Consider the following 57,671-nt stretch of genomic DNA (forward strand, 5'->3'; position numbering starts at 1 on the left):
GGATACGGTCTTCGTATGAATACATGAACTACCTCCAGGTAGTCCAAGATTTCCGCCGCATCCCCGGTGGGTCAGTTTTCAATCAGCGCCGACAGACAACGAGTAGATTTAGCCCACTACACTGCTTATAGCCCGCACTCGTAGCCTTCCCTGACTAAGCGCAGCAGCATGTCTCGCCGGAGTTCACTGCTTATACGAGAAAGCCCCCTCAGACCAAGCTGCACGGGGCTTTCGGGTCTTGAAATCGGTTCAGATCCGTTCGGCACTGCTTATAGTGCACTCAGCCCCTACTCCTCCGAGCAGAGATCGCCATGATCGAGCGCTTGATATCTAGACAGCTTTTTCTCATAGGCGACCAACGTCCGACGCATCTGACGATTCTCACTGGCAATGCTGCGAATCTCTGCCAGACGCTCCTCTACCTGCAAAACGAGGAGACGGTAAGGGGACTTAACAAACTCAAACGAGGAAGCCGGGTATTTGTGCTTTCCGTTGCCTTTGGGAATAGTCAGGGGCGCGAACTTGTTTTTTTGCCCTTGCAGTGGCACCAGTTTGCACCAGTAGATCGAGTACGCATTCGGGCTCGTTTGCTTGATTGAAACGGCAGCCACGACAGATTTAACTCCGGTCTTTTTGTATATCTTCATGGACGCATCCATATATCTTGCGGCCAGGCATCTCGCGACCACAAGCAACTGCTCGTACTGCTGATCCAGCAGGGTGACTATCGTCTGTGCATCTTTACTCATGGCCAAGGCTCTCTTCGCTGTAAGAGCCAAAATGGTGACCGATCGCTGAGCCCCCGGAATTCGATTTCAGACCGTTCTACCGTCGGAAATCTACCGAAAGTGGGTGGATTGGCTCACGTTGTTACCCTGGCTCGAATCAGATAGCCAACAGATGACGACATGTAAGACGCAGGAAAACATGACGTGCAAAGGATGCACAATAGATGACGACGGCAGCCTTGATTCTGAGCAGAACAGGATCAGCACATTGAAGCAGATGATAGCCAGTGGGCGTGTATCCCTGCTCGGCTGCAACCGGCCAGAAGCAGCTGCCCGGCAACTTCCCCGTTAAGCCGTCGTCTCACGGGTTTACCTACTTTAACTTCAATGCTCGCTTCCATTCGGGCGCCTGCCATTCCCACACATAAATTTCCTCAAACGTCTTAGGTAGCAACATGCGACCAATCTCGATGCTTGCCGATAACGGTGTCGCGGGATATAGATGCACCACCCGAGCACCCGCTCCTGTCAGTCGCTGAAGGAAGCCATCGAATTCACGGCGGAAGCTCAGTAGGTGTGTTTCCTTGCGGATAATGCCGCGGTTCGGCAATTCAGCGCGGAACTCAACGACCTCATGGCCGACTGGAAATGCGACCTTACCCGAAATGCTGACGACCACCGACACCTCGCGCGGCAGCACTTTTGGCACGTCGTAGATGTAGCTGGGCTCAGGGCACGTCTCGCGCTTGTCCCATAGCCAGCCGTCGTTGGGCAGGTCCAGGACGTTCGCACGGGTCTTGTCGCCAATCAGCGCTCCGAGCTTCATCAGCATCGGTATCGGCGCAAATCCGGCAATGGTTAAGTGCGCGTCACCGTTACGGTCGACGAGCGCGGGCTGGATACGTCGGTCGTAGTGATCGGTCAGCGCCTTCTCCGCACGAGGCCAGAAGTCCGGGTCGTTGTCCTGGAAGTCGAAGTCGCTACGATTGATATGGATGTGGCTGCCCTGAGGGAACAACTTATAGTCGCTGTTCTCCAGCATCGCGAAGTGAATCTGCTCCACGTCGATGTTGGTTACGTGCGGTCCAATGGGGAACGTCATCAGCAACGGCAAACTCTCCACAACGCCCGTAGCGGAATAGATGCGCTGGATACGAGCCTCATGCTCGCGCTTCATGGCTTGTAGCTGCGGCGTGGTGAACTTGTTCTTCCTTCCATGCCGGTCGATACGAGCGTGGCAGTCATAGCAAGCCAGCATCAGGTTGTTAACGTCCTTGGCTAAGCGCTCCGACTCGCCCTTCACACCCCGCGCGCCTCCAGGACTGTCCGCTATGATGTGCGCGTGCTCGCCCGTGAAGGCCCTTTCCTTGGTCAAGAAGTCGCGCCCCACCGGCTTGCAGCAGCCGCGGAATTCACAGCGACCGGCAGCCGCCACCCAAAGGTCGCGCCGCACATCGACGGGAATGCGAGCGCGGTCCTGGGTTCGAGTTTCTTTCGTCTGAGCAGACGTTTTTACCGTCGCGTCAGCCGGTACCATTGCTTTCTTCGTTGCCAATCTTCTTCTCCAGCTTCAACTCTCTAAACGTGCCTCGGCGGCTCAGTGTCCAAATGCGGATGCTACGTGTGCCGATGATGGGGAAAAACAGGCGATCGCCTTCAAACGTGTCTCCGGACACAGCCTGTTCCCAGTCTAGTCGGTCAATACTGCTGGGCGTTGGGTCGAGTTCAGGGTGCGTGTGCCACAGTCCGAGGTAGGCCGATGTGTGCCCTTGCTCTAGCCAACGCTGGCGGGCGATGTACTCGTGTGTGGACGACCGAAAGAAACTGAACCTGCTGCGGCGGTCGCTGCTCTGGGGAGTGGACACCTCGTCGACGACCACGTCGAGTGAGTCCAGTAAGTGGCGACCTAGTAGGATTCCTCCGGCCTCGCAGTGCCACCAGCGTTGCTGTGCGAACGCTTGCATCTGCCGCAAAGCGTGTTCAACGATTATGAGCCGCTGGGTCGGCGTGACACGGTAAACCAGCCTCATGTCGAATCTACTGGCGCACGGCAGTGGCGGCACGCGCGACCGAACACCTGCCGCGTCGCATCTTCAGGGAGCGTTGTGCGCGCGGCCTGAAACCAAGGCGTCGTGCGTAGTCCATGCTGGGCAGCTACCCGGCCCTCTCCTACCCAGAACCGATAGGAAGGATCTCGGCCTCGATTGCCAGCGGCCACCGCAGTCATCGCCGAAAGGAGGTGCTCAGTTGCCAGCAATCCCGTGCGCCTGGCCTGGATGGGGCCGAACGGAACGAAAGCCCCGGCACAGCCCGTGAGATTGCGTGTGACGGGCTGATTTGGTTCCAAAAAGGACGTGCGCGACGCCAGGGATGGCAGCCCCTCATCGTCACGATAGGCACAGTCTAGGCAGCCTTCACCTTTAGTCCACATCAGCACCGAGTGCCCGCCCAAGTCCAAGGCCTCTAGCCAGGTAAAGACGATAGGCAGGTCAAAACGCTTGTCCTTGAGAACCCGCGAAAATGATCGCTCAATTGACGGCACACCGAACGCGAGAACAATGCCGTCATATTTGCTGATATCAGCAGTTCTGAACCAGGTTTGGGCAGTAGTGCAGACCGGAGTGATGTTTAGGCCTGGGTAACGTCGCTCCAGCGCCAGCTGTAGGCCAGCCGGCTTGCCAATATCGATGTACAGGGGCTGCAGAAGGTGCCGAAAGACGTTGTCCTCCGAATATTCATCGTGGTCTACAACCGTGATCTTGCCCACTCCCGCCGCCGCCAGGGTATCCACTACGACACAGCCGATGGCACCAGCTCCCAGCACGACCACGTGCTTCCCGAGCAGTTCCAGAGACGCACCTCCTCGCTCGCGCATATAGCTGGGAGTATGGCGGCGCATGGTCAGCGGTGTGACCGGTGCCTTCTCGTCAACGATCCCGCGATGAGCACAGAAGGCAATACCGACCAACGAGCGGCCGCCGGCTTGTCGAGGCACCGACACCAGTAGGGCCAGCTGTTTGGGTCCGTTCTTAGACGGACCGAACAACTCGCCCCATAACTTCAGTTGGTCAAGCGACAGCCGCTGGTGAACATCCTCGATGAACGATGCCGTCAGCATATCCGGCCGCACGGGTGGCAATGCCAGCGAGTCGACGTGAACGTACAAGGCCCGCTGCCCCGCGAGCTTGTTGCTATGCACCTCCCAGGGCAAGTCAGCGTCGCGCTCCACGAAGTACCACTTCGGTTTGCCAGTTTTCGAATTCACGAACCCCTTGACCATGCGCGAGGTGCCGTCGACCTCGAAGTAGACGCGGGAGCGCAGTGAGCCCGGCAGGTGCAGCCAGTACCCCTCGAGTTCGTTGAAGAATTCCACGTAGCCAGTGGTGGCATCCGCTGCTGAGTTTTCGAGCAGGTAAAATGCTTTGAGGACTGTGTGCGCCACAATGTCAGCGTGACGGCTAGGGTCGAGCGACAGTCCTTGGCCGTCGTCAATGCACACTACCCCGTTGTAGCTAACATGTGCGAGCGGCTCCTCCGGGGGCAGAGTCCAAACCTTTGGCAGGCGCAACTGCTCCTCGTCGCAATCGACGTATACAGGCCAAGTGCGCGTTGCGCCTGTGAGCTCAACCCCCAGGCAATTCGGTGCTGGGTCTTCTAGGCGAACAACCACGATGCCATGCAAGCCACAAGCAGCTATGACAGCCTCAAGCGCGTCATCGACCTTCGAGGGGGCGGGCGCCTCGATGGAGGACTCCGTCATGCAGAGTTTCCGGTGCTGATTACGGCGGGAGAAACCGCCCTGGCTGTCTCGGACTTCTCGGGCACCTTGAAGTCGTCGCCGAACTGCTTCTTCAAGTGCTTGCAGGCGTCTTCAGGCAGATCCTCGTCATAGGCCTTCTGGAGGGCATCGCGCAGCGCCTCGAGCTTCTCCTTGAAGTTCTTCATCTGCGTGGCTGTTCGCATTGCCATCAGGTCGGAATACGGCTCCACCGGCAAGGCGACCTTCAGACGTAGGTGCAGGCCATCGTCCTGACTGAGTTCGTAGGTGAATTGGCCCAGCATCGTATTGACCCAATCAAGCATCGCCAGCAAGTCGACCGGCTTGCCGGACGTGCCGAAGTTTGGCTTGAACCAGTGAAGTGCAGCCACGGTGAGGGCAATACTCAGCGGTGCGCCGGCGCCCTGGAACTGAACCTGCCGCCAACGTTTAAGGTAGCGGATGCATCGGCGGTACTGGGCCAGCTTGTCGGAGTCCTCGAAAGCACCGCAGACTCGTTTGGTCAGCTCTTTCGGGGCGGAGACCTCCCAAATGCGATGCTCCTCGGCCGAGCTCTCCTTGCCCTTGGCCAGGTAGAGCTTGCCATCATCGCCGTTGGTGTAGACAGCCAAGTCGACGTGGTATGCAATCTCACCACCGCTCAAATAGTTGACGGTCACGCACGGCCGACGGATGACCACGGTGCGAAAGTTCGAATTCACCGCATCGCGCACCTTCTTCTTAAGTGCCACCGGGTCGGGGTATTCATCCTTTGTGCAGTCGAAGATGAGACCGACGTCAATGTCGAAGTTGCCATCCAGCGGCACTACACCGGTGTGCATGGAGTAACTGCCCTGATTGAAGTTGACGAACGATGGCACGTCGTCGCCGAGCTTCTCCCTCAGTGCCGTAACGATGGTATCGCGCTTCTCGCGGAGGGTCGCCTTCTCGTCATCCTCATCGAAACAGATGGAGCTGTGAAAATCTTCGAACTGTTTTTGCACTGACGGCATGCGCCCTCCTGAATCGATGGTGTGTGGCTGGCTTGGACAATGGCTTCTGCGGTTTACCTGTATGTAAAGGCTCATCCTAGTATTTCAAGGGCTACTGCTTGAGCGTCTGCTTACAGGATCCGGGTGCGCCGCTGGCCATGTCCGCTTAGGGCCGTTTTCAGCCAGTTCCAATAGGCGGCTCTTGGCCGATTGTGTTGAAAAAGTCGATCCTTCCAGACTGCCCACATACTGACTGCTGGAAATTCCTTTTTTGCGCGCAGCTATGCGAAGTCTGAGCCTGGAATCCTCTAATCAAAATAAAGATTTCAATCTCAAGCGCGAACTTTTCTGCGGTGGAAACCATGGCCTACTTTTTCAACACAATCGGCCGATTTCTGCCCTCCGCAGCATGATCACCGGTTATCAACAATCTACAAACCAGTTGTAAAAATGGTATCCCGCGCTAACCGAGACAGCACATGTGCCCAGCGTCAATAGAGGCCACTGTCCTTCGACACCAATCCACCACTGTACCTTGAACAGAATAGCTCCCACCAGCACGCAGGACAGAACACCAAGAGCCAGGCCAACCAAAGCGCACAGTCGAGCGGCTAACCCTGGATTCCCACCATGCCAGTTCTCACTAAGGCAAAAGGGACAGTGATTCGACGAAGGCGTATAGCCCCAGAAACCACGGTTGTACGTCGTTCTCGGAACCATAGCTTTGCCACAGTTGTGACAGGTAACCATCGAATGCCTCATACCGCACCTCAGCTCATATCACCCCAAATGAGCCCATGGTGCGTTACCGCGTAAAAAACCCAACGGGATGACCCGCCAGCTACTCAGCGCCCAGATCACCAGATAACCGATACCATCCTGCCCACGACCAACACCATTCCCCTCGGTGGTTGACTGGCTTTCGACTTGCCGAAAACGCTAAATTCAGGACGCCAGTTCAACTCCTTAAATAGCCGCTCATCGGAAATACGTGCACGGGGGCACTTATGGGGGCACTTAATAATGAACCTTTAAATAAATACTTTTAAAACAATATCTTATGTATAAATTTTTAATCCCCCCGGCACACCAGAGAGGCCCGCCCAATGCGGGCTTCGCTGTTTCTGGCTGCTCCACATTGCAGATAGTCCTTGAGGCTTCACGCCCATAGACCCGCGCCTCAGCCACTTTCCAACACCCTCTAGCGCTCTGCCCCACTTAAAACCTGCACCTGACGCTACGCCGACAATTGCACCTAGCCAGCCCCAGGCAAACCATCCCGCTCCACTTGGCCCTCACAAAACTTTACTGCGCTCCGCACTTCGATTCGCAACATAGGAATCCAGGTCCCCGGCGATGCTTCTGTCATGCAGAAACCAGCTCTCAGTAGCCCCTCTAACGAACGTAATCGCCCGAGTCAGGCATCCCGCTCAACAACCCGCCGATGACAATCCTGCGCAGCCAATACCCTGCCCGCCCTTGAACGGACCGTGATGGTCTCGACTGGCTCCGACAAGTCGTTGTCCAGCAGTACCGAATAACGCTCGCCCTTGTTGAAGAGGAAGCGCTCTCCCCACTGGCGCATGCTCACCACGATGGGAAACACGGAGCGTCCCATTTCGGTGAGTACGTATTCCTTGTAGGCACTGCCGTCGGACGCGGGTTGGACTTCGAATACGCCCAACTCCACCAGCATCTTGAGTTTTACCGTCAGGATGTTCTTGGCGAGGCCAAGGCGTTTCTGGAATTCGCTGAAGCGTCGAACATCATCGAAAGCGTCGCGGATGATCATCAACGCCCAACGATCTCCGATGGCTTCAAGGGTCCGCGCCACGGGGCATTCGCTCTGCGCCAGCAGTGCCTGTCTGGCCATGATCTCTTCCACCTTCCTGGACAACGTGTTGATGAGGACGCTCTAGCGCCGGAAAAAACTGGTTGCATATTAAAACCTGGTTTGTTAGAAAACAACGAATCGGTTTTTTTTTGAAACCAGCCTAAAGAAAACGTTTAAGCTGAGAGGCCTTGGAACATGGACGTCGAAGCCGAAAGAACAATAGACGGAGCCGGCACACACCCACCTCGGGTAGGTGCAACCACCCTCAGCCGTCATCAGACACTTCTCTTCGCTATCACCTGTGCGATGGCTGTGGCCAATGTCTATTTCGCACAGCCGCTGCTGGAGTCGATGGCCGCCAGCCTGTCAGTTCAACCCGGCACTATCGGTGTGGTCATCACGGCGACTCAGGCGGGTTATGCGGTAGGCCTGCTGTTCATCGTGCCCTTGGGCGATCTGCTGAATCGCAAGAAACTCATTCTGACGCAGTTGCTACTGTCGGCCGTGGCGTTATGCGCGGTAGGGCTGGCGCAAAGTTGGGGTGTGCTGCTCGGCGCGATGGTGCTGGTCGGCCTGATGGCCGTCGTGGTGCAGGCGTTGGTCGCCTATGCCGCCATGCTGGCGAGCCCGGAGCAGCGCGGCGAGGTCATCGGCACCGTGACCAGCGGCGTGGTGCTGGGCATCCTCCTCGCCCGTTTCGTCTCTGGCGCAGTCGCCGACCAGGCCGGATGGCGGGGTGTCTACTTCGGCTCGGCAGTCTTGATGGTGGGTATGGCGTGGCTGCTGTACCGAAGCATGCCGGCATCGACAATACCGCCGGCCAGGGGCAACTACTGGCAGTTGCTGCGCTCGGTTTTGGAACTGTATCTGACAGAGCGGACGCTGCGCGTCAGAGGCACCTTTGCCTTGTTCATATTCGCTGCATTCAGTGTGCTGTGGACCGCCATGGTGCTGCCGCTGAGCGCGCCGCCACTGTCGCTTTCACATACCCAGATCGGCCTGTTCGGTCTGGCCGGAGTGGCGGGAGCCCTGGCCGCGGCACGCGCCGGGCGATTGGCCGACCAAGGGCTCGGCAATCGCACCACAGGCATTGCCCTAGGGATATTGACCTTGTCCTGGTTGCCCACCGCGTTGGTTGAAAGCTCGTTGCTGGGCATGGTGGTCGGGGTCGTCCTGCTGGACTTCGCCGTGCAAACCGTTCACGTGACCAACCAGAGCCTGATCTTCGCGGCGCGGCCCGGTGCGCAAAGCCGCCTGGTGGGCGCCTACATGTGCTTCTACTCAGTCGGCAGCGGTTTGGGCGCGATTGCTGCCACTTACACTTACGCGCACTTCGGTTGGGTGAGCGTTTGCCTGTTGGGCGCGGCCATCAGCGGCGTGGCCCTGTTGTATTGGTTGTATCTGCGGCTGACGTCAGCATGACACCGCTCACCTTCATCAAGGCGACTCATCAATGAAACCATGGCACTTAGCGTTGGCTGTACTGATCACGGCAATCTGGGGAATCAATTTCTCGGTGATCAAACTGGGGCTGGCCACCGTGGATCCGTTCATCCTGGCTGGCATCCGCTTCAGTCTTTGTGCGTTGCCGGCGATCTTCTTCATCCGCAGGCCTGATGTGCCCTGGCGTTACCTCATCGGTTACGGCCTGGTGTTCGGCATCGGTCTGTGGGGGGTGGTCAACCTGGGCATCAAGGCTGGACTCTCGGCAGGCATCGCTTCCCTGATCCTGCAATTCAGCGCGTTCTTCACCCTGCTGCTGGGCGGCTGGGTGTTCAAGGAAGCACTGACCCGTTTCCAGATGCTGGGCATGCTGATCGCCCTCGGCGGGCTCTCGTGCATCATCATGATCAGCGACGGTTCGGTCAGCCTGCTGGGGGTGTTTCTGGTGCTGGTCGGTGCAGCCTCATGGAGCGTCGCCAACATCATCAACAAGAAGGCCAGAACTCGGGATGTCTTCGGCTTCCTGGTCTGGTCCAGCGCCTTCGCGCCGATCCCGTTGTTCGCCCTCGACTATGCAATCAACGGCAACACCGGCTATAGCTCATTCATCCAGCAGGTAGACACGACCGCCGTGCTGTCGATTCTGTTCCAGGTCTACCCCAATACCCTGTTCGCCTATTGGATCTGGAACTCGTTGCTCAAGACCTACCCGGTATCCACGGTGGCGCCGTTGTCGTTGCTGGTGCCAATTTTCGGGATGCTCGGTTCGGTCTTCGTCTTCCACGAAAGTGTGCCGTTTAACAAAGTGCTGGCGGTGGTGCTGATCGTGCTCGGCTTGGCCGTGGGTCTTTATGGGCAGCGTATTTTCAACGCCATGTTTGCCGTTCCGACCCCACGCTAATGCGACGAAACATAACCAGACGACCCAGACCCCGCCGGCAATGCATACGTCGCCTTCATCCATTCGATCTCAGCCTGGGGCGCCCGACCGAACAGGCGCTTGAATTCACGACTGAATTGCGAGGCACTTTCATAGCCGACATTGAACGCCGCCGTCGAAGCGCTCATTGCGTTGCGCAGCATCAGCAGCCTCGCTTGATGCAGGCGCGTTGACTTCAAGTACTGCATGGGTGAGGCGTCCGTCACGTTGCGAAAGTGCAGGTAAAAGGTGGGCACGCTCATGTTGGCTTCCCGGGCAAGCGCCTCGACGCTGAGACGTTCCGCGTAGCAGCTGTGGATTTTCCGGATCGCGCGGGTGATCTGGCCGAAGTGTCCTTGGCGACTCAATGCGGCGCGCATCGAGCCACCTTGCTCGCCGGTCAGGATGCGGTAGTAGATCTCCCGTATCAGCGATGGCCCGAGTATCTGCGCTTCGCCCGGATGGCTCATGGCCTCAAGAAAACGTAGTGTCGAGGCACACAACTGATCGTCCATGGGCGAGGCGTACATGCCCTTGGGCGGGGCATCGCTTGGGCCGAGAGCTTCGTCGACCTGCAGCATCAACTCGCTGGCCAGTTGCAAGTCGAGGCGCATGTAGACCGCCAACATCGGCTCTGCATCGCTGGCGTCGGTTTCCATGGTAAACGGCACGGGGACCGACACCACCAGGTAATGCTGGGCGTCGTAGACGTAGACGTCATCGCCCAGATAACCGCGCTTGCGCCCCTGGCACAGGATCACGATACCGGGGTCATACAACACCGGCGTACGCGCCAGCGGGCGGTTCGAGCGCAGGAACCGGATGTCCTCCAGCGCGCTGAGATTGTAGCCCTCGACCGGCGCCAGTTTTTCCATCAATTGCACCATCCGCGAAGTGCTTGAGTCGGCCTCAGTCATCGACATCCTCCCGCTTGCCGGTCAACCGTCGGTCGAACGGGTCAGCGCTTCCCATTGATCAATCACGTTGGCCGCATGGCTCAACTTGGCCCGCACCAGGCTCAGCGCATCGCTGCCCAACAATAGGTGCGCAGGTGGCGTCGGGCTGGCAATCACTTGCAGCATCGCTTGCGCAGCCTTCCGCGGATCGCCGAGCTGCTTGCCGCTTTTCTCCTCGCGTGCCCTACGTACCGGATCGAAACTGGCGTCGTAGTCGGCAATGCTACGCGCCGTGCGGCGCATCGAACGACCCGCCCAATCCGTTCGAAACGAGCCGGGCGCGACAGCTGTGACGAAGATGTTAAACGGCCGCAGTTCCTGGCTCAGCGTATCGGAGATGCCTTCGAGGGCGAACTTGCTCCCGCAGTAGTACGCGATTCCCGGCATCGTGATGGTGCCCCCCATGGAGGTGATATTGAGAATGTGACCAGCGCGGCGCGTGCGAAAGTAAGGCAGGAAGGCCTTGATCACCGCCACTGCGCCGAACACATTGACGTCGAACTGACGCCGCATCTCCTCCAGCGGCGACTCTTCGAGAATGCCTTCATGGCCGTAGCCGGCATTGTTGACCAACACATCGACCGGACCATGAGCGGCCTCCGTCGCCGCGACAACGCTGTCGACCCGATCGAAGTCCGTGACATCCAGGATGGCGCCGTGGGCGCGCTCCGTTGAAAGTGCTTCGAAGGCCTGCAAGGCCGCCTCATTGCGCACGGTTCCGATGACACGGTGCCCCGCCGCAAGCGCCTCCCGGGCCAGAGCGTTGCCGAAGCCACTGCTCACGCCGGTGATGAATAGGGTTTTACTGCTGTGCATGGCGAGCTCCAATCGATAGGTACGGGGTTATGGTAGCTATCGAGAAATGGGGCACCTATGCCGGTTTGCCTGAGAGCCTTGCCTATTTCTATCGAGTCCCGGATTAAAGAGCGGGCATCAAATACCAGGCCCGCTCACGTGGGCCGACAACCGTGCCAAGCGATCCCAACCCTCTGCGCTGATCCCCGAGCAATTACTCAATAACAACCTCTCCAGCGGTAACCGCTCCAGCACCGGCACCATGGCTGAGGTGAGCTGCGATTCCCCCGGCCCCGCCGCAAGGGTCAGGTCCCGCAACGGCAGCCCCGCAAGATGAGCGACGCCGGCGTCGGTCAGCCAGGGGCTTTCATATAAGCCGAGACGTCGCAACGGCATGTCACGCAGGCAAGCCAGGTCGGCATCACGCAAGTCCAGGCCACTGATTTCAAGTTGCTCCAACGGCAGGCCCAGCTCGGTCAGTTTGCGCAATGTCTTGCCATCCATGCCCTGGCAGAAACTGAGATTCAGCCGCTTCAGCGGCAGGCCGGCCAGTTGTTTCAGCATCTTCCAGCTCACCTCGTTCAATGACAGGTCCAGCGATTCCAGGCCCAGCCCCTCCAGATCACGTAACGTTTGCGCGCCGATGCCTTGCACGTCAGAAAGCCCCAGGTGCTTGAGCGGAAACCCGTGCAGCACGTCCAGGCGCTCGATCACCTGGCGTGAGCATTTGAGATCCAGATCGGCAATCGGCATGCCTTCGAGCCCCTCGAAGTCGTCCTCGCAGAGGTACGCGGAATGCAACGAAAGCCGTTCGATCGGCAGCTCGCGAATGGCGTCAAGCAGGCTGTCCGAGGCGTAACAGTCATCGAGGCTCAGCGAGCGCAAGGCCGTCATATCGGCAAGCCAGGAAGGATCCCGCAAGATGGCGCCGCTTGAGCTGATGGTCAGTTGTTCGAGTGGATGCGTGCACAAGTGCCGCATTCCCGCTGAAGTCAGCTCTCCGGCGCGTTTCAAGGTGAGTGAGCGCAACTTGAGCGGCGACAGCGCCCGAAGGCCGTCGTCGGTGAGGTCATCGCAACGGTTCAACGACAACTCTTGCAGCCTGCTGCTGCCCAGTTGCCGGAGGAAACTGTCGTCGAAATCTTCGCCATAGGTGTCCAACTTGAGGCAGTGCAGGCGTTCGAGTGACGGCAGACTGGTCGCGTCATCGTCGCGGGAAAAGCTGCTGATCTCCAGATGTTCCAGGGCAACACCCGGCAAACGCCGCCATATATCCGGACCGCAACGGAACCTCGGGCCGTTGAGTATCAGCGTGCGTAACGGCAGCCCGGCCAATGCATCAAGCCAATGCGACTCGGCATCGTCCAGCTCCACATGATCCACCGGCAGTCCGCGAAGCTGCGACAACAAGGGGCCAGGGCGATTCCTATGGGGTGTGGTGTTCAACTGGGCAATCACGGCCATGGCGGCCGGATCGCAGAGGCCGGCGGCGACACGCAAACCCTCCAGCGAAACCTCCGCCGTATCAAGCAGGTCGCGATAAAGCGCGACGCGCGCGGCAATGTCATCGGGTGCGGTGGCGAGTTGGGCGATCAGGGTGCTGCGGCTGGGGGGCTGCACGGTCTATGTGTCCGAAGTAAGCAGGTTGCGTATGCTGCCGCAAAAAACGGATTTGATCATCGACCAACCCCAAACTTTTGATAAAAAGCGCTTCAGTTTCTCCGACGATGGCCTGCGCATTCGCGCCGTGCAGGGGCACTCAACCGGTACCGTCAGTCTTCAATATGTAGAAAAAGAACCACCGGAGCTTCTTTACCATGGCACTGCCACGCGCTTTCTGGAGTCGATCAGGGAAAAAGGGCTGACTCCAGGCCCCCGTCACCATGTGCATCTGTTGCAGGACATGCAAACGGCTATCACCGTTGGGCAGCGTTATGGAAAGCCTGTGGTACTGAAAGTTGACGCCCTTCGAATGCACCAGCAGGGTTTCAGGTTCTTCCAGGCCGAAAATGGGGTTTGGTTAACGGACAGGCATGCACCAAGGAAGGCCCTGGCGAGAGATCGCATAAACTTTTCTTCACCCTGCCCACGGCTGTTATTCGGTAAAGTCCCCTCGCTCATTCAAGAAACTAAGGTTTAGCCCGCTCTCCCGCGGGCTTTTTTTTGCCTTCGATTCAGGCGGAGGGCTGTACGTCACCCAGCTCAGGCAGGCGTTGCGCGCCCTGCGATGAAACCCTGGGCGATACAGGTTGCTCCAAGGCCGCTCGCCCATAAAAGGCCAATGCCATCAGCCAACAACTCAACCATACGAAGATCCCCGCCCAAAAGGTGTGGGACATGTAGTGCCATCCCTGTAGGACTCGCGTTGTGCCGTAGACAAACCCTAAGGCCAGCGCCCCGTACATCAGCGCTTTCGAGTGACGCCAGCGATAGCGGCGTGCGACGAAGTATAGCGCCAGCATGGTAAAGCCTCCGGAGGCATGTCCACCGGGCCAGCAGCGCCCCTCCCCGGCGACTTTCAGCAGGTTGAAGTTCTGGTACCACTCCTTGTGTTCGATCTTGCCGGCGTACTGGGTGGTTTCCACCGGGCAGTACACGCTGGTATGGCCCTTGAGGTAATGAATGACACCGGTACTGAGGGAAAAAGCAAAGACGACATAGAGGAAATCACGACGGTGTTTGTAGGCAAAACGCAGCGGCTTACTCAACCTGAGTTTGTCCAACAGACGCAGCAGCCCAGGGCGCTTCTCCGGCCGGAATATCGGCCAGAAAAACGACAACAGCGCACCGACGATGGCCGCCTCGCCGGTCCAGTTGGGTATGACCCTGGCCCACTTGTGGGTGATTTTCTCGAACAGGTGCACATGCTCCAACGGGAACACTTGGTGTACGGGGTCGTAGAAGAAATCACTGATGGCGATGTCGATGCGGGTCATGTCGAACAACAGGAACACCACCGCGGCACAGAGCAACGGAATTCCGAGATTAAGCCCATAGAAACGGGCGCGAGCAGACGTCAGCATGGGCTGTCCTAGTCGTGGGAAAAGTTACTGAAACGTCACCGAGCGCCAGTCAGACGCTTCGATAAAACCGAGCAACCGAGGCACTTGTGGTTCGGCGGTGGAAACAAACAGCGACGCACCATAGCCAAACGTCGAGGTCGGTCGCTTGAGCGAGGTTTCCAATGCCTGCATACATTCGCTATGGGTCACCAGGATCAGGTTGTGCCCGGCCACCTTGTGGGCCAGGGCGTTGCGCAGCAGGTCACGCCGGCAGTTGATCAACCAATCGTCGCCAGCGCTCACCTTGTTGAACATGTACCCCGCCGTCTGGGCCGTGCGGGTGGCCGGACTGTTGTAGATGTCGGTGTTATCCAGGCCCAGTTGCTCGAACCGGGCACCAAGACCTACCGCGACGGCACGGGCCCGGTCAGTGATGCCGGCAGGATCGTTCAGGCACGCAGCCTTGGAGTGATCGCAGCGCTCGACATGGCGCACCAACACGATCATTTCCCCCTTGGCCCAGCCTTCGGCCAACGTCCGGGCGCCGGCGACGTTGCCATGGGCCAGGTCCGGCACCGCCGCCGGGCTCAGCAACCAGAGGGTCAACGGAATCACGAGCAATGCCGAGGCCAGGATGACTGCGGCGTTTTGGTAGCGGGCAAACCGGCTTGTCTCGATCGAACGCGTCAAGCCGAAAAAACTCAGTCTCAGTTCCACATCAAGCCGCCCCGACGGCATCCACCCCAGTCATTCGATGGCGTGACAGTAGAGACGGCGGCGTAGGCAGGCAGTGAAATGGATGTGAAAAAAAGCTTGGTACACGCGCCTGAAGATTCGCTGACGTGCAGGATCCCGGGGAAAAAAACTTTCAGATATCGAACCGGTGGCCGATACAGGCCTGCTCCCTATTTTGCTGGCTTAACAACAACAATCTTCCAGCCAACCGACGATCAAGCAGTACAACGTTCCTGGAGGAATTTGATGAATAGCTGGTTTGGCAACATTAGCGTAAACATGAAACTGGGCCTGGGCTTCGGCCTGGTGCTGCTCCTGACCTGCATCCTGGCCGTGACCGGTTGGAACAGCCTGGGCGGGCTGATCGACCGCAGCAACTGGATGAGCGACATCACCCAGCTCAACGCCGGGCTGACCAAGCTTCGGGTCACTCGCTTGCAATACATGTTGACCAACGGCGACGAGACGGCCGCACAGACTGTGCAGACCACCCTTGATGGTTTCGTGGCGCAACAGAATGCGCTGCTGAGCAGCTTCAAGAGCCCGGAGAACGTCAAGCTGCTCAAGGCGCAGAGCGCGACCATCGGCGCCTACCAGACGTCCCTGAACAAAATGCGCAGCGCCTACCGCACCGGCAACACGGCCCGCGACGCCATGGGTGCCAACGCCGAAACGGCTTACAAACTGATCGAGGTGATTGGCGCCGATGTGGCGCAGATGACTCCGGGCGATGAGCGCTTCGCACAGTTCCAGGCGATCACCCAGGCGAAACAGGCGTTCATGCTGGCCCGCTATGAAGTCCGCGGCTATACCGCCAACAGCAATGCCGATACGGAACAGAAAGCCGTCGCCCAACTGGACGCCGCCATCGCATCGCTCAAACCGCTGAACCTGCATTTCGCCAGCACTCGTCAAGATGAACTGCGCCAGCTGGAAAACGCCCTGAGCCAATACCGCAGTGCCTTGCAGGCCTTCAAGTCGGCCACTGCCGACGCCGTGCAGGCGCGCAAGGAAATGACCGAGCAAGGCGCGACCATCGTCAACCAGAGCGAACAGCTGTATCAGATCCAGCTGGACCGCCGCGACGCCGAAAGCGCCCAGGCCCGCACGCTGCAATTGATCAGTACGTTGCTCGCCCTGCTGGTGGGCATCATTGCCGCCGTGATCATCACGCGACAGATCACCCGGCCGCTGAGCGAAACCCTGACCGTGGTCGAACGCATTGCCAACGGCGACCTGTCGCACAACGTCATCGTCACCCGCCGCGATGAACTGGGTGTGCTGCAGCAGGGCATTGCCCGCATGGGCGTGACCCTGCGCGACCTTATCAGCGGCATCCGTGATGGCGTGACCCAGATCGCCAGCGCCGCCGAAGAGCTGTCCGCCGTCACCGAGCAGACCAGCGCCGGGGTCAACAGCCAGAAAGTCGAGACCGATCAGGTCGCGACCGCCATGCACGAAATGACCGCCACCGTGCAGGAAGTAGCCCGCAATGCCGAAGAAGCCTCCCATGCAGCGGCCGCAGCGGACGGCGAAGCCCGTGCCGGCGATCAGGTGGTCAACGAAGCCATCGCCCAGATCGAACGCCTCGCCAGCGAAGTGGTACGTTCCACCGACGCCATGACCGTGCTGCAACAGGAAAGCGACAAGATCGGCAGCGTCATGGACGTGATCAAGGCCGTGGCCGAACAGACCAACCTGCTGGCCCTCAACGCCGCGATCGAAGCGGCGCGCGCGGGTGAAGCCGGTCGCGGTTTTGCGGTCGTCGCCGATGAAGTCCGTGGCCTGGCCCAACGCACACAGAAATCCACCGAGGAAATCGAAGGCCTGGTGGCCGGCCTACAGAACGGCACCCAGCAGGTGGCGGCCGTGATGAACAACAGCCGCAGCCTCACCGACAGCAGCGTGGCCCTGACCCGCAAGGCTGGGGTATCACTGGAGAACATCACCCGCACGGTGTCGAACATCCAATCGATGAACCAGCAGATCGCCGCCGCAGCCGAACAGCAAAGCGCCGTGGCCGAGGAAATCAGCCGCAGCATCATCAACGTGCGCGACGTGTCCGAACAGACCGCCGCCGCCAGCGAAGAAACCGCCGCCTCCAGCGTTGAACTGGCGCGGTTGGGCAATCAGTTGCAGATGATGGTCAGCCACTTCCGCGTCTGACGATTGCCCGCGATCGCGGTGGACCTGCCACAACAATGTCGCAGGTGCCGCCGTCATCGCGAGCGGGCTCCCTCCCACAGGGTTCTGCGATGCGCCTCAGATCCCTTGTGGGAGCGGGCTTGCTCGCGAAGGCGGTGGGTCAGCCACTTCAAGGCTGGCTGAGCCCACAGGCGTTACATCCACACAGCCCTCGAATCGCCCTTTCGTACACATTGCCCGGCCTCGGTCCTACCGTCTTCCTCTGCGCGCTCCTGTACGGTTTTGTCCTGAATAAGGACATTCCGCTCGCTCAGGAGATAGACCCATGGATGACAGCAACGACTCTTTGTTGCACCGGCTCGTTGACTCCCCAAAAGCCGATTTCAAAACAGCCATGCAGCGCATGGGATTGAATTCGGTATTCGATATCACACGCATGGACAAGGCGCAGTTCGCCCTTGAACTGGCCAGGCACTGCGACGCGGATGCCGGGCAGGCTTACGACAACGCTTGGAACTATGCGGGGCAGATCAGCCGTCTGTATCAGGAACATCAAATATCGTCCAGCGATACCAGGCAACGTCTCCGACGCAGCTCGCAGCCGGACTCAACGTCAGCGCGCATCGGCTATCAAGCGCTATTCGAAGAGAAATGGGACCAGTTCTGCAACGAAGGCGATATCGCCGCAATCGACTCCCCCGTGGCGTACCTGCGGGCGCTGTATCTGTTTGCCGGGCAGTTGGAAAGCCTGGCATCGCCCACTGAGCGGATCACCCTGGAGCAACGACGGCCGGACCTCAAGAAGCTGATGCTCGATCAACAGAGTGCCTTCGCCACGCAGCCGATGCTCGCAATCGTCAATGCCACCTTGCAAAGCAATATCGAAGTGCACTTGGCCAAAACCAAGGGGAACCGGACCGTGCAACAGGCATTGGCCAGCGAGCATTACCCCTTCTCACTGCCCTACGATCTGCACCACCACCAATGTCTGCTGGGGCTGGGCGCAGGTAAACCGGCGCTGGGCGAATTGAATTACCGGATCAGCCTGAAGCTGCCATTCTCACAAGACGGGGCAACTTACGGAGGCGTATCGCAGTCGCGTCTCGAAGCGCAAAGGTTGTTGTCCGGGCTCAGTCCGGAACAACAGACGCTGCTGATCGCACCGATCGCCTCAACTTCCAGCCTTGAGGCATTACACAAAAGCTATGGCACTCAAGACATCACGCGTCTGGCTGAGATAGATTTTTTCAAGGAGCGCACCGGGCTGACGTCCAAACAGATTGAACAATTACTGGCGGCGGGCGAATACGCCCCCCGAAGCTCCGTCAATAGCCCGGCCCCCACTCGAGAATATTATGGGGCCAGCTACATCAACATGCGCGAAACGAACCATGCCTTGAGCAAGAACGGCTCTTTCGACCAGCCTGAACACCTCGACCGTTTCGACCACCTCTCCCCTGGACGCCTCGACCGTATGCAGCGAATGATCCGCCTGCATCGCTGGACCGATATCCCCTTTGCCGAACTGGACACGCTGATCGTCAATGCCTTGCGGTCAGAAGGTAACTACACGCTCAACGCCAAAACAATGCGCGCTCTTGGCATCTACCGTTATCTGAATCGACGCCATGGCATCACACCTGAAGAATTTGCCTCTTTCCTCCACGACATGCCGATAGCCGCTTGCGGGAACCGGGTACCGCTGTTCGATCAGGTGTTCAATCGCACCCGGCTGCTCGAAAACCCTGTGTGGCAAAACCCGAAGAAGCAGCTGCTCGCCACGGATCAGCAAACCCTCAGTTACCTGAGTGCCGGCCTTGGACTTCCGATTACCCAGGATTCACTGCTGTTACTAATACACCAGGCCGAGAAATACCTGCCTGCGTTGCAACATAATTTACCCACTGCCTCTTCGCTCTACCGTCAGGCCCGTATCGCCCGGATGCTGGGTTTGTCACCCCTTGAATGCACGGAGCTGGCGCGGTTATTGGGCGGCGACGATTTCTGCAAGGCGCTGGTGACCGGAAAACTGAGCACCTCAGGGGCTTCGCAACCGGACATTCTCGACGTGCTGATGGCAATGGACTGGGCGGTTGACTGGCTCAGGCAAAACGATCGGGACGTGCTGCAATGGTGTCGCCTGTTCGATGAAACGACAAATGACTTGCCGCTCAATGAAAATCTGGAACAGCAGTTGGCGAAACTCCAAGCGGACGCCAGCCTCTCCCACGACCCTCAGCGTCTGGTAGAAACGTTGCTCCACGACCTTATGGACCTGGCTGCCGAATACGTCCCGTCCCTCCTGCATATGGCCGGTAGCGATGCAGCAGCAGTCGTCGCGGCCATCAACGCATCCCCCGGGGTCATGCCACCTTTGCTGGCAACATTGCTTCGCATTGCCGAGGCCTGCAGGCATCTGCACCTGAGCAGCAGCACCCTGGCGACACTGATGGAGAACCCGGCATGGCTGGCCTCGTACACCTCAAAAAGCTTGCAGCCCCAGACACTGTATCTGCTTGAGCGCTTCAGTCATTGCGTCCGCCACCAGGCACAGTCGGAAGAAAACCTGCTGCACTACCTGCAGGTTGCCAATCAGGACGGACCGCACCTGGAAAAAGAAGCCAATCGCCTGCTCGCCAACCTCCTGAACTGGAGCCCCGAGGAGGTCAGCAGCCTGACGGCATTGCTTGCGCCAAAACGCGCAACGACGATGGAAGCAGTGGACTGGGTCATGCGCTGCCAGGCGTGCTGTGTGAGTACGGGGCTGTCGGCGGACCTACTGCTCAAGGCAACTGCACTGAAGACCCAAAGCCCCGCGGCGGACTGGAAAATAGTCGGTGAAGCATTGATCGCTGCCTGCCATTGACCGGCGCAGCCACCTACATTCAAGGATTGAATATGACCGTTGCCATCCAAAAGCAGCTCGATGAAAGCCTGCGCGATGCACTGCTGGCGCTCTATCTGAACAAAGTCGTGCCCGACCAGGCCGCGCCGAAAAACCTGGCGCTCAAGACCGCCCGGGACCTCTACGAATACTGGCTGCTCGATGTACTGGTCAGCCAGGATGTGCCGACTACCCCCGTGGCATGCGCAATCGCCAGCCTGCAGCAATACATCAACCGCATCCTGATGAACCTGGAACCCGGTTACGACCTGGCGAACATTCCCGCCGAGTACTTGCAAACCTGGCGCAACGAGATGCATCGGTATCCCAGCTGGGCCGCCCATCAAAAGCTGCTCTATTTCCCTGCCACTTATCTGGACCCTACGCTGAGGGCCGACAAGAGCGATAACTTCCGGCAACTGGAAAGCGCCCTCAGCCAGAACCAGATCCAAACCGATGCGGTTCAGTCAGCGGTGATGGCTTATCTGACCCGTTTCGAAGAAATCGCCAACCTGAACGTTCTCAATGGCTACATCGATGGCGAGGACTTTGCCAATAGCACCTGGTATTTCATTGCCAAATCCCGCTCCGCGAACACCTACTTCTGGCGTTCGCTAAACATGGCGCAACGCCCACTCGACGGCCCGCCCTTGAGACCGTCCGCCACCACGCCGAAACTGGACCAGCCTGATCCGCAGGCGTGGTCGGATTGGGAAAAAGCCGAGGTGCCCATTCCCGACAGTGCCGCTGAACAGACGATTCGACCGGTCTGGTTCAATAATCGGCTGTTTGTTATATGGGCAGAATGCATACACCAGGACCCATCGGCCGTCAGCGGCAACACATCGAATACCAGCGCAGCGCTACCGGGCCCCAGCCATCCACTATTGCGTTTGAACTATTGCTTCAAAAGGCACGATGGCAGTTGGAGCGCGCCACAGGTTGGCTTGCAAGGTTTTTGTGAGGACCAGGCGCTTGGGAGCAAGAACGCGGATGCGATCAACGCGTCGCTCGGCACCGTTGCGGTACAACACAGCAAAGGGCCGAGAAATTCACTCTATCTTGCCTTATGCGCCTCCCAGCCCAAGACCGAGTCGAAATCCACGGTCACCAGTACTTTCAGTTTTATTAAAACTATTTCCATTGGAAAAAATCTCGCTAAAGAAACTGACAGCATCGGAAACGCCGAAGAACAAAACCCACGTCGCGACGAGAAAAATTCAGCTGATTATTCATTGATCGACACCAACGACCAGCGAATTCAATCAAAACTGCGCTTCTCGCACCTCTCCAGTTCTTCAACGCCTCTGCCTGCAAAAATAGTGAATACCCTATCGAATTTCGACAAGCACCTGAATGGAGCTCTGTTCAAGCCTGTGGACTCCATGTATCGACTGACGCTCGGCGTCCAGAATGCAAATTTCCCTCACACGCCTGGCAGCATCAGCTTTTCCTTTTCCGATCATCTCCAACTCAATCTGGCGCATCCTGACGAGAACCTGCCGTCCACCGCTTATATAAGACTCGGCGATCATTCGTATCTGACTGAATTCTACGTAAGCGATGTCGCTGATAGTGAGTATCGACTATCGATCAACCACATGAGCGACGTGATCAGAGACGATGCAAGCTCGCCTGGCTTCATGCTTTCTCAGCACAACAGTCTTAGCGGAAAGTTCATTTCGGTAGAAGCGGCAAGGTATTTGATCGCAAAAAAAGACCAACAATCTACTGATGCTTCCAGAGGAGAAAGATTACTGCTTAAGACTTCAGAGCAAGATTTTACGTTCTGGAGTGAGTTCACTTACACAGAAGAAGCGGCATACAGAAAGTATGTTGTTTTCCGCCAACCCAAGGCACTGAATTTTGATTCGCTGACCTACGAAGACTTGAGACCAGTGGCGGCATCCCCTTTGGTAAAACAACTACCAGCGGTCTATGAGTACCCATTGCGCATCGAAGATCTTGGCGAAGAGGGCGACACCTTATTCTATGGGGTTGCGCTGGCTCATCCCGTCGAACCGGACAAAACCATTGCTTTCGCTCTTAAAGCGACCAGACTGACCCTGGCTCCTACATTCCGCCAGTCTCCCTGCATTACCTCAGCGGTGACACCCGACCTGGGCACCATCCAGTACATCGACTTTGCCAACTCTGCCATCAAACACAGTGACGGCAAAAGCCAACTGCGCCAGCCGATCCGGTTGAACACCGTGTTCGCCGCCGAACTGATCCGACGTACCGAAAACAGCCTGGATGAACTGTTTGACTGGACCACACAACATCTGCCGGAACCCGCCGTGCCCGGTGATTTGACTCAGCAGATGGATTTCCATGGCCCTTATGGCCGTTACTTCACCGAGTTGTTCCTCTACGTGCCATGGCTGGTGGCTCATCGATTGAATACCGAACATCGATACGAGGAAGCGGAACACTGGCTGCGCTATGTTTTCGATCCGAGTCGCAGGGGCGATGAACGTTGGAGGAGCGTGCCTTTGCTCGATAGCAGCACGCCTGCATATGCCAATCATGCGCCCCACGATCCGCACCAGATTGCCCTCAGCCACCCCGTGCACTTTTGCAAGGCGCTGTACTTTCTGTACCTCGAGACCCTGATCAACCGAGGCGATGCCGCGTATCGCCAACTGACACCTGACAGCCTCAGCGAGGCCAAGCTATGGTACGTGCGGGTGCTGGACCTGCTGGGCCCACGCCCGGTCGTACGACCAGTCGCCCGGTGGACGCCCGTCAGCCTGCAAACGCTCAGCGAAACACCCAGTGCCGAGCTGCGCACCTTCGAGCAATCAGTGACCCGCTTGACGCGTCACCAGATGCCCCTACGCAAAGACAGTTCGCGCTCGTCCTTGCCGGCCATCGATAGCCCGTACCTGCATTTGCCGTTCAATCCGCAACTGCTCAGTTGCTGGGACACAGCCGAAAGCCGCCTGTACAACCTGCGCCATAACCTCGACATTGCCGGCAAGCCCTTGCATCTGCCGGCCTTCGCCTCCCCCTTGGACCCGCGCGCCCTGCCTGGCGCCAGTGCCCTGAACATCACCGACAAAGCGACACCTGACTTACCGATCGTGCAAATGCCTCATTACCGCTTCACGACCCTGTACAGCCAGGCCCAGGGCGCGGTGGAAAGCCTCAGCCAATTCGGCGCCTTGCTGCTATCACTGACCGAGCGCAAGGAACAGGCGCAGTTGCAGGAGCTACAGCAACAGCAAGCCTGGGATCTGGCGAAAATCTGTGTCGACCTGCAGCGCCAGGCCATGAACACTGACCGTCAGGGCCGCCAGGCACTGCTGGCCGGCAAAGCGATCATCGAGGGCCGGGTCAGCCATTACAAAAAGCTGCTGGAGGACAACCTGAGTGACCCCGAGAAAAATGCCGGTGATCTCTACCTGAGCACCGGCACCGCAGAGCTCGTTGCACTGTCCTACCAAATCGCGGCGGGAGGAGCGATGGTGGCGCCAAGCATCTTTGGCCTGGCCAACGGTGGCAGTCGTTGGGAGGGGCCGATGCTGGCGGCTTCCGCAGGAGCCCATAGCGCGGCCGTCATCAGTCGCACGGCAGCAGACCAGTACGACCGCCTGGCATCGTTCAACCGACGCTGGGATGAGTGGTACCAGGCATTTGAGCAGTCACAACTGGAACTGGCGCAGATCGACGCCCAACTGGCTCAGTTCGCCGAGCAGGAAACCGCCACCCGCCTGCAGCTGCGCCTGGCCGAATCCACCCTGAGCCAGGCCAGGGCCAACTACGAATTCCTCAGCAAGCGCTTCAGCAAAACACAACTCTACCAATGGCTGAACAGCCAGTTTGCCGCGCTGTATCGCCAGGCCTACGACGCGACGCTGGGCCTGTGCCTGGCCGCCGAAGCCAGTTGGCAATATGAAACTGCCGACTTCAACACGCGCTTCGTTCAACCCGGCGGCTGGAATGCAACGTACCGCGGTCTGGGCGCTGGCGAGCAATTGAAATTGAGCCTGTTGAAGATGCAGGACGAATACCTGCGCCGTCACGAGCGCGAGCTGGAAATCCGCAAGACGGTCTCGCTACGCCTACTCAAGGACAAAACCACAGCCGGCTCCATTAACAAGCAATGGCCTGAGATCAAGGCCGATCTGAAGAATGGAAGTTACCAGTTCGAGCTGACCCACGAACTGTTCGAAAACGACTACAAAGACCAGCAACATTATCTGCGGCGGATCAAAACCATCAGTGTCTCGCTGCCAGCCGTGGTAGGGCCTTATGAGGACATCCGGGCCACGCTGACCCAGACCGCCAGCAAGGTGTTCATGTCTCCCGGTGACAAGGGGAAAAGCATGGAGAGCCGGCGCGCCAACCAACAGATTGCTCTTTCAACGGGTGTCGACGACAACGGTTTGTTCACCTTGAACTTCAATGATGAGCGCTACCTGCCTTTCGAATACACCGGCGCAATCTCCAAATGGCAGCTGACCTTCCCCAACCCTGAAGGGCAAAAAGAGCTGCTTGAATCATTGACCGACATCATCGTGCATGTGAACTACACGGCCCGGGTTGGCGGAGGTTCGCAATGAATGAACAGCTTTCATTGCCGGTCACTGCGCCGTCCCTGCCCAAAGGCGGCGGGGCCATTCAAAGCATTGGCAAAGGATGGAGCGCCGTCGGTGCCCACGGTACGGCAAACTACGAGATCGCGTTGCCCATATCGCCGGGGCGCGGTTTCGCCCCACCATTATCCCTGAGCTATGCCAGCTCGGCCGGCAACGGCGCGTTCGGCATAGGCTGGAGATTGTCGCTGCCCAGCGTGACGCGCCGCACCAGCGCGGGCGTGCCCGCCTATACCGAGGACGATGAAATCTTCGGCCCCGGTGGGGTGACATGGTTGCCTGAGCGGGACGTGCAAGGCGCTATCGCCTCAGCTCGCATCGATCGTTACAACGATCTGGCGCTGGGCACGACCTATAGCGTTACACGCTACTTTCCCAGAATCGAGAGCAATTTTGATCGCATCGAGCACTGGTCGTCGCATAGCGACCGGCCAGGCTTCTGGCTGGTGCACGGTGCCGATGGCTGCCTGCACCTGTTCGGAAAACATCCCGCCTCGCGTCGGGCCGATCCCCAGGATACAAGCCGTGTCGGGGAGTGGTTGCTGGAGGAAAGCCTCAACCCTCGCGGCGAACATATCCTTTACCGATACAAGTCTGACGCGACGGCTCAACGCTATCTGAGCCAGGTGAGCTACGGCAATTTCGAAGCCGATGAACACCTTTATTCCTGGAACACCGAACGGCTTGAACCGGTGCGATGGCACTTTGAACTGCTGTTCGACTATGGCGAACGCACCACGGCCTACACAGAGAAACCACGGTATGAAGGCCGGCAATGGCAAGCCCGCAGCGACGCTTTCTCCAGCTACGCCTACGGCTTTGAATTGCGCACCGAACGCCTGTGTCGCCAAGTCCTGATGTTTCATCGCTTTGCCGAGGCACTGGGCGATGAGCCCGTACTCGTGCGGCGCTTGCTATTGGAATATCGTCAGGCATCCCTGGGCTATCAGCTGCTGAGTGCAGCCCATGACCAAGGGTTTGGCACCTCGCCAACTGTCGATAGCCGCCCGCCCGTCGAGTTCGGCTACAGCGAGTTCGAACTGCAACCCGACACCCTCTCCTGGCAACGCTTCGAGAACCTGCCGGGGCTCGACGGCCACGGCTATCAACTGGTGGATTTGTACGGTGAAGGCCTGCCGGGCGTACTTTATCGAAGTGACTCAGGCTGGCATTACCGTGAACCCATACGGGCCAAAGCCAACAGCGATGAAGTGGCTTATGACCAATGGCGCATGCTGCCTCGGTTACCCTTTGCCGACGCCGCAAAGCCCATGCGCCAGTCATTGAGCGACCTCACCGGTGACGGTCGCCTGGACTGGGTCATTGCCCAGCCGGGGCTGAGCGGATTCTTTTCCCTCGAAGCTGAGCGAAACTGGTCGGATTTCGCCACCTTCAACGCGTTCCCAGGAGAGTTCTTCACCCCTCAAGGGCAGCTTGCCGACCTGATGGGCGAAGGGCTCAGTGATCTGGCATTGATCGGGCCGCGCAGCGTGCGCCTGTATGCCAACCGCCGGCAGCAGGGTTTTGCCACAGCCCAAGAAATCCCCCGCAAGCCGGATGAGGATCCCCTCCCGGTACTCGGCACTTCTCCCGGTGAGTTGGTGGCCTTCAGCGATGTCCTCGGCAGCGGCCAGCAGCATCTGGTACGCATACGTCATGACGAAGTGAAATGCTGGCCAAATCTGGGCCGTGGACGCTTCGGCACAGGCATCGCGCTGGCGTTTCCCGGCCTGGCCTACGAGTCCTTCGACGCAGCGCGGATCCGCCTGGCGGACCTGGATGGCTCCGGCGCCGTCGACCTGATCTATCTGCAAGCAGACCAGGCGCTGATCTTCATGAACCGTTGCGCCAAGGGCTTCGACGCGCCGCTAGCTCTGCCCTGGCCTGCGGGAGTGCGCTACGACGATTCATGTCAGGTCAGCATCAGCGACTTGCAAGGGCTCGGCTGTTCCAGCCTGATCCTGAGCGTGCCACACATGACTCCCCGCCATTGGCGCTGCGATTTCGTCCGGGCGAAACCGTACTTACTCACGGGCACCAATAACAACATGGGGGCTGCCGACAGCATCGACTATCGCAGCTCGGCGCAGGAATGGCTGGATGAAAAAGCGGAGCGAATCCAGGCCGGCCACCCCGTCACCTGTCGTCTGCCATTGGCCCTGCACCTGGTCTCGCGCCAGACCCAGCTGGATGAGATTACCGGCAATCGACTGACTCAGGCGTTCGCCTATCGCCAGGGCTATTACGATGGCCAGGAACGGGAGTTCCGGGGCTTCGGCCTGGTGCTGCAAACCGACCGTGAAACCAATCCCGACGATCCCGAAGCCGACAGCTCCATTGCTTCATGCTTGAAGAGGACCTGGTTTCACACCGGGCGCAAGGTCAACCCGTCACGTTTCGGCTACAGCCGTGCCGACAAAAAAGCCGTTCCCCTGGGCAAGGCATTGCTTTGCCAATACCAACCCGAGTCGCAGAGCGACCTGATCGTGGCCTCGCCAGACGCGGCCATCGAACGTGAAATGGCCCGCGCCTTGAGTGGTCGTCTGTTGCGAAGCGAAATATTCGGCCTCGACGAAAAACTGAAGGCCAGAACGTTGTATTCGGCCCAGGAGAACCGTCATGGGGTTCGTTTGCTGCAAGCTCCCGTTGGCGATCGCGGCTACGCCCGGATGTTGCCGCTGCTGCTGGAGACCATCACTTATACGTACGAAGGCGCTACCCAGGACCCGCAATGCCGACACACCCTGAACCTGCAACACGATCCATACGGTGCGCTGACCCACAGCGTGGATATCCATTACGCCCGGCGAAAAACCGCCGACGATACTCCGCCCTTCAGCGACCCCGATCAACAGCAATGGTGGCGCGATGCTCATGACCCGGCCCAACAGTTCTACTACCTGAACGAAACCCGTGCCGAATTCATCCACTTGCCTGCGCCTCAGGCATGGCGGCTGGGCGTGCCTTATCGCCAGCGCACAAACGCGTTGCAACGACCCAAGGCCCCCAAGGCCGAGGGACTGACGCCGCAAGACCTGACATTCGAAGCGCTTTCGGAAAAGGTGAAAAAGACGGCCTGGGCCACCGACAGCGTATTGACCAGCCTGTCGGTGCAGCGCTACAGGCACGCCTCGAGCGCCACACTCCTGCCGGACGGCGTCGCAGGTTTCCTGGCCCTGGCCGACCATCGGGAGACCGCCGAGCTGGACGAAACAGCGCTTAAAGCTTTCCAGGTGTTGCCGCAGGAAAGTCGCCCCAAGGGAAGAATGTTCGAACGAAGCCACTATCATCGAATGGCCGACTTTCTCCCCCTGAGCGCCCGCCCCAGGAGACTCTGGTCAGTCAAAAGCGGCTTCGCGACCTATGCCCAACGGGAAGGTTTCTACGCCATACAGACCCTGCAGCCGTGCGAAAGCCACGGCGCGATAAAGATCAGCTACGACCACACCCATTGTTTTATCTCCCGCTTCCAAATGCCTGATGGCTGCGCCATCGAGGCAAGCTACGATTACCGCTCACTCCAGCCCAAGCGCATCACCGACCCCAACGGCAACGTCCAGGAAGGCTTGGTCAACGCTTTCGGTCAACTATTGGCGAGCACTTTTTATGGCGCTGAGAACAATAATCCTGTGGGTTTCAAACCCATCGGGCAGTTCCAACAGCCGCTGATTCACAGCCCGACAGAGGCCATCAGGCAAGGCAAGGATGCTCTGCAAGGCGCCGCCACGGCCATTTACTACGCCCCCTTCGGTTGGATGGGCTGCGTATCGCAAACGGCATTGACCGACACCCCATGGCTGGCGCGTGGCGTGATCAAGGGCGACCTGCTGCCCACCGGACACATCCGCGCCTCGGCCCGCGCACGACTGTCAAACCTTGAAACGTACTCTGCCGATGACCTGAAGCTCAAGCAGGAGGTCGAGGCTTGCACACGTGAACCCGTGCACATCGCCACACTGCTCGCTGACCGCTACCCCGATGACAGTCAGCAGCAAATCCACATCGCCATCACCTGCTTCGACGGCTTCGGTCGATCGCTGCAAAGCAAGCAACGGGTCGAGTCGGGCCTGGCCTACCTCGTCGACGCCAAGGGCGACCTGACGCTGACGGATGGCAAACCCGGGGAGCAGATCGTCAACGAACGCTGGCGTGTCAGCGAACGGGTGGAATACAACGGCAAGGGATTGGTGGTTCGCATCTACCGGCCCTACTTTGCCGATCAGCATCGCTACATCAACGATGCGGCCTTACGCCCGTTCGCCCATTGCGATCAGCAATTCTACGATTCACTGGGACGCCCCACACACACACGTCTGGCCAAGCAAAACGGCATTTCCTACATGCGACGGCACACCCGTCATCCTTGGTACACCGTGGACGAGGATGAGAACGACACGCTGCAAGAGGTCATGTCAGACCAACCCCCTTCTACCGGAGGTGTAGCATGAACGCGCGCCTCCATCACAAAACACCCACGATCAACGCCTACGATAGCCGCGGCCTGCCTGTGCGACAGGTCGCTTACTACCGACACAACGCGCAGGAACAATCCCAGGCACGCATCACCCTTCAAGAGCACGACACGGCCGGACGACTGGTTGCCCGACGCGATCCCCGGCTGGCTACCAGCGCATCGGCGGTCAACTTGCAGATTGTCTACAGCCTGTCCGGCAAGACGTTGTGGGTGGACAGCGTCGATGCCGGGTGGCGTCTGAACCTGCCAGGCGATGCCGGACAGATACTGCACAGCTGGGATCAACGGGGAACGCGGCGACAGACCACCTACGACACCCAACTGCGCATGACCGAAATCCATGAGCAAGCAGAGGGAGAGGAACCGCGCCGGGTCGAATGCCTGCAATATGGCGACAGTTCGCCCGAGTCTGCGCGGCACAACCTGTGTGGCGTGCTGATCCGTCACGATGACAGCGCCGGCTCCCTGCTGACCCATGACCACTCGCTCTGCGCCAAGCCACTCAGCCAGACACGGCACTTGCTGGCCAAGGCCGGACAACCCGACTGGCCAGAAGACCAGAAAGACCGCGATCGCTTGCTCGAAAAGGGCGGCAGCTATATGACGAACTGGCGCTATGACGCGCTCGCAAGAATCATCCAGTTGTCCGATGCCGCGCAGCACCAGCAGCTGTATTCGTTCGATGTGGCAGGCCAGCTCAAGTCGGTGAGCCTGAAGATAAAAGACGACACTACTGAGAAAACCGTCCTCAAGCATCTTGCCTATAACGCGTTTGGTCAGGTCGAATCCCAAACGGCCGGCAACGGCATCGTCACTCGCGCCGTGTTCGATCCCGCCAGCGGTCGCCTGGCCTCACTCAGCACATCGGCGCCTGGCAGAAGCCTGCAGGATCTGCATTACATCTACGATCCCGTGGGTAATGTGACGCAGGTTGAAGACAGGGCCCAACCGGTGCGGTTTGGTAATAACCAGCGGGTTACCGCCACCAGTACATTCACCTACGATAGCCTTTACCAGCTGACCCGTGCGACGGGGCGCGAAGCGGCGGGCCTGGCCAGCCCACCCACTCTCGGCATGCCTGCCGCCGATGACGGACAGTTGTTCAACTATACCGAGCACTACGCGTACGATGCCGGCGGCAACCTGACCGAACTGCGGCATGTTCGCGAGGGCAATAACTACACCCGGACATTGAACATCGCCGCACAGAGCAACCGTCTCCAGTCTTGGAACAAAGGGCAGTCAGCATCCGACACGGTGGTGAATTTCGATGTCAGTGGCAACCAACAGGCGCTGGCCCCCGGCCAGGTGCTGACATGGAACACCCGCAATCAACTCCAGAGCGTGGTATTGGTCCAGCGTGACAACGCCGCCAATGACATTGAACGCTATTGCTACGACAGCGGCGGCCAGCGTGTGCGCAAGGTCCACACGACCCATGCACCGGCGATCATGCACACCCGGGAAGTCCGTTATCTGCCTGGACTGGAAATCCACACGCGGCACAACGAACGCCTGGAAGTGGTGACCTTGCAAGCCGGTCGGTGCAGCGTACGCTATCTGCATTGGACCCAAGGCCGACCGGCCGCTATCGCCGCCAACCAGATGCGCTACAGCCTTGAGGATCACTTGGGGTCCAGCTCACTGGAGCTCGACGACCAGAGCGACCTGATCAGTCAGGAAAGCTACTTGCCCTATGGAGGCACCGCCTGGGTGGCATCCCGCTCGGAGGTGGAAGCCGACTACCGGACCGTTCGGTATTCCGGCAAGGAGCGCGACGCCAGTGGCCTGTATTACTACGGCCAGCGGTACTACGCACCGTGGCTGCAACGCTGGATCAACCCGGATCCGGCGGGGACGGTCGATGGATTGAACCTGTACTGCATGGTGGGCAACAACCCACTGCGCTATGTCGATCGATCCGGCCGCAACAAAGAGGAAGCCGCCATCCAGCAAGAGATAGCGGCTTATCCGAACATACTGTCCACCGTGAACAACCGGGTAGGCGTATTGAACTACCAGATCTATAACAGCTTCAGCACAAAAGACATCACCAAACGACTCTTCCAGGCCTACGCCTACAACGCGTCAAAAAACCTGGTGTCGTTGGGAGCTGGCATGGTAGCGGCGCCCGCCGGGCTGGTTGCCTCATGGGCGGCCATGAGCGGCACGTCCATAACGACTGATGCTATCGCCAACAAGCTGGAAGCGACACGGCATCTGCCTGTTTCGATCTATCCACAAACCAGCCGGTTGGATCCCGACGAAATCGAACATGAAGGCCGGACCGCCTTCTATGACGTGAAAACGAAATCTGAAAAAGCGATAAAAGACCTGAACCCACGCCACCCCACCGGGCAAAAAAAAATAGCACTGATGGTGACCAGCTTCATCCTGACCAAGGTGCTCAGGATTCCAGGCGCATGGATCCCCAACTTCGAAGCGTCTACCCAGGCCACAAAAGCGTCCAACGGAATACCGTCGCAAAAAATCAGGCGCCTGGACGCTGCACTGCTTGAACTCGACGATCACCTGCAACACGACTCCACCGCCATCGACGCCGCGTTCGATACGCTTGGGGTAGAGGAATTCTATGCCAAGGGGGTCAGGGGATCGCTCAATCAATCCCTCGACTGGATGACCAACAGCACGGGAACGGCAGGGGCTCGCACATTAAGTCGCGGGGAAATACAACGGCAGATACACGCCACCCGAGCGACGATACAGCACGGGAGGGAGTTACTGTTCCGGCTCAACGAACACAACAAATCGTTGGGCCGACTTTCGCCATAACTCGACCGCTGGACCGGCCGAAGTGATCAGTCCGCCCACGGATTGATCACTTCAATGCCGGGAAACTCAAAGTCCGGACTCGGTTTCGATGCGCCACACCTGAGTCATAAACCCGCGTGACTTCCCCGCGCCAGGAACCGCCCTTCCCTGCATCCATTGCCCTGGCCGTCACCGTAGCTCAGGACACCGTTGACCCACACCCCATCAATACCTTCGGCAGCCCGTTGCGGTTCTATGAAGTCTGCAACATCGCGAATAGTTTGCGGATTGAACAACACCAGGTCCGCCCAATGCCCTTCACGTATTTCACCGCGCGCCTTCAGACCGAAGCGTGATGCGGACAGACCGGTCATCTTGTGCACGGCGGTGTGTAGGGGAAAAAGCCCGACGTCACGACTGAAATGTCCCAGCACCCGTGGGAAAGCGCCCCACAAGCGTGGATGGGGAAACGGGTCTTCGGGCAAACCGTCGGAACCGATCATCGACAGCGGATGCGCGAGGATTCGTCTGACATCGGCTTCGTCCATGCCGTAGTACACCGCGCCCGCCGGCTGCAAGTGTCGCGCCGCCTCCAGCAAGGGCACACCCCATTCGCTGGCAATGTCGATAAGATCACGACCACCCATCGCTGGATGAGGCGTCGACCACGTGATGGTGATGGGATGGGCATCGGTCACTTGTTTGAGATCCAGCGTCGACGAGCTTGCCGCGTAGGGGTAGCAATCACAGCCGACTAGATGGTCTCCGGCGGCTTTTTCCAGGGCTGCGAGCACCTGCGGACTACGCCCCCAATTGCCGACACCGGCACATTTGAGGTGGGAAATAATCACCGGGCTCCGTGCATGGCGGCCGATCTGGAAGGCCTCGTCCATGGCCTCGAGCACCGGCTCGAATTCGCTGCGCAGGTGAGTGGCATAGACCGCGCCATAGGCATTCAACTCTTCGGTCAGTTGCATGACTTCATCGGTAGACGCTGAAAACGCGTTGGCGTAGGCCAGGCCGGTGGACAAACCCAATGCACCGTCCTCCAGGCTTTCGCGCAGTTGCTGACGCATGGCGGCGATTTCTCCCACACTGGCCGTGCGCAACAAATCGTCCATGTGGTTACTGCGCAATGCCGTGTGGCCCACCAGCGCGGCGACGTTGACTGCCGGAGCCGCCGCTTCCACTGCGTCACGATAATCGCTGAAGCGCGGGTAAACGAACGCCTGGGCGGTGCCGAGCAGGTTCATCGGGTCCGGCGGATCGCCCCGCAGGCACACCGGTGAAGCACTGATGCCGCAGTTGCCGACAATCACCGTGGTGACACCCTGGCTGAGCTTGGGCAGCATCTGTGGTTGGCGGATGACCATGGTGTCGTCGTGGGTGTGCACGTCGATGAATCCCGGCGCCAGCACACGGCCAGTGGCGTCGACATTGGCAATCGCCCGGGCTGCGCCCAGGTCGCCGATGCGCTCGATGCGCCCGGCACGAATCGCCACATCGGCGGTGTAGCCGGGCGCGTCGCGACCATCGATGACCAGCGCATTACGGATAACGGTGTCGTACAGCATGTCAGTCTCCCAGCGGCAGGTCATCATCGCCGCCGCGGTAGTCGTCCAGGGCGAGCTTGACCCGCCGCAGGCGCTCTTGATTGTTTTCAGGGTTGGCCAACGCAAGCTCAGTGGCAAGCACATCGATAGCCAGCAGCATGCCGTAGCGCGCCGCCGTGGGCTTATAGATGAACGAGGTCTCGGCGCCTTGCAGGGGCAGCACGACGTCGGCCAGCCGGGCCAGCGGGGAGTCGGCCCGGGTGATGGCCAGGATCGCCGCGCCGTAGCTTCGCGCCAGTTCAACGGCACCGAGCAGTTCCGGGGTGATGCCGGTGAGCGAGCAAGCGATGACCACATTCGCCTCGCTCAACGAGGTGGCGGTGATGCGCATCATCACCGGGTCGCGGCACACGGCAATCGGATAGCCGAAACGTACCAGCCGCACCTGCAATTCTTCACTGCACAACGCCGACCAGCCACCAAGCCCGAAGGCATGAATCATCCGCGCCTTGCCGAGTGTCCGTACGGCATCGGCGAACCGTATCTCTTCGAATGCCGACAGATGCTGACGCAAGGTGGACTCGATATCGCCAACAATCTGCCCATAAAACGCCGATTGCTCGGGCGCGCCTGCGGGGTCGAGGAAACGGCTGCCGACACCGCTGGCCCGGGCCAGTTGCAGGCGCAGATCCCGCAAGTCGCGACAACCGACGGTACGGGCGAAACGCGACAGCGTAGCGCTGCTGACGTCCGCACGCCGGGCCAGGTCGTCCAGGCTGGCGGAGGCGGCAAATCCTACGTCGTCGAGCATCAGCCTGGCGATTCTTCCTTCGCCGGCGCTGAAGGAATCCTGACGAGCGCGGATCTGGTAAAGGATATCCATGACGGCTCCTGTGTGATTGCGTTGCGCTCAGAGCAAACGTGCGAGCCCAAGGGTCAGGCCGAAGGCGACCAGAGAGATCAGCGTTTCCAGCACGGTCCAGGTCTTGAAGGTTTGAGCAACGGTCATGTTGAAATATTCCTTGATCAGCCAGAAACCGCCGTCGTTGACGTGAGAAAAGATAACCGACCCTGCCCCGGTTGCCAGCACCAGCAACTCGGGATGTGGATAGCCCAGGCCGATCGCCACGGGCGCGACAATGCCCGAGGCGGTCGTCATCGCCACCGTGGCCGAGCCGGTGGCGACACGCATCAACGCAGCGAACAGCCAGCCCATGACCAGGGGCGACAGTTGGAATTCCTGGGCCAGCCCGACGATCTGTTGCGTGACCCCGGCGTCCACCAGGATCCGGTTCAAACCACCCCCGGCCCCCACCAGCAAAGTAATGCTGGCAGTGGGTGCCAGGCATTCGTTGGTGAACTTGAGGATCGACTCACGGTTGAAGCCCTGGGCCAGGCCGAGGGTCCAGAAGCTGAGGACGGTGGCCAGCAACAACGCAATCACCGAGTTGCCGATGAATAGCAGGAACTGGTTGAAACCGCTGCCCGGCGTAGAGATCAGGTTGGCCCAGCCACCGATCAGCATCAGGATCACCGGCAGCAGGATGGTCCCCAGGGTGATGCCGAAACCTGGCAGCCTGGCACGGGGTTCGCGGTCCAGAAACTGTCGCTCCAACGGATTCTCTGCCGGTAGCTGGATGCGCGGGACGATGAATTTTGCATACAACGGGCCCGCGATGATGGCGGTGGGGATGCCAATCAGGATCGCGTACAGCAAGGTCTGCCCCACCGAGGCCTGGAACGCCTGTACCGCCAGCATCGCCGCCGGATGCGGCGGCACCAGGGCATGGACCACGGAGAGCCCGGCGACCATCGGCAGCCCCACCATCAGGATCGACACGCCCACGCGCCGGGCGATGTTAAACGCGATGGGCACCAGCAGCACAAAGCCGACTTCGAAGAACAACGGCAGGCCGACCAGGAAGGCGATGCACACCATCGCCCAGTGTGCGTTTCGCTCGCCGAAGCGCTCGATCAGGGTCTGCGCCATCCGCTCCGCACCGCCGGACTCGGCCATCATCTTGCCGAGCATCGTACCCAGGGCCACCACCAGCGCAATGTGCCCCAGGGTCTTGCCCACACCGGCCTCATACGCCCCCACCACCCCCGACGGTGGCATCCCTGCCAACAGCGCGAGACCGATGGAGACCAAGGTGATCACGATGAACGGATTGAGCCGGTAGCGGGCGATCAGGACGATCAGCGCAATGATGGCGATGGCCGCGTAGACCAACAGCCAATAACCGAAAGCAGGTGCCATGCGGTACTCCTTGAACAGGGTCACGTCTATGAGTTGTGAAACTCATAAATCATTTCCACGATGAATCTACAAACACGCTGAAAGTAATTTTCGTACACAGGCAAGAAATGTCGCTGACGGACATCGCGACATAGCGCTGATGAAAATCCGCCACCGAATTTTCGTCTCCTGACACCAGGCTCGCTCCCACAGGGGAATTTCCGTACCATCCGCACCTGCTTTTGCGCCACTCCGGCAGCCGACACTCAACCGGCGCCCATTCAGGTAAACCATGAAACCAGCACGCCTTCGCGCCGACGTCCTCGCCGGCCTCACCACATCTTTTGCCTTACTCCCAGAATGCATCGCCTTCGCTCTGGTAGCCCACCTCAACCCACTGATGGGGCTGTATGGCGCTTTCATCATCTGCACCCTGACCGCACTGTTCGGCGGCCGGCCTGGCATGGTATCGGGTGCGGCGGGGTCGATGGCGGTGGTGATCGTCGCGTTGGTGGTGCAGCACGGCGTACAGTACCTGCTGGCCACGGTGCTGCTGGGTGGGCTGATCATGGTGGCTTTCGGGCTGTTGCGGCTGGGCAAGCTGGTACGCATGGTGCCGCACCCGGTGATGCTCGGCTTCGTCAACGGCCTGGCGATTGTCATTGCGCTGGCCCAACTGGAGCATTTCAAGAACGGTGAAGCCTGGCTCAGTGGCGCACCGTTGTACTGGATGGCGGGCCTGGTGGCGCTGACCATGGCCATTGTCTACCTGCTGCCACGCCTGACTCGTAGCGTGCCACCGGCTCTGGTGGCGATTCTCGGCGTCGGCCTGGGGGTCTACCTGCTCGGCCTGCCGACCCGCACGCTGGGCGACATGGCGCACATTGCCGGTGGTTTACCCGACTTTGCCTGGCCGGCCATTCCCTGGAACCTGGAAACCCTGCAGATCGTGCTGCCCTATGCGGTGATCATGGCGATGGTCGGGTTGCTGGAAACTCTGCTGACCCTGAATCTGACCGATGAAATCACCGAAAGCCGCGGTTACCCGGACCGCGAGTGCGTGGCGCTCGGCGCGGCCAATATCGCCTCCGGCCTGTTCGGCGGTATGGGTGGTTGCGCGATGATCGGTCAGACGGTGATCAACCTCAGCTCTGGCGGTCGCGGCCGCCTGTCCGGTGCGGTGGCCGGGGTGATGGTGTTGCTGTTCGTCTTGTTCCTGTCGCCACTGATCGAGCGCATCCCGCTCGCTGCGCTGGTGGGCGTGATGTTCGTGGTGTCGCAGCAGACCTTCGCCTGGGCCTCGCTGCGGGTGATCAACAAAGTACCGGCGAATGACGTGCTGGTCATCATCGCCGTGACCGTCATCACCGTGTTCACCGACCTGGCCGTAGCGGTGCTGTGCGGCATCATCGTCGCGGCACTCAACTTCGCCTGGCAACAGGCCCGGGAGCTCTACGCCGACACCCATCTGGAGGCCGATGGCAGCAAACTCTATCGCCTGCATGGCACGCTGTTCTTCGCCTCGACCACGCCGTTTCTCAACCAGTTCGACCCGGCGAATGATCCGACCCAGGTCACCTTGGATTGCCGTCACCTGCGCTTCGTCGACTACTCGGCCATCGCCGCGTTGAAGACCTTGCGTGAGCGCTACAGCAAGGCCGGCAAGCATCTGCGGGTGTTCCACCTCTCGGAGCGCTGCAAGCAGATGCTCAAGCGCGCCGGCGTGCATCACGACTGATGCAACTGTGGGAGCAGGCTCGCTCCCACAGGGGGATTGTGTTGAGCCGGGATATTACGGTCGCTGCTGAATAACTGTGGGAGCGGGCTTGCTCGCGAAAGCGGTCTATCAGCCGACTCAAGATTGACTGGCCCGGCGCCTTCGCGGGCAAGCCCGCTCCCACAGGGCGAAGTGCTACGTCTTACACCATCTCGTTGAGAATCCACTCCACCACCGACGTCCGCTTCGGTGCCCAGCCCAGCAGTTCGCGGGCATGTCTGCCTCGCACACGGCTGTTGGAGCCCAGGCCGTAGTTGGCCATTTCATAACCCCACTCGGCCTCGGCATCGGCCAGCGGCCAGTCCTGCGGTTCGCCAAGGTCCAATGCCCGGGCCATGGCGGTGGTCATGTCGAGGAACGAGGCCTCGCCGCTTTCGACGAAGTAGAACGTACCCGGCCGGTTGCGGGTCAGGGCGAGCAGGTACAACTCCACTACATCCTCGATGTGCACGTTGGACCAGATATTGCGCCCCGGCCCGACATGCCGCACCACCCCGCTTTTACGCGCCTGCTTGAGCAGACGCGGCAGTTGCACGCTGTCGCGTTTGACACCCAGGCTGTGGCCATAGATCAAGGTGTTGCAGATCACCGCCGAGTTCACGCCATCCTTTGCCGCAGCAAGGACGAGGTTATCGATCGCGACGCGGGCAGCCTTGTCGACGGTAGGCTCCGGCAAGTTGTTCTCCTGGTAGATGTCAGCACTGGCAAGACCACCCGAAGCATCGCCGACAATGCTCGAACCGCTGGTATGCAGCAGGACCTTGTTCGAGCCCCTGAGGCCCTCGAGCAGCGCTTCGACCGCGCCACGATGATCGCTGCTGGCGGCATTGATCACCGCATCGGCGGCGCGGGCCTGTGCGGTCAGCAGCGCGCTGTCCTCCAGGGTGCCGATCACCGGATTGATACCCAGGGCGGCCAGTTCGCTCGCTTGCTCGGCGTTGCGCACCAGGCCATTGACTTGGTGCCCGGCCCGAATCAGCCCGGTGGCGATGGAACCGCCGATGAAACCGGCAGCGCCGGTGACGAATACGTTCATGGAAAAACTCCTTGGCAGAATCAGTGATGGAACGAGTATCGAGGACCGATCCTTGGCGAAACAGTCCATATTGCCCAAATCACTCTTGCCTTGAAGTCACGAATCAGTCTGCAAATCCCGCGAGGCGTATTCGGCGAGCTTGTCCTGGATGAAGTCCAGAAAGCACTGGATGCGCAACGCCAGTTGAGAGTTGCGGTAGTAGACCGCGTTGATCGGCTGGCGGTATCCGCTGTTCGCCTCGGCCAGCAGCACTTTCAATCGACCGGCACGGATGTCGTCGCGGGTCATGAAGTCCGACAGGCAGGCGATCCCCTGCCCTTGCAGCGCCAGGTGGCGCACCGTTTCGCCACTGGATGCGCTGATGGCCGCCTGGATGGGCCAGCGGTCGCCGTGAAGATGGCGCAAGGGCCATTGGTTGAGGCCATCATTCTGGGCAAACCCCAGCAATGCATGCTCCGTCAGTTCAGCGACGGTGGAAGGCGTACCATATCGTTCCAGATAAGCGGGGCTGGCCAAGATGTGCAACGGACTGCAACCCAGGGGACGGGCATGTAGGGTCGAATCGGTGAGCGCGCCGATGCGGATGGCGATGTCCGTGCTCTGCTCCAGCAGATCAATGATCAGGTCGTTACTGTTGAGTTCGAGTTGGATGTCCGGGTAGAGCCTGCGGAACTCGTCGATGTGCGGCACGATGGCATGCAGCATGAACGGTGACGCAGCGTTGATCCGCAACCGCCCCGAAGGCTTTTGCTGACGAGAGGACAAGCGCTCCTCCAACGCCTCCAGTTGGTCGAGAATACCTTTGGCCTGTTCGAAGAAATACCGGCCCTCCTCGGTCAAATCCATGCGCCGGGTGGTGCGGTTGATCAGCGTGGTGTCGAGCTTGGCTTCCAGCCGGGACAACGTGCGGCTGACCGCCGAGGGCGTCTGCCCGACCTGCTCGGCGGCGGCGGAGATCGACCCGCATTCGATCACGCAGACGAAGATCTGCAACTCGTCGGATCTGGCTTTCACAAATGTTCCTGTCGATTGTTCTCTTGTGGCTAGGGGGTTTATCCCCGCTGGGCCGCGAAGCGGACCTTGAGTCAACACGCGATGTGCCTGGATGGCCGCGTTATCAACTTCGGTGCCTGCTTCGCAGGCGAGCGGGGATTAATCCCCTCGCCACAAAATAGTAGCCGCATGTGCGCTGAAATATCATGCCTCCAGGCCGAACACCTCGATCAAATGCTGTTCATACCGCGCCACATCGGCTTCGACGTTCGGACGTTTCATCACGTCCACGCACAGGAAGGTCGGCAAGGCGGTCATGCCGAGGAACTGGTTGGCCTTGTGGAACGGGAAGTACACCGCGTCCACGCCCTTGCCTTCAAAGAAGTCGGACGGATCGTCGAAGGCCTGTTGCGGGGCGTTCCAGGTCAGCGACAACATGTATTGCTTGCCCTGGACCAGGCCACCGCTGCCGTACTTCTGCGAGGCATCGGAGCGGGTACGGCCGTCGCTGGCGTAGAGACTGCCATGTCCTTCGGTGAACACTTCGTCGATATACTTTTTCACGGTCCACGGCGCGCCCATCCACCAGCCCGGCATCTGATAGATGACGACATCGGCCCAGAGAAACCTGGCGACCTCTTCCTTGATGTCGTAGCCACCGTCAATGAACGTGCTTTTCACGTCCAGGCCACCACGGTCCAGCACGCTGAGGGCCGTGTCGTGAAGGATCGCGTTATAGCGGCCGTCGGAATGAGCGAACTGTTTACCACCGTTGAGCAGCAGGACTTTTTTCATGGGGAGCCTCATCGGGTTCCACGGCGAGCACCGTCGAAGGGGCCGCCGAATGGAAAGGTTGAAATGATGGGGGGCAGACTAGCGACGAGCTTCGCGCGGAGTAAGCGCTGCAGCGGCAAAACTGATTTGACCTGCACGCACGAATCAACGGCTAATTGTTGCCTTAGAATTCATCCACTGTCATTTCAGGAGACTCGCGATGAGCGAACTGCACGGTTTCATCCTCCACGCCAAGACCCGCCCGGAAAAAGCCGAAGCCTTCGAAACACTGTTTCGTGCCTACGTCGAGCCGAGTCGCGCCGAACCGGGCTGCATCGAATATCACATGCTGCGGGACCAGCAGGACCCGACGCTGTTTATCTTCTATGAAATCTGGCAATCCAAGGCCCATCTGGACGAGCATTCGAATCTTCCACACATGAAGCAATTCTTCGAACAACGCATGGACTACCTGGAGCGCGACTTCGAGATCCGCCGCGTCGAAATGCTGAGTGCGCCGTCTAGCCACTGATCAGCAAGTGAGCGCCGAGCCCGCCAAGGCCAATGAAGAACACCCGCCGAAACAGCCCGGCGCTGATCCGTTGGCGCAACCACTGTCCCAGCCACATCCCCAATAGTGCCGGTACCAGGGCCAGCAGCGACGCGCCCAGTTCCCCTCCGCCCAAGGCGCCGCGCCACAACAGGCCGGCCGCCAGGGCCAACGTCGAGACCGTGAAGGACAGACCCAAAGCCTGCACCAACTGGTCCTTGCTCAAGCCCAACGCTTGCAGATAAGGCACCGCCGGAATGACAAACACCCCCGTGGCAGACGTAATGACACCGGTCAGCAGGCCGCAGAGCGGGGCGAGCCACGACTCAGCGCGACCATCGACCCGCAGCGTCGGCAGCGCCAGCCCGCTCAGGGCATACACCAATAGTGCGCCGCCCAAGGCCCGCACCACCCACGCCCCGCCGGCCATGCCGATCCACAGGGTGCCAAGGCCGGTACCGAAGAAAATCGCCAGCAGCAGCGGCCACAAGCGCCGGATCAAGGTGAGCAAGTGACCGCCGAAGGCCAGTTGCCAGAGGTTGGTCAAAGTGGCTGGAATGATGAGCAATGCGGCAGCCTGCACCGGAGCCATAGCCAGGCCGAGCAACCCCATGGAAATGGTCGGCAGGCCGAGGCCGATCACCCCCTTGATCGTGCCGGCCAGCAGGAAAGTGGCGATGACCAGTAGGGATAGCATTGGGCCCAGGTTCTGATAGAAAGTGATGAATGTGTTCATGGCCCTATCCTGGGCCCAGGCGGGTTGTTTTGAAATCTGCCATATACTGAGGCTGCCTCTTGCTCAACAAGAGGCTTAGACTTTGTGGGGGCTACTGACGCCATCCCGAGCAGGCTCGCTCCCACAATGAACGGTGTGAAACACAAGATCTGTGTACACCCGAAACCCTGTGTGAGCGAGCCTGCTCGCGAAAGCAATTCATCAGCCACTACAGAACCCGGCACAGGCCCCATACCATGCACTTCGACCTCACCGACCTGCGCCTCTACCTGAACATCCTCGACACCGGCAGCATCACCGCCGGTGCAGCCCGCAGCCATCTGTCCCTGGCAGCGGCGAGTGCGCGGGTCCGAGCCATGGAAGCGTCCCTGGGGACCGAACTGCTCGAACGCGGCCGCCGTGGCGTAACGCCCACGCCGGCCGGCAAGGCCCTGGCGCAACATGCCCGGGTGTTGCTGCAACATGCGGAGCACTTGCAACAGGATCTGGCCGAGTACGCCAAGGGTGTCAGAGGCCGGGTACGGCTGCTGTGCAACACCAGCGCCGTGAGCGAATACCTGCCCGAGTTGCTGGCCACGTTTCTCAAGGAGCACCCCAATCTCGACATCGACCTGCAGGAACTGCCCAGCTCGCGCATCACCCATGCCTTGCGCCAAGGTGCGGCAGACCTGGGTGTCGTATCCGACGCAGTCGACACCGATGACCTGCAGACCCGGCGCTTTCGAAACGATCCGTTGGTATTGATCCTACCGTCCGAACACCCGTTGGCCGACGGTCGCGTGGTGAGTTTCAGCGAGACCCTCAGCCATGATTATGTCGGCCTGAACGCCGCCAACGCCTTGGCGGTGTACCTCGAAGAGCAGGCCCTGCACACCGGGCTGCGCATGCGGATCCGCATTCGTGCCGACGGTTTCGACGGAGTGATTCGCATGGTGGCCCATGGCGCAGGTATCGCCATCGTCCCACGGGCCGCCATCGAACGTCGCCCTGCCGAGCCATCGTATCGGTGCATGCCGCTGCACGAAACCTGGGCACAACGGGCCCTGCTGCTGGCGGCGCGCAATTTCGAGACGTTACCCGTCTACGCCAGGGCCCTGGCCATGCATCTGTCCGAGCGTTGATTTGCGTTTCTGGGTAGCTCGATGTCGAGCACAGACAACTGAAGGAACGCAGACGCCTATAGGGTGCCTCTTCAGCTTACGTCCAAATGCCCGGAGTCCACATGACCGCACCTATCACCGTCCTGCGCGATACCCATCCGCTGCCCGTACTCGATGCCTGCAAATGGGAGAAGCTCGAAGGCGACCCGCACACCGTCAACCTCAACGCCTACACCAGCGAAGATGGCAACAAGATCATGGGCACCTGGATCTGCACGCCGGGCAAATGGTACGTGGAATACGTGAAGTGGGAATACTGCCACTTCCAGGAAGGCTACTGCATCATCACCCCGGAAGGCATGGAACCCATCCATCTGCGGGCCGGTGACATCTTTGTCATCGAGCCTGGGATGAAAGGCACCTGGGAAGTGGTTGAAACCGTGCGCAAATACTTCGTCTTTGCCTGACGCGGTTCGATACGCCTGCGGCCGATGCGCTGTGCTCGCCCGATGCGAACACAGCGCAGTGCCACAACCTGTCGCTACACCGTAACGTTTATGGCGCTGATCTTGCCGCTTCGGTACGCCTCCAGTATCTGATGGATGCTGGACCGGGCCTCTCCCCTCGCCGTGAAAATCCCTCCACAGCCGCGGTTCGCGGCGGCGTAGCTCTCATCGTCCATCAGGATCCGGTGTGCCTGCTTCAGGTTCCAGAACGGAACACCGGCAAACAAGTGATGCGTCAGATGATAGTTATCGCCATGCATGCCGATGAACAATCTTTCGGGCAAGGTCGGGAAGCGATTGCGCGTCAGCTTCACCTCCTCCTTGTACACACCGAACATGCCGAAGTGCTCGGAAATCTCGGAGAACCAGCCGATCACCTGGAAGGCCGTGAAGTACGGAATCAGCCAGAACAGGACATAGCCCCATGGACCGACGAAATAGCTCAACAGCAACAGGATGAGCCCATGCACCGCCAGAAGCTTCACGCCCTGTAACGGGTTGGCAAGAATGTCACCGGCACGATTCTTCACCAGGTAGAGGAAATACTTGTAGGTGTTGACCAGCGTCACGCTCCTGAACAGATGCCGGGACAGGAAGTCCAGGCGATCCTGGGCTTCATACAGGCCGGACTCGATGTAGAAGCGATGATCGGGATCCTTGTTCTGATCGCCCAGATGGTGGTGATGCATCTGTACATGGGAGCGACGGTACGCTTCGTAGTTCTGGAAGATCGGATAAGCCAGTAAATACTCGCCGACCCACTTGTTGAGCACTTTGCTCCGGGCCAGGGTCATGTGCGCCGCTTCGTGCAAAAGCGATGCGAGGGCGCGCTGTCGAGAGCCAATGAACAATAGCGCCAGCGGATACAGAAAGTTATAGCGATGGCTCAGGTAGATGGCCGAGGCAATGACCATCAAATCCGCGCCAAGGGCAACCAGCCAATGCCAGTTATCCTTGTGGTACAGGGGACGCAAGCGCTGCCTTAGTTCAGCTGAAGGATTAAACCTAGTCATATCGTTCATCAGAATTCCCTTTCTAGATCCAACGTGATTACTACAGACGCACACGGTTTCTGCCTTGAAGTTTCGTGCCCTGCGCCGGGTTATATCTGCTCCAGCAAAGAGATGAATTCATCCGCCTCGCGAACGGTGTTCCGGGCATTGATGGAGATTCGCACGAAGCGCTCATGCCCCTGCTTCAACATGAAGTACGGGGTATGGGAGGCATACCCCGGCCAACAGTTGACTCCTCGGGCGCGCAGGTAGCCGACGACTTCCGTCGCCGCACAGCGAGCATGAGTAAAAGCGATGATGCCTTGATGATGCGTACCCGGCGCAATCAAGTGGACGTCGGGCATGCGGGCCAGACGCTGGAAAAGAGTTCGGTAGAGCTCCGACTCTTCGCCGTAGGCACTCGACAAGCGTTCCTTGATCGCCTGGTTCAAGCCCACCACTGCCGCGTTGTTGCGTTCGGCAAACTCAAAACCACGGGCATCGTCGAGACGCCGATGGACCACCCCGGATAGATCGACACCGGCCCGGCCCAGATCGGTGAAACGCGGTTGCGCGCAGGCCATGAAACGCTCGGAAAGATAGGCGAATCCCGTACCTCTAGGCCCACAGAGAAACTTCCTGCCGGCCGCCGTCAATACGTCGCAGCCAATGGCCCGCACATCCAGTGCAAGCATGCCCGCCGACTGACAGGCGTCGACAAAATACAGGCCTGGGTAATCGCGCAGAATGTTACCCACCGCGACGATGTCATTGACGATGCCGCAGCAGGAAGGCACATGGACGAGCGAGACGAGCTTGACCTCGGCGCTCATGTTCCGGGCCAACCATTGCAGGTCCAGGTTGCCATCGGCCAACAACGGCATCACCTCGACCACCACCCCGTGCAGGCGCTGCAACGTGGACAATGCAATCAGGTTGCCCGCATATTCGTAAGGCGTGACCAGAACCCGCGCGCCCTCGGTCCAGGTCAGCGACTCCAACGCGGTCACCCAGGCCTTTGTCGCCCCATCGAACAACGCGATGTTGCGCGCCTCGGCGCCGAGCAATCGGGCGATGTTTTCATAGACCTCGACGTCCAGTACCGGAGAATGATTCAGCTCGGTTTCATAGGCGCCCAGCTCGAACTCTTCCTGCAAGTAACGCTGCATCCGGTCCAGCGTCTCTCGGGACATGAGTCCCGAACCGGCCGTGTTGAAATGAATCATGAATGCCCCCCGTGCCTGGAGCCCAGGAAGTAGAACAAGCTGGCCGCGACCACACACAGCGACAGGACGTAGAACATGGTCTGGGGCGCATACAACGACAACACCGCCCCACACAGTACGGGCCCCAGCGCCGCCCCCAGATTGGACAGGTTCTGCGCGCCGTAGTACACGCCCCGCATGTCTTCCGGCGCGATGTAGTCAATGAACAGATATTCCGCCGGGATAATGATGATTTCCCCCACGGTGAAAATGATCATGGCCACCACCCAGACCATCCAGCCGTGGGCATAAGCGAAACCCAGGAGCCCGGTGATGAAGAACAACATGCCCAGCAGCAACATACGCAACAGATTGTTCTGATGGATCCTGGAGCCGACCAGGTATTGCAGGCCGATCACCACGCAGGCGTTGGTGGTGACCAGGTAGTTGATGATCCGGTAGGTGTTTTCCGGGTCGCTGGTCACGATCAGATACTGCGAGAGATAGGCGGTGAACTGTCCGAATACGATCGCACTGAGAATGCCGCCGATCGTAAAGCAGACCAGCCGGTAATTACGCCCCAGATGAACCAGAACACGAGCGAAGTCATTGTTCGGACGCTCCGCGCCAGCTCCCTGGGGAAGGCGTTCGCCCAACACGCTGTACAGCCCCACGAACCCCACGCCAATCATTGCCGAAACCGCAAAGGGCAGACCAGGGCTGAACTTGGCGAACAACACGCCCAGAAACGGACCGATGGCGTAACCGACATTGGTCAGGGTGTATTTCATGGAAAATACGCTTCCCCGTTTATCGGCAATCACCAGGAAACCGATGCCGGACTTCACGGCGATATCGATCACGGAATAAGAGAGGTTCACCATCACGATGGCGATGATGAACGGCACCAGGCTGGCAACCTGGTAGGCCGCGGCAAATGCCAGGGCAAACAAGGTGGCCGCACCGAGCAGGATGCGATAGTTGGAAAACCTGTCCACCAGGAAACCGCCATAGACCCCCAGCAATGAACTGACGATCAATGCACCGCCTACCACCAGACCGATGTCCGTCACGCCCAGGCCAAATACCTGGGAGCAATAGACCACCAGATAAGGCAACGCCAGCGCCCGGGCAACGGTCAGGATAAACGTCGCTGACAGCAGCAGAATCACAGGCCTCGTATAAACCCTGGCCCCGTCCTGCACCACCAACTCTCCCGAAATGTCGTTCATGCCAGCATGGCCCTGTAGACATCGGGCTCATCCTCACGCAGCAACTCGATGCTTTTCTGGATGGCCGCACGATCCTCACCGAGGATGAAAACGTGGCCCGGGCAGTTTTCCAGGGATATGGTTTCCTTGAGCATGCCCTCATCCTGGATCTTGATGCTGTGCACCCCGGGGATCGCCTTCCACCGCGCCAGCTCAGGCGCCCTCTGGATCTGACCGGCCTGCCGAGCGATCAGAAACACGCAGCTCGAATGGAAGTAGAGCCGGGTTCTCGGCCGCTGACGGTAGTCGAGAAAGGCCTGGGGGTTGACCAGCGAGTCGATCCACAGACTCAACTGGTTATGCCCCAGGGCGCGGGTATAAGCCGACAGATCGATACCGCCCGGCATACGTGCCGCAGTTTCAAGCAGTACGGGCTCATCGTCGACAATCATCAGTTCGCTGTGACCGACCCCTTGGCGGATACCGAGCGCGTCGAGCACGGAAAAAATGTAACGCGACAGGCGTGCGTAGACATCGGCATTGTCCACCGGACACATCAACTGGTTGTAGTCGTGCACTGGCGAATCGCCAATCCGCGTGCGATAGACGCGGATGATTTCGCTGACATAGTGCTGGCCGTCGACACTCACGGTGTTGACGCAGTATTCGATATCTACATCACTGGATTTGCTCGCCGACAGCTCCGACTTGAAATCCGAGTTATCCAGGTACTGCTGAACCAGGACTTCTTCGTTGCTTTCGAGAAAAAGATTACGGCTCGACTTGATCGCCTCGAATGCCCGCTCGACCTCGCCCTCACAGGTGCAGATATGGATATTATCGGAGCCGGCGCTTTTGATCGGCTTCAACACCACGGGCAGGATCCTGTGTTCTTTGACCCACTCCTGGATGGCCGCCAATGACGCCGACTTGAAATGCCTGATCGACCGTACACCGGCCTGCTGCAGCGCCTCATGCATTTCAAACTTGTCGCGCCAGCGAATGGCATGACGCGGATCATTGCGTCGCGTTACATCAAACAATTCGGCCAGGTGAGCGGCCAGCTCCACACCGAACTCGCAACCGGCCAGCACGAACTGGACCGAATAGCCGGCCAAGGCCTGGCGTAATTCGGCATCCGAGCTGTAGAGAATGTCTTCGATAAAATCGGCGGGGCGAAACCAGGGCTTGTAGAACTCGTTGACGTTGGCGGTCGAACGCAGATGCACGCAGTCAAATCCACGGGAGATGAAAGCGGGCGCGATCAGGCTGCCGATCGAATAGGCATCGACGATCAGGACCACATTTTTCTTGTAGTTCACTTGATCGTCTCCCCAGCCTGACTGAGCGCACGGACGGCGTCCTTGATGATACCGGCGGCTTTGTGGATATCGTCGCGGGTAATGTTGATATGCGGCATGAAGCGCATTTCCCGGGCGTTATAAGGCAGCCCGCCTACGCCTTGCTTGCGCAGGTAGCCTGCGAACTGCATCGGGGTGATCTCCAGCGAGGCAATATCCAGCGTCACCATGTTGGTGCCCTTATAGCGAGCGGGCGCTTCGTCGATGTCGTTGAGCAATTGATGCAGCAGCGCCGCGTGCTCATGATCTTCGGCCAGGCGTTCGACATGATTGTGCATCGCATAAAGCCCGGCAGCCGCCATCATGCCGGCCTGATGCAAGTCGCCGCCGAACCATTTACGGTATTTCCTGGCACGCTGTATCAGCTCCTGGGAACCCACCATGATCGAGCCGATTGGCGCGCCCAACCCCTTGGACAGGCACATGGACAACAGATCGGCATTGTCGGTATACGAGGTCACATCAATGCCGGAAGCAATGGACGCATGAAGGATGCGTGCGCCATCAAGGTAACGATAGGCGCCGATATCCTGGGCATAGGTAAAGACATCGTTCATCTGCTGCAGAGGAAAGATCGCGCCGCCCTTGCAGCCAAGCGTGTTTTCGATCACCACCACCCGTGGCAGGGCGTAGTTCTGGCTCCAGCGGCATTTGGAGGCGTGGAGTTTTTCCAGGTCACTGACCGTGAACAACCCGCTGTCGTGGGTTGAAAGCGAAAAGTTGACCCCGGAAAATGCCGAAGTCGAGGCGGACTCATAGAAGTTGATGTGGTAGGAGGCGTCCAGGAATATCTCGTCACCCGGGTTCGTCATGGCCTTGATAGCCAACTGGTTGCTCAACGTGCCGCCTGAGGTGAACAGCGCCGCTTCCTTCTGGAAGTATTGGGCGCAGTACTCTTCCAGTGCACGCACCGTCGGATCTTCACCGAAACAGTCGTCCCCCACTTCAGCCTGATAGATCGCCTTGCGCATGCCTTCCGTTGGCTTGGTTACCGTATCGCTTCTGAGATCGATAAACATGAAAGTGCTCCCTTAATAACCTGCGCCAAAGACAATGCGAGAAGGGTCGTAGAAGTCGGCCAGGGCCTCGAGGACATTGACAGGCGACTCCGCCAACCGATGCAGGAAATGCAGGTACCAGCTATCGCCATAGACCGCCGCGATACGACAGGCCAGCCCGGCATCCTTGGCTTTGCGCAACGCCTCGGGTTGCACGCCGTGGAGCATTTCCAGCTCCTCGATGCGGGAATGGAAACCCTGTTCGAAGAGCTGCTTGATCAGGTTCGGATCTTGCGTTGCGCAACTGACCGGAATCCCGGCGTCGAGGATGTCGGCCAGCAGTGTCAAATAGCGCCCATCAAGTTCAGCGCCCCGGGGAAGAGCGACTTCGGGCGCCTCGTTATAAACGCCCTTGACCAGCCTGATCTTACGGCCATAACCAATGATGGCGGGTAGATCATTCACCGTTCTATGCAAGTGTGCCTGCACAGTGAGACCGACATTGGAGTGATCGGGCGCCAACTTGGAATACACTTCCAGGATCTTATCGACCGCCGAAGAGTGCTCCATACTGATCATCACGGGAATATTATGTTTCGCCGCAGCGGACAAAAGGGTGGTGGCATTACGATATGCAGTTTCCGGAGATATCAGCATCCCTACCGCACTTAAATCGAAACCTAACTGGGGAGTTAATTTGGCTTTAGCGAAAGTCTGGATGGATGCCAGGTATTCATCGACAAAAGACTGTACGACGCGCGGGTCATGGTTTTCTTCGCCGACATATTCGACACCGAGCTGATAACCCTCGTCGTAGAGCAGTTGCAGCTTGGCAGGCAGGCCTTCCAGATTCGACGAGACTATATAACGCTGAGCGGCGCGCTCGAATAACCTGAAGAACAGTGAGTCTTTATTGAAAGCGTCTCGACACTCTTGATTCAACGCCAACTTTTTAAGGCCGGCAGAGGTAAGTACGCATGTTTCCTGCGAAGGCATGGGTATCGCTCCTTGATATGTATCGCTCGTCCTGAGCGCCGAGTATTGTGCAATGATTTATTTCTGTCAACACTCCATAAACACAATAAACCCGAGTTAATTCACTGGAGTTTCATGGATATAAAATACAGAAATAAGCAGGGGGCCTACACTAAACAGGGTTTATTACAGTTTCAATAAGCAACTCGTGGCGAGGGTTACTCATCCTCGCCACGGTGCACCGCCTCACGCGCTTATTGAGGCTTGCGATAGCTGTTAACGATAGCCGAAAAATCCTTGCCGCCCTCGCCCCTCTGGCTCATCGCCTGATACAACTGCTGCGCCACTGCGCCCAGCATCACCGGCTGATGAACCTGCCTCGCGGCTTCGGTGGCCAGGCCCAGGTCCTTGAGCATCAGGTCAGCACCAAAGCCACCGGTGTAGCCACGGGAGGCGGGGGCCGTTTCGATCACGCCCGGCCATGGATTGTAGGTATCCGAACTCCAGCAACGCCCCGTGGAACTGTTGATGATGCCGGCCAGAACCTGAGTGTCGATCCCCAGGGCGTCGCCCAGGGCCATGGCCTCGCTGACGCCCACCATCGAAATCCCAAGTAGCAGGTTGTTACAAATCTTGGCGATCTGGCCGGTGCCGACCTCGCCGCAATGGACGATGTTACGGCCCATCTGCGCCAACACCGGCTGCAAGCTGGCGAACAACTCGGCGGTGGCGCCGACCATGAAGGTCAACGTGCCGGCCGCCGCGCCGCCGGTGCCGCCCGAAACCGGCGCATCGGCCATCGCCACGCCTTGTTTGGCGGCAGCGGCCGCAATGTCGCGGGCGGTCTGTGGGTCGATGGTGCTGCAATCGACCGCTGGCGTGCCGGCGGCGATGCCGGCCAGCACGCCACCCTCACCCAGCCAGACGCTGCGCACATGGGCGGCGGCCGGCAGCATGGTGATCACTAGTTCCGCCCCTTGGGCTGCATCGCGGGGCGAGGCGCTGACCGTGCCGCCCAACGCCGCGAGTTCAGCCAGCACGGTCTGGTTCAGGTCGAACAGGTTCAGCGAATGGCCGGCCTTGAGCAGGTTGCGCGCCATGGGCGCGCCCATGTTGCCCAGGCCGATGAATGCGATGTTCATGTCCGACTCCTTAGCGCAGATTGATGGTGGTGTTCACACCGTCATTGACGCTGTCATCATCGAACCAGCGTGCGGTAACGGTCTTGGTCTGAGTGTAGAACTGCACCACCTGTTTGCCGTACGGGCCAAGGTCACCGAGCTTCGAACCGCGGGAGCCGGTGAAGCTGAAGAACGGCACCGGCACCGGAATCGGGATGTTGATCCCTACCTGGCCGACGTCGATTTCACTCTGGAACTTGCGCGCCGCCGCACCGCTCTGGGTGAACAGGCCGGTGCCATTGCCGAACGGGTTGGCGTTGACCAGGGCAATCGCCTCGTCGAGGGTGTCGACTTCCAGCACCACCAGCACCGGGCCGAAAATCTCTTCGGTGTAGATACGCATCTTGTTGGTCACGCCGGAAAACAGCGTCGGCCCGACGAAGTTACCCTCTTCGAAGCCCGGCACGCTGACGCCCCGGCCATCGAGCTCCAGCTTCGCCCCTTGCTGCACGCCGCTCTCGATCAATTCGAGGATCCGTGCCTTGGCCCGCTTGGAGATGACCGGGCCGATGTCGGTGCCCGGCTCGCTTCCGGCGTTGACCTTGAGCTTCTGCGCCAACGCTTTCAGTTCCGGCAGCCATTGCCTGGCCGCGCCCACCATCACCACCACGGAAGTCGCCATGCAACGCTGGCCCGCCGCGCCGAAGCCGGCCCCCACCAGGGCGTTGAGGGTTTGTTCGCGGTTGGCATCCGGCAGCACCACCGCGTGGTTCTTGGCGCCCATCATCGACTGCACGCGCTTGCCATGACGCCCCGCCAGGTCATACACATGGGTGCCGACCGCCGTCGAGCCGACAAACGACACCGCCTTGATGTCTTTATGAGTGCAAAGGGCATCCACCACGTCCTTGCCACCATGCACCACGTTGAGCACGCCCGCCGGCACACCGGCTTCCACGGCCAGCTCGACCAGCAACATGGTCGACAGCGGATCCTGTTCCGACGGTTTGAGGACAAAGGTGTTGCCGCAAGCGATGGCCATGGGGAACATCCACAACGGAATCATCGCCGGGAAGTTGAACGGGGTGATACCCGCACAGACACCGATCGGCTGGCGCAGCGTGTAGGTGTCAACGCCACCGGCGACGTTCTCGGCAAACTCGCCCATCTGCAGGGTGCCGATGGAGCAGGCGTGCTCGACCACTTCCAGGCCACGGAAAATATCACCTTCGGCGTCTGCGAGGGTCTTGCCCTGCTCGGCGCTGAGCACAGCGGCAATGCGTTTGGAATGTTCGCGGATCAGCGCCTGGAGCTTGAGCATGATGCGCATCCGCGCGCCGATCGGCGTCAGCTTCCAGGTCTGGAAGGCACGTTGGGCAGCTGCAATGGCGGCATCGACTTCCGAGGCGGTGGCAAACGGGACCTTCGCCAGCACTTGCTGGGTGGCCGGGTTGACGATGTCTTGCCATTCGCTGGAACGGGATTCAACCCACTGGCCGTCGATCAACAGCTTGACGGTCTGCAGGGTGGTGTCACTGGGCGTAAGGGAAACGTTCATGCTGGCCTCCGGGATTGTTCTTATAGAGAGCGTTGATTCAGCAGAAACCAAGGCGCAAAGACACCCTTGGTGATGAGACGATTTTTGGAGTATAGATGTGCAAACTTCTAATAAGAACGCACATAAAAACCGGTCCATCATGCAAAAAAACATCACCTCCCTCGGTTCGCTGAACTGGGACGACCTCAAGTTTTTCCTGGAAGTGGCCCGCACCCGCAAGGCCAGCACCGCGGCCAAGCGCCTCGGCGTCGACTACACCACGGTGTCGCGCCGCATCGGCTCGCTGGAAGCCTCGTTGGGTACGTTGCTGTTCGAGAAATCCCGGACCAACGGCTTCGTCCTGACCGCCGAAGGCCAGCGCCTGCTGAGCTACGCCGAATCGATCGAAAGTACCCTGCACATGGCCTGCGAACAGGTGTCCGGATCGGGCGTCGCGCTGTCCGGCCATGTGCGCATGGGCTGCACGGAAGGCTTCGGCAGCTACTTCATCACGCCGCAATTGAGCCACTTCGTCGACGCCTACCCAGCCATTTCGGTGGACATCCTGCCGCTGCCGCACTTCATCAGCCTCTCCAAGCGCGAGGCCGACATTGTCATCGCCCTGGAGCGCCCCGAACATGGTCCTTACGTATGTTGCAAACTGTGTGACTACCGGCTGCAGCTCTACGCCACCCAGCCCTATCTGGACAACCACCCGCCCATCCAGCGTCCGTCGGATCTGAGCAAGCATTCGTTCATCAGCTATGTGGATGACCTGGCCTTCAGTTCGGAGCTGCTCTACCTGGCAAACGTGCTGCCCGACGCCAACGCCCATCTGCGCAGCACCAGCGTGATCGCGCAGTTCGTGGCGGCGCAGCAAGGGCGCTCCCTGGCGATTCTGCCGTGCTTCCTCGCCGCCCAGGATCCATGGTTGCTGCCAGTCCTGCCGGAGGACATCACCATCACCCGGCAGTTCTGGATGTACTGCCGCGAGGACCTGCGCAAGCTCAAGCGGATTACGTTGTTGTGGGATTACATCCGGGAGGTGACTGAACAGAATCGGGCCCTGCTGATGGGCGCGACCCGGGAAATGGTGTTTGCCGATTAGTCGGCAATGACCACGATGGCCACGCGACGGTTCTCCGTCCGGCCTTCGACCGTGTCGTTGGAGGCGACCGGTTTGCTGCTGCCCAGGCCGCGGGATTGGACGTTTTCTTCGCGCATGCCAACGCCAATCAGCACCTTGCTCACGCTACTGGCCCGACGTATCGACAGTTGATCGTTATAGGCCTGGGAACCCGATGCGTCGGTATGACCATCGACACGCACCCGTTCGATTCCGGCGCCCAGCAGCGCCTTGCCGATTCGCTCGACGATCTCGGTGCTGGCTTCATTCAGGCTTTCCACGTCGCTGCCAAACAGCACCTTGCCCGACAGGCCGAACGCCCACCCCTCGTCGGTCAGTTTGAATCCTTGCTCCTTGAGCACGGCAATCTGCGCAGGCGTCAGGCCTTTTGGCGGGGCCGTCTGGCAACCGCTCAGAGCCAGGACGGCCATGAACAGAAATGAAATGAATAGTTGCGGGACAGATTGAGGGTATGAACGCACGCGTCAGCTCCTGGTGTTGAAGTTAAGCAACGGGGTGCTCCGTCCCCGTCGAATGTTGGCCGCCTCGGGCAAGGCGCTTGGCCTGGTACATCGCTGCGTCGGCGGCATGCAGCAAAGCGCCCGGAGTGGCGCCATGATCGGGATAGACCGCAATGCCGACACTGAGCGACGTCAGCACCGAAGCATTACCGGGCAATTGAATCGGTATTTCCATACTGGCGATGATTTTCTCAGCGATCCGTTCGGCGTCCTCGATCTTGTGCAACGGCGCAAGCAGCACCGCGAACTCGTCCCCCCCAAGGCGCGCCACCAGGTCATCCTCACGAAGCTGGGCACGGACCCGGGTCGCCACCGCTGTCAGTACGGCATCGCCGGCAGCGTGGCCGAAATTGTCATTGATGCCCTTGAACCGATCACTGTCCAGGTACAACACCGCCACTTGCTCGTCGAGCTTGCTGGCGTTGCGCAAGGCACGAATCAGCCGCCCCTCGAAAAACGCCCGGTTCGGCAGCCCGGTCAGGCTGTCGTGGCTGGCTTGGTGGGCCAGGGTTTCGTTCTCGCTCTGCAGATGGGTCTGCCAGGATTCGAGTTCGGCGAGCAGCGCGTTGAAGTCGTTGCCGAGGTTATCCAGTTCGGCGATGGCAGCCGGCGGTACCCGTCGGTCCAGGGCGCGCTCGCTGCGTGCCGCGTGGGCCACGTCCGCCAGGCTGCGCAAGGGACCGGTGATCGCCTGCAACTGGCGCCTGGCCAGATAAAGCGCCACCCAGGCGCTCACCGCCGTGCACACGATGATTCCCGCCAGGCCGCTGAGCAAAAAGCGCAACAGACTGCCACCATGCCCCGCAAGATGGACACTGCCAACGGCTTGCCCTTGATGAAGGATCGGCACGCTGATGGGTTTTTCCAGGAAGGCCTTGGCGATATGCATCTCCAGTTCCGACAACAGACCGGTTTCCGGTCGCTGCCAATGCGCCAGCAGGCGGCCATGCTCATTGAATACGCGGGCGTCGGCGACCTCTTCGGTGGTGGCAATCAATGCCAGCGCCTCGGTGGCAGCCACCGAGTCATCGAATACCACGGCCGCCTCCACCGTGTAGTTGATCGACCGTGCGATCAAGTGCAGGTTGTGATCGGCATAAACCCGTAATGCAAGCACTCCCAACAAAGTCAGGGAGACACTCGCCATGGTCACTGCCACCAGCGCAACGATCAGATGGCCGCGGCCGATGACCGAGCCCAGGGTGGGACGGACACGCGAGGCTGGCAGGCTCATGGCGCTGCCGACCTGCGACGTGAAAGCTGCAGGACACTCGGGTGGATGCGTACGCCACTGCGCGCGACCGAATCGAGGTTGACCTCGAACGCCACCTGTTCATCGCCCACCCGCAGACAGAACAGGCTGCCCACGGTGCACTGGTCACCGCCTTCGCTGATGCTCAATACCGGTTTGCCGATCAAGGAGGCAAACAGTTGGGTGTGCTCATCGGCAGTCAATCTGCCGACATAGACCGCGTTGCATTCATCGGCGATGCCAGGGTAATCCGCCAGCAAACGTCGCACATTCACTGTTCGGCCAGTGGCTTGGGTAGTGCCTTTGACCAGATCGTCGGTGTATTGGGTCGGACCGACAATGCAAAGCTGCAGCTCGGTAGGCTCTATGGGCCAACGGGCGTAGCTGAGAATGCCCAATACGACTTGGGTCACCGCCTCGGCCCGCATCTGCGCGTGACTTATGGACTCCTGGTTTTCAGCCACCAGGACAGGCGACAGCAAACACAAAAAACCGGCAAGCAGATAACGCCTCCAGTCCTTGGCGCGCAGTGCTTGCTGAACAGCTCCACCCATGGAAACTCTCTTGATCGATCCAATAAACGTCGGAACGATAGCACAGTGCCAAAAAGCCAGCGAGACAACGTCTTACGGTGGTTTCCGACAGAAAAACGACGTCATTAAAATCCCTTGCCATGAACCTCTGTGCACTCAGCTGCGCAGCTCCAGATCCAGCATCAACCCGCTCAGGCGCTTGACCTTGCGCCGAACCGCTTCCTCGAATATTCCCGGTCGTGGCTCGATCAGGCTGAACCACTGCTTGGCCCGGGTAATGGCTGTGTACACCAGCTCCTTGGTCAATACGGGGTTCAGCGCATCCGGGAGAATCAGCGCCGTATGAGTGAACTCCGAGCCCTGGGATTTATGCACGGTCATGGCATACACGGTTTCCACATCATTCAAGCGGCTGGGCAGGACGAAGCGCACACCGCCCTGTCCGTCGTTGCGAGGGAAGGCCACCCGCAGGACCTGCCTGCCCACATCCGACCCATCGCGCTCGGGCAATTTGAGGGCAATCCCGATATCGCCGTTCATCAAACCCAGACCATAGTCGTTGCGGGTCATCAAGACCGGACGGCCTTCATACCACTGGTGGTCGCTGTCGATAAGACGGGCCTTGAGCAGCGCCGCGGTCACTCTCTGGTTCAACCCTTCGACGCCCCAGGGGCCTTTACGCACAGCACAGAGCAATTGGAAAGCATCGAACGCAGAGAGGACGTCCCGGGCCCAATCGACCCAGCAGGCATCCTCCAATGGACGGGACGCCGCCGGCCGTCGTTGTCGCAGCAGGCTCAGGTAATGCCGATAGCCCTGGGGGCCTTCTGCCTGGCCTTCAAGCAGCAAGCGCTCCAGCGCCCCATCATGCTCGCCCTTCAATGCCAGGGAAAACAGGTCGGCATGGCGCTTGCCCACCAGCAACTGGCGCGCCTTTTCGGGCTGCTGTTGGTTGACCCATCGAGCCAGTTGGCCGATACCACTGCCCTCGCCAAAGCGACGGGAGTGCCGGAGCATGACCACTTGCTGTGCCAATGGATGGGAGCCATCGATGTCTTGCTGCAAATCAGCGGCTGACAGGTCTTCGCCACTGACCGACTCAAGCCAGGCGCGGGTTCGGGCGTTGTACCAGCCCTCCTCGGCATCCCGACACAAATCCGCCAGGACCGCACCGGCTTCCACCGAGGCCAACTGATCCTTATCCCCGAGCAGCACCAACCGTGCATGAGGCGGCAGCGCATCCAGTAGATTGGCCATCATTTCCAGGTCGATCATGGATGCCTCGTCGATCACCAGTACGTCCAGTGGTAACCGATTCCCCCCATGGTGCCGAAAATGTCGGGTCCCCGGCCGGCTGCCCAGCAACCGATGGACAGTAGTCACGTCGCAAGGAATCCGTTCGCGCACGGCATCGGGGACATCCAGGGTCCGGACCTGCTGGCTGATGGACTCGGTCAGCCGCGCCGCCGCCTTGCCGGTCGGCGCTGCCAGGCGGATCCGCAGCGGCTTTCCGGCTTCGACGGCGGGCGCCTGAAGCA

Annotated in this window: 43 protein-coding genes (1 of these 43 running past the window's edge); 13 read left to right on the forward strand and 30 right to left on the reverse strand. The window is 59.5% G+C overall.

Annotation, left to right across the window (positions count from 1 at the left end; translation table 11 throughout):
- Positions 1 to 287: 287 nt before the first annotated feature.
- From mobI to FBX99_RS24405, 6 genes are all read right to left on the reverse strand, one after another.
- On the reverse strand, positions 288 to 749 hold the full coding sequence (gene mobI / locus FBX99_RS24375) for a conjugative transfer protein MobI(A/C) (RefSeq protein WP_144930478.1): 462 nt from the start codon (positions 747 to 749) through the stop codon (positions 288 to 290).
- A 352-nt stretch (positions 750 to 1,101) separates the two neighbouring features.
- Positions 1,102 to 2,283, reverse strand: coding sequence for an SAVED domain-containing protein (locus tag FBX99_RS24380; protein ID WP_144930479.1), 1,182 nt, complete (start codon positions 2,281 to 2,283; stop codon positions 1,102 to 1,104).
- Positions 2,252 to 2,758: a Mov34/MPN/PAD-1 family protein gene (locus tag FBX99_RS24385; protein WP_144930480.1), complete on the reverse strand. Its 507-nt coding sequence runs from the start codon at positions 2,756 to 2,758 to the stop codon at positions 2,252 to 2,254. Before FBX99_RS24385 ends, FBX99_RS24380 begins: the two co-directional genes overlap by 32 nt.
- Entirely contained in the window at positions 2,755 to 4,488 is a 1,734-nt protein-coding gene (locus FBX99_RS24390) for a ThiF family adenylyltransferase (protein WP_144930481.1), read from the reverse strand. The genes FBX99_RS24385 and FBX99_RS24390 overlap by 4 nt, the downstream gene beginning before the upstream one ends.
- Positions 4,485 to 5,498: a nucleotidyltransferase gene (locus FBX99_RS24395; RefSeq protein WP_144930482.1), complete on the reverse strand. Its 1,014-nt coding sequence runs from the start codon at positions 5,496 to 5,498 to the stop codon at positions 4,485 to 4,487. Before FBX99_RS24395 ends, FBX99_RS24390 begins: the two co-directional genes overlap by 4 nt.
- A gap of 1,396 nt (positions 5,499 to 6,894) precedes the next feature.
- A complete protein-coding gene (locus tag FBX99_RS24405; protein WP_144930483.1) occupies positions 6,895 to 7,350 on the reverse strand; it encodes a helix-turn-helix domain-containing protein in 456 nt (151 codons plus the stop codon).
- 156 nt (positions 7,351 to 7,506) lie between these two features.
- Between FBX99_RS24405 and FBX99_RS24410 the strand changes: the two genes are divergently transcribed.
- Both FBX99_RS24410 and FBX99_RS24415 read left to right on the forward strand, forming a co-directional pair.
- Positions 7,507 to 8,733 carry an MFS transporter gene (locus FBX99_RS24410; protein ID WP_145133165.1) on the forward strand — a complete coding sequence of 409 codons (1,227 nt, stop codon included), beginning with the start codon at positions 7,507 to 7,509 and terminating at the stop codon, positions 8,731 to 8,733.
- Positions 8,734 to 8,764: 31 nt separating this feature from the next.
- On the forward strand, positions 8,765 to 9,655 hold the full coding sequence (locus tag FBX99_RS24415) for an EamA family transporter (protein ID WP_145133167.1): 891 nt from the start codon (positions 8,765 to 8,767) through the stop codon (positions 9,653 to 9,655).
- Here FBX99_RS24415 and FBX99_RS24420 read toward each other — a convergent pair.
- The 3 genes from FBX99_RS24420 to FBX99_RS24430 all read right to left on the reverse strand — a co-directional run bounded on the left by FBX99_RS24420 (position 9,652) and on the right by FBX99_RS24430 (position 13,044).
- Entirely contained in the window at positions 9,652 to 10,590 is a 939-nt protein-coding gene (locus tag FBX99_RS24420) for an AraC family transcriptional regulator (protein WP_145133169.1), read from the reverse strand. The two genes, FBX99_RS24415 and FBX99_RS24420, sit on opposite strands and share 4 nt — an antisense overlap.
- A gap of 21 nt (positions 10,591 to 10,611) precedes the next feature.
- Positions 10,612 to 11,445, reverse strand: a complete 834-nt coding sequence (locus FBX99_RS24425) for an oxidoreductase (protein WP_144930487.1) — start codon at positions 11,443 to 11,445, stop codon at positions 10,612 to 10,614.
- A 117-nt stretch (positions 11,446 to 11,562) separates the two neighbouring features.
- Complete coding sequence (locus FBX99_RS24430) at positions 11,563 to 13,044, reverse strand: leucine-rich repeat domain-containing protein (RefSeq protein WP_145133171.1); 1,482 nt, start codon at positions 13,042 to 13,044, stop codon at positions 11,563 to 11,565.
- A 31-nt stretch (positions 13,045 to 13,075) separates the two neighbouring features.
- On the opposite strand from FBX99_RS24430, the gene FBX99_RS24435 reads away from it, so the two are divergent.
- Positions 13,076 to 13,564: an RNA 2'-phosphotransferase gene (locus FBX99_RS24435; RefSeq protein ID WP_256662551.1), complete on the forward strand. Its 489-nt coding sequence runs from the start codon at positions 13,076 to 13,078 to the stop codon at positions 13,562 to 13,564.
- A 34-nt stretch (positions 13,565 to 13,598) separates the two neighbouring features.
- Here the strand turns inward: FBX99_RS24435 and FBX99_RS24440 are convergent, their stop codons facing one another.
- Together FBX99_RS24440 and FBX99_RS24445 are read right to left on the reverse strand one after the other, a co-directional pair.
- A complete protein-coding gene (locus FBX99_RS24440; protein WP_144930490.1) occupies positions 13,599 to 14,447 on the reverse strand; it encodes a phosphatase PAP2 family protein in 849 nt (282 codons plus the stop codon).
- A 24-nt stretch (positions 14,448 to 14,471) separates the two neighbouring features.
- Complete coding sequence (locus tag FBX99_RS24445; protein WP_144930491.1) at positions 14,472 to 15,143, reverse strand: histidine phosphatase family protein; 672 nt, start codon at positions 15,141 to 15,143, stop codon at positions 14,472 to 14,474.
- A 264-nt stretch (positions 15,144 to 15,407) separates the two neighbouring features.
- Between FBX99_RS24445 and FBX99_RS24450 the strand changes: the two genes are divergently transcribed.
- The 5 genes from FBX99_RS24450 to FBX99_RS24470 all read left to right on the forward strand — a co-directional run bounded on the left by FBX99_RS24450 (position 15,408) and on the right by FBX99_RS24470 (position 32,058).
- Positions 15,408 to 17,327, forward strand: a complete 1,920-nt coding sequence (locus tag FBX99_RS24450) for a methyl-accepting chemotaxis protein (protein WP_145133173.1) — start codon at positions 15,408 to 15,410, stop codon at positions 17,325 to 17,327.
- A gap of 304 nt (positions 17,328 to 17,631) precedes the next feature.
- Positions 17,632 to 20,172, forward strand: a complete 2,541-nt coding sequence (locus FBX99_RS24455) for a Tc toxin subunit A (RefSeq protein WP_145133175.1) — start codon at positions 17,632 to 17,634, stop codon at positions 20,170 to 20,172.
- Positions 20,173 to 20,204: 32 nt separating this feature from the next.
- The gene (locus tag FBX99_RS24460) at positions 20,205 to 24,758 is read left to right on the forward strand and encodes a neuraminidase-like domain-containing protein (protein WP_145133177.1); all 4,554 of its coding nucleotides are present in this window, start codon (positions 20,205 to 20,207) and stop codon (positions 24,756 to 24,758) included.
- Positions 24,755 to 29,239: a SpvB/TcaC N-terminal domain-containing protein gene (locus FBX99_RS24465; RefSeq protein WP_144930495.1), complete on the forward strand. Its 4,485-nt coding sequence runs from the start codon at positions 24,755 to 24,757 to the stop codon at positions 29,237 to 29,239. Before FBX99_RS24460 ends, FBX99_RS24465 begins: the two co-directional genes overlap by 4 nt.
- The gene (locus FBX99_RS24470; RefSeq protein WP_144930496.1) at positions 29,236 to 32,058 is read left to right on the forward strand and encodes an RHS repeat domain-containing protein; all 2,823 of its coding nucleotides are present in this window, start codon (positions 29,236 to 29,238) and stop codon (positions 32,056 to 32,058) included. Before FBX99_RS24465 ends, FBX99_RS24470 begins: the two co-directional genes overlap by 4 nt.
- A 104-nt stretch (positions 32,059 to 32,162) precedes the next feature.
- Here the strand turns inward: FBX99_RS24470 and FBX99_RS24475 are convergent, their stop codons facing one another.
- The 3 genes from FBX99_RS24475 to FBX99_RS24485 are packed head-to-tail and all read right to left on the reverse strand — an operon-like array spanning position 32,163 to position 35,850.
- On the reverse strand, positions 32,163 to 33,611 hold the full coding sequence (locus tag FBX99_RS24475; RefSeq protein WP_144930497.1) for an amidohydrolase family protein: 1,449 nt from the start codon (positions 33,609 to 33,611) through the stop codon (positions 32,163 to 32,165).
- Between the two features lies 1 nt (position 33,612).
- Positions 33,613 to 34,473 carry a MurR/RpiR family transcriptional regulator gene (locus FBX99_RS24480; RefSeq protein WP_144930498.1) on the reverse strand — a complete coding sequence of 287 codons (861 nt, stop codon included), beginning with the start codon at positions 34,471 to 34,473 and terminating at the stop codon, positions 33,613 to 33,615.
- A 27-nt stretch (positions 34,474 to 34,500) separates the two neighbouring features.
- Positions 34,501 to 35,850 carry a gluconate:H+ symporter gene (locus tag FBX99_RS24485; protein WP_145133179.1) on the reverse strand — a complete coding sequence of 450 codons (1,350 nt, stop codon included), beginning with the start codon at positions 35,848 to 35,850 and terminating at the stop codon, positions 34,501 to 34,503.
- Between the two features lie 271 nt (positions 35,851 to 36,121).
- Here FBX99_RS24485 and FBX99_RS24490 point away from each other — a divergent pair, with 271 nt between their 5' ends.
- Positions 36,122 to 37,567, forward strand: coding sequence for a SulP family inorganic anion transporter (locus tag FBX99_RS24490; RefSeq protein ID WP_145133181.1), 1,446 nt, complete (start codon positions 36,122 to 36,124; stop codon positions 37,565 to 37,567).
- A 181-nt stretch (positions 37,568 to 37,748) separates the two neighbouring features.
- Here the strand turns inward: FBX99_RS24490 and FBX99_RS24495 are convergent, their stop codons facing one another.
- The 3 genes from FBX99_RS24495 to FBX99_RS24505 all read right to left on the reverse strand — a co-directional run bounded on the left by FBX99_RS24495 (position 37,749) and on the right by FBX99_RS24505 (position 40,430).
- A complete protein-coding gene (locus FBX99_RS24495; RefSeq protein ID WP_144930501.1) occupies positions 37,749 to 38,642 on the reverse strand; it encodes an NAD-dependent epimerase/dehydratase family protein in 894 nt (297 codons plus the stop codon).
- Between the two features lie 96 nt (positions 38,643 to 38,738).
- On the reverse strand, positions 38,739 to 39,656 hold the full coding sequence (locus FBX99_RS24500; RefSeq protein ID WP_144930502.1) for a LysR family transcriptional regulator: 918 nt from the start codon (positions 39,654 to 39,656) through the stop codon (positions 38,739 to 38,741).
- 183 nt (positions 39,657 to 39,839) lie between these two features.
- Positions 39,840 to 40,430 (reverse strand): NAD(P)H-dependent oxidoreductase, encoded by a 591-nt coding sequence (locus FBX99_RS24505; RefSeq protein WP_144930503.1) that lies wholly within the window; start codon positions 40,428 to 40,430, stop codon positions 39,840 to 39,842.
- 199 nt (positions 40,431 to 40,629) lie between these two features.
- On the opposite strand from FBX99_RS24505, the gene FBX99_RS24510 reads away from it, so the two are divergent.
- Positions 40,630 to 40,941 carry a putative quinol monooxygenase gene (locus tag FBX99_RS24510; protein ID WP_144930504.1) on the forward strand — a complete coding sequence of 104 codons (312 nt, stop codon included), beginning with the start codon at positions 40,630 to 40,632 and terminating at the stop codon, positions 40,939 to 40,941.
- On the opposite strand, the gene FBX99_RS24515 is transcribed toward FBX99_RS24510, so the two are convergent.
- Positions 40,931 to 41,695 (reverse strand): sulfite exporter TauE/SafE family protein, encoded by a 765-nt coding sequence (locus tag FBX99_RS24515; protein WP_144930505.1) that lies wholly within the window; start codon positions 41,693 to 41,695, stop codon positions 40,931 to 40,933. The two genes, FBX99_RS24510 and FBX99_RS24515, sit on opposite strands and share 11 nt — an antisense overlap.
- Positions 41,696 to 41,931: 236 nt before the next feature.
- On the opposite strand from FBX99_RS24515, the gene FBX99_RS24520 reads away from it, so the two are divergent.
- Entirely contained in the window at positions 41,932 to 42,816 is an 885-nt protein-coding gene (locus tag FBX99_RS24520; protein ID WP_144930506.1) for a LysR family transcriptional regulator, read from the forward strand.
- A 101-nt stretch (positions 42,817 to 42,917) separates the two neighbouring features.
- Positions 42,918 to 43,262 (forward strand): cupin domain-containing protein, encoded by a 345-nt coding sequence (locus FBX99_RS24525; RefSeq protein ID WP_047698397.1) that lies wholly within the window; start codon positions 42,918 to 42,920, stop codon positions 43,260 to 43,262.
- A gap of 74 nt (positions 43,263 to 43,336) precedes the next feature.
- Here FBX99_RS24525 and gntB read toward each other — a convergent pair whose 3' ends face one another.
- The 8 genes from gntB to FBX99_RS24565 all read right to left on the reverse strand — a co-directional run bounded on the left by gntB (position 43,337) and on the right by FBX99_RS24565 (position 52,722).
- Positions 43,337 to 44,275: a guanitoxin biosynthesis L-arginine gamma (S) hydroxylase gene (gntB, locus tag FBX99_RS24530; protein ID WP_256664120.1), complete on the reverse strand. Its 939-nt coding sequence runs from the start codon at positions 44,273 to 44,275 to the stop codon at positions 43,337 to 43,339.
- A 128-nt stretch (positions 44,276 to 44,403) separates the two neighbouring features.
- Positions 44,404 to 45,519 (reverse strand): aminotransferase class V-fold PLP-dependent enzyme, encoded by a 1,116-nt coding sequence (locus FBX99_RS24535; RefSeq protein ID WP_145133185.1) that lies wholly within the window; start codon positions 45,517 to 45,519, stop codon positions 44,404 to 44,406.
- Positions 45,516 to 46,730 (reverse strand): MFS transporter, encoded by a 1,215-nt coding sequence (locus FBX99_RS24540; protein ID WP_145133187.1) that lies wholly within the window; start codon positions 46,728 to 46,730, stop codon positions 45,516 to 45,518. The genes FBX99_RS24535 and FBX99_RS24540 overlap by 4 nt, the downstream gene beginning before the upstream one ends.
- Positions 46,727 to 48,031 (reverse strand): hypothetical protein, encoded by a 1,305-nt coding sequence (locus FBX99_RS24545; protein ID WP_145133189.1) that lies wholly within the window; start codon positions 48,029 to 48,031, stop codon positions 46,727 to 46,729. The genes FBX99_RS24540 and FBX99_RS24545 overlap by 4 nt, the downstream gene beginning before the upstream one ends.
- Complete coding sequence (locus FBX99_RS24550; protein ID WP_144930511.1) at positions 48,028 to 49,089, reverse strand: low specificity L-threonine aldolase; 1,062 nt, start codon at positions 49,087 to 49,089, stop codon at positions 48,028 to 48,030. Before FBX99_RS24550 ends, FBX99_RS24545 begins: the two co-directional genes overlap by 4 nt.
- Positions 49,090 to 49,101: 12 nt before the next feature.
- Positions 49,102 to 50,064 carry a proline dehydrogenase family protein gene (locus FBX99_RS24555; RefSeq protein ID WP_145133191.1) on the reverse strand — a complete coding sequence of 321 codons (963 nt, stop codon included), beginning with the start codon at positions 50,062 to 50,064 and terminating at the stop codon, positions 49,102 to 49,104.
- 233 nt (positions 50,065 to 50,297) lie between these two features.
- On the reverse strand, positions 50,298 to 51,185 hold the full coding sequence (gene mmsB / locus FBX99_RS24560) for a 3-hydroxyisobutyrate dehydrogenase (protein WP_144930513.1): 888 nt from the start codon (positions 51,183 to 51,185) through the stop codon (positions 50,298 to 50,300).
- Positions 51,186 to 51,195: 10 nt separating this feature from the next.
- On the reverse strand, positions 51,196 to 52,722 hold the full coding sequence (locus FBX99_RS24565) for a CoA-acylating methylmalonate-semialdehyde dehydrogenase (RefSeq protein ID WP_144930514.1): 1,527 nt from the start codon (positions 52,720 to 52,722) through the stop codon (positions 51,196 to 51,198).
- Between the two features lie 139 nt (positions 52,723 to 52,861).
- Between FBX99_RS24565 and FBX99_RS24570 the strand changes: the two genes are divergently transcribed.
- On the forward strand, positions 52,862 to 53,809 hold the full coding sequence (locus FBX99_RS24570; protein ID WP_145133193.1) for a LysR family transcriptional regulator: 948 nt from the start codon (positions 52,862 to 52,864) through the stop codon (positions 53,807 to 53,809).
- Here FBX99_RS24570 and FBX99_RS24575 read toward each other — a convergent pair.
- The 4 genes from FBX99_RS24575 to recD form a co-directional block, all read right to left on the reverse strand.
- Complete coding sequence (locus FBX99_RS24575) at positions 53,806 to 54,258, reverse strand: OmpA family protein (protein ID WP_144930521.1); 453 nt, start codon at positions 54,256 to 54,258, stop codon at positions 53,806 to 53,808. The genes FBX99_RS24570 and FBX99_RS24575 overlap by 4 nt on opposite strands.
- A 73-nt stretch (positions 54,259 to 54,331) precedes the next feature.
- Positions 54,332 to 55,582 carry a diguanylate cyclase domain-containing protein gene (locus tag FBX99_RS24580; protein ID WP_144930516.1) on the reverse strand — a complete coding sequence of 417 codons (1,251 nt, stop codon included), beginning with the start codon at positions 55,580 to 55,582 and terminating at the stop codon, positions 54,332 to 54,334.
- Positions 55,579 to 56,154 carry a YfiR family protein gene (locus FBX99_RS24585; protein ID WP_144930517.1) on the reverse strand — a complete coding sequence of 192 codons (576 nt, stop codon included), beginning with the start codon at positions 56,152 to 56,154 and terminating at the stop codon, positions 55,579 to 55,581. Before FBX99_RS24585 ends, FBX99_RS24580 begins: the two co-directional genes overlap by 4 nt.
- Before the next feature lie 135 nt (positions 56,155 to 56,289).
- Positions 56,290 to 57,671 carry the 3' portion of an exodeoxyribonuclease V subunit alpha gene (recD, locus tag FBX99_RS24590; RefSeq protein WP_144930518.1) on the reverse strand. The gene runs 709 nt beyond the window's last position, so the window shows 1,382 of its 2,091 coding nt (coding positions 710–2,091); the start codon falls outside the window, past its right edge; its stop codon occupies positions 56,290 to 56,292.

This window comes from Pseudomonas sp. SJZ074 (genome assembly GCF_007828215.1).
Taxonomy (GTDB): Bacteria; Pseudomonadota; Gammaproteobacteria; order Pseudomonadales; family Pseudomonadaceae; genus Aquipseudomonas.

Excerpts from the sequence above, each read along its gene's own strand:
- FBX99_RS24480 (WP_144930498.1), bottom strand. The coding sequence starts at position 34,473 with ATGGATATCCTTTACCAGATCCGCGCTCGTCAGGATTCCTTCAGCGCC.
- FBX99_RS24495 (WP_144930501.1), bottom strand. The coding sequence starts at position 38,642 with ATGAACGTATTCGTCACCGGCGCTGCCGGTTTCATCGGCGGTTCCATC.
- FBX99_RS24460 (WP_145133177.1), top strand. The coding sequence starts at position 20,205 with ATGACCGTTGCCATCCAAAAGCAGCTCGATGAAAGCCTGCGCGATGCA.
- FBX99_RS24485 (WP_145133179.1), bottom strand. The coding sequence starts at position 35,850 with ATGGCACCTGCTTTCGGTTATTGGCTGTTGGTCTACGCGGCCATCGCC.
- FBX99_RS24575 (WP_144930521.1), bottom strand. The coding sequence starts at position 54,258 with ATGGCCGTCCTGGCTCTGAGCGGTTGCCAGACGGCCCCGCCAAAAGGC.
- FBX99_RS24435 (WP_256662551.1), top strand. The coding sequence starts at position 13,076 with ATGCTGCCGCAAAAAACGGATTTGATCATCGACCAACCCCAAACTTTT.
- FBX99_RS24535 (WP_145133185.1), bottom strand. The coding sequence starts at position 45,519 with ATGATTCATTTCAACACGGCCGGTTCGGGACTCATGTCCCGAGAGACG.
- FBX99_RS24385 (WP_144930480.1), bottom strand. The coding sequence starts at position 2,758 with ATGAGGCTGGTTTACCGTGTCACGCCGACCCAGCGGCTCATAATCGTT.
- mobI (WP_144930478.1), bottom strand. The coding sequence starts at position 749 with ATGAGTAAAGATGCACAGACGATAGTCACCCTGCTGGATCAGCAGTAC.
- FBX99_RS24420 (WP_145133169.1), bottom strand. The coding sequence starts at position 10,590 with ATGACTGAGGCCGACTCAAGCACTTCGCGGATGGTGCAATTGATGGAA.
- FBX99_RS24410 (WP_145133165.1), top strand. The coding sequence starts at position 7,507 with ATGGACGTCGAAGCCGAAAGAACAATAGACGGAGCCGGCACACACCCA.
- FBX99_RS24520 (WP_144930506.1), top strand. The coding sequence starts at position 41,932 with ATGCACTTCGACCTCACCGACCTGCGCCTCTACCTGAACATCCTCGAC.
- FBX99_RS24570 (WP_145133193.1), top strand. The coding sequence starts at position 52,862 with ATGCAAAAAAACATCACCTCCCTCGGTTCGCTGAACTGGGACGACCTC.
- FBX99_RS24585 (WP_144930517.1), bottom strand. The coding sequence starts at position 56,154 with ATGGGTGGAGCTGTTCAGCAAGCACTGCGCGCCAAGGACTGGAGGCGT.
- FBX99_RS24525 (WP_047698397.1), top strand. The coding sequence starts at position 42,918 with ATGACCGCACCTATCACCGTCCTGCGCGATACCCATCCGCTGCCCGTA.
- FBX99_RS24425 (WP_144930487.1), bottom strand. The coding sequence starts at position 11,445 with ATGCACAGCAGTAAAACCCTATTCATCACCGGCGTGAGCAGTGGCTTC.
- FBX99_RS24540 (WP_145133187.1), bottom strand. The coding sequence starts at position 46,730 with ATGAACGACATTTCGGGAGAGTTGGTGGTGCAGGACGGGGCCAGGGTT.
- FBX99_RS24580 (WP_144930516.1), bottom strand. The coding sequence starts at position 55,582 with ATGAGCCTGCCAGCCTCGCGTGTCCGTCCCACCCTGGGCTCGGTCATC.
- FBX99_RS24415 (WP_145133167.1), top strand. The coding sequence starts at position 8,765 with ATGAAACCATGGCACTTAGCGTTGGCTGTACTGATCACGGCAATCTGG.
- FBX99_RS24565 (WP_144930514.1), bottom strand. The coding sequence starts at position 52,722 with ATGAACGTTTCCCTTACGCCCAGTGACACCACCCTGCAGACCGTCAAG.
- FBX99_RS24475 (WP_144930497.1), bottom strand. The coding sequence starts at position 33,611 with ATGCTGTACGACACCGTTATCCGTAATGCGCTGGTCATCGATGGTCGC.
- FBX99_RS24390 (WP_144930481.1), bottom strand. The coding sequence starts at position 4,488 with ATGACGGAGTCCTCCATCGAGGCGCCCGCCCCCTCGAAGGTCGATGAC.
- FBX99_RS24450 (WP_145133173.1), top strand. The coding sequence starts at position 15,408 with ATGAATAGCTGGTTTGGCAACATTAGCGTAAACATGAAACTGGGCCTG.
- FBX99_RS24455 (WP_145133175.1), top strand. The coding sequence starts at position 17,632 with ATGGATGACAGCAACGACTCTTTGTTGCACCGGCTCGTTGACTCCCCA.
- FBX99_RS24465 (WP_144930495.1), top strand. The coding sequence starts at position 24,755 with ATGAATGAACAGCTTTCATTGCCGGTCACTGCGCCGTCCCTGCCCAAA.
- FBX99_RS24515 (WP_144930505.1), bottom strand. The coding sequence starts at position 41,695 with ATGAACACATTCATCACTTTCTATCAGAACCTGGGCCCAATGCTATCC.
- FBX99_RS24395 (WP_144930482.1), bottom strand. The coding sequence starts at position 5,498 with ATGCCGTCAGTGCAAAAACAGTTCGAAGATTTTCACAGCTCCATCTGT.
- FBX99_RS24555 (WP_145133191.1), bottom strand. The coding sequence starts at position 50,064 with ATGCCTTCGCAGGAAACATGCGTACTTACCTCTGCCGGCCTTAAAAAG.
- FBX99_RS24505 (WP_144930503.1), bottom strand. The coding sequence starts at position 40,430 with ATGAAAAAAGTCCTGCTGCTCAACGGTGGTAAACAGTTCGCTCATTCC.
- mmsB (WP_144930513.1), bottom strand. The coding sequence starts at position 51,185 with ATGAACATCGCATTCATCGGCCTGGGCAACATGGGCGCGCCCATGGCG.
- FBX99_RS24405 (WP_144930483.1), bottom strand. The coding sequence starts at position 7,350 with ATGGCCAGACAGGCACTGCTGGCGCAGAGCGAATGCCCCGTGGCGCGG.
- FBX99_RS24490 (WP_145133181.1), top strand. The coding sequence starts at position 36,122 with ATGAAACCAGCACGCCTTCGCGCCGACGTCCTCGCCGGCCTCACCACA.
- FBX99_RS24510 (WP_144930504.1), top strand. The coding sequence starts at position 40,630 with ATGAGCGAACTGCACGGTTTCATCCTCCACGCCAAGACCCGCCCGGAA.
- FBX99_RS24470 (WP_144930496.1), top strand. The coding sequence starts at position 29,236 with ATGAACGCGCGCCTCCATCACAAAACACCCACGATCAACGCCTACGAT.
- FBX99_RS24440 (WP_144930490.1), bottom strand. The coding sequence starts at position 14,447 with ATGCTGACGTCTGCTCGCGCCCGTTTCTATGGGCTTAATCTCGGAATT.
- FBX99_RS24550 (WP_144930511.1), bottom strand. The coding sequence starts at position 49,089 with ATGTTTATCGATCTCAGAAGCGATACGGTAACCAAGCCAACGGAAGGC.